This window comes from Vibrio sp. AH4 (assembly GCF_030710545.1).
Classification (GTDB): domain Bacteria; phylum Pseudomonadota; class Gammaproteobacteria; order Enterobacterales; family Vibrionaceae; genus Vibrio; species Vibrio metoecus.
The window spans coordinates 2,611,649-2,669,319 of record NZ_JALAIV010000001.1 but is presented as its reverse complement, the minus strand read 5'-3'; the positions used below and the strand labels follow the sequence as shown (position 1 = coordinate 2,669,319).

Below are 57,671 nucleotides of genomic sequence, written 5' to 3'. Positions count from 1 at the left end.
TGGCCACCTGACCGCACGCACTACGGGGGCTTATGGCTATGTGCGTAAACAGTTTGGGATGTCGATTGGTAAATTTGAAGGCGTGGCTGAAGCCATGGGCCGGATTGGTGGTTTAACCTATCTACTTGAAGCGACCCGTACTTTGACGACCACTTCTTTGGATCTCAAAGAAAAACCGGGGATTGTGACGGCGATTGCCAAGTATCACATGACGGAAATTGCGCGCACCATTTTGAATGATGCGATGGATATCCATTCTGGTCGTGCGATCCAAGATGGTCCGATGAACTATCTGGCGACGCACTATCTCGGCGTGCCAGTGGCAATCACTGTAGAAGGGGCGAATATTCTTACGCGTAACCTGATGATCTTCGGTCAAGGGGCGACACGTTGCCATCCTTACGTTCTCAAAGAGATGGAGGCGGCGGCGAACCCAGATCAACATGAAGGCGCAAAAGCATTTGACGATCTGCTGTTCAAACACATTGCTCACGCGACCAAAAATAGCTTTGGTGCTCTGTTTGCTGCATTGACGGGTTCGCGTTTTATTAAAGCCAATATGAGTGGCCCGACTCAAGGCTACTATAAACAAATGACTCGCCTAAGCCGCGCTTTAGCCGTGAGTGCAGATGTGGCTATGCTCACTTTGGGTGGCGAGTTGAAACGTAAAGAGATGATTTCTGCACGCTTAGGGGATGCGTTGAGTTATCTCTATATGGGTTCTGCTGTGCTGAAAAAATACGAAGACGAAGGCCGACATCAAGCGGATCTGGATTACGTACATTATGCAATGCAACACTGTTTGCACCACGCAGCCAAATCGCTCAATCAAGCGTATCGTAACTATCCTGTGACCGGTGTTGGCGCGCTGCTTAAAGGTCTGCTATTCCCGCTGGGTAACCACTTTGCACTTCCCAGTGATGAGTTGGCGGTCAAATTGGCCGAAAGCCTAATGACACCGGGAGCGCATCGTGATCGTTTAACGGCGCTGTGCTACATCGGTAAAGAGGAAGACGACAGCGTTGGCTTGATGGAAAAAGCATTTTTGGCTATGTACAGCGTTAAAGGTCTAGAACGTAAACTGCAACAAGGCGTAAAAGAGGGCAAAGTGGCACGTAAAGGGTTACTGGCCGATCGCTTGGCACAAGCCCAGCAAGCGGGTGTGCTGAGCGCGGATGAAGTGGCATCTATTCTGGCTGCTGAAAAACTGCGTAGCCGTGCGATTCAAGTGGATCACTTCAGCCATGATTTTTCGCAAATCCACACCCATCAAACCACCAAACCTAAACTAAATAGCGTGGCATAACGAGTCACATAGTGTGTCGAGGGCTTCTCATCGAGAAGCCCTCTTTATTTTTTTGGTTGAGCTTTTTGTGAGCATAACCAGAAAAACGCTCGATTGAGTGATCCAACCACTGGTCATTTTCGGCGAAATTGAGAGAAATTAGATGCGATTTGTGTCTGAACCTTTTATCCTAGCGACGATTTTTTAAGGAATTTGAATATGATCATCAAACCTAAAATTCGTGGATTTATCTGTACAACAACGCACCCAGTGGGTTGTGAAGCGAACGTAAAAGAACAAATTGCCTACACAAAAGCGCAAGGTCCAATCAAAAATGCCCCTAAGCGCGTGTTGGTTGTCGGATCGTCTAGCGGCTATGGTCTGTCATCACGCATCGCTGCGGCGTTTGGCGGTGGTGCAGCGACGATCGGCGTATTTTTTGAAAAGCCGGGTACCGACAAAAAGCCGGGTACAGCAGGCTTCTACAATGCGGCGGCATTTGACAAATTGGCTCACGAAGCTGGTTTGTACGCGAAAAGCCTTAATGGCGATGCTTTCTCTCACGAAGCCAAACAAAAAGCGATTGAGCTGATCAAGCAAGACCTTGGTCAAATTGATTTGGTCGTGTACTCACTGGCTTCTCCAGTGCGTAAGATGCCAGAAACGGGTGAGTTAGTACGTTCAGCACTCAAGCCAATTGGTGAAACTTACACATCAACAGCGGTCGATACCAACAAAGATGTGATCATCGAAGCTAGTGTTGAACCCGCCACGGAACAAGAAATTGCTGACACTATCACTGTAATGGGTGGTCAGGATTGGGAACTGTGGATTCAAGCACTTGAAGAAGCGGGTGTACTCGCAGAAGGTTGTAAAACCGTAGCGTACAGCTACATTGGTACCGAATTGACATGGCCAATCTACTGGGACGGTGCTTTAGGCCGTGCCAAGATGGACTTAGATCGCGCCGCAACTGCGTTGAATGAAAAGCTGTCAGCTAAAGGCGGAACGGCCAACGTTGCAGTACTGAAATCGGTAGTGACGCAAGCAAGCTCTGCCATTCCGGTGATGCCACTCTATATCGCCATGGTCTTCAAGAAAATGCGCGAAGAGGGTGTACATGAAGGCTGTATGGAACAGATCTACCGCATGTTCAGCCAACGTCTGTACAAAGAAGATGGTTCAGCACCTGAAGTGGATGACCACAACCGTCTGCGTTTGGATGACCTAGAACTGCGTGATGATATTCAGCAACACTGCCGTGACCTGTGGCCACAAATTACCACAGAGAACCTGCGTGAGCTGACAGATTACGACATGTACAAAGAAGAGTTCATTAAGCTGTTTGGCTTTGGCATTGACGGCATTGATTACGATGCAGATGTGAATCCAGAAGTCGAATTTGCTGTGATTGATATCTAATTCAGACTTGAACTGGATTTTAAAAGGCGCGGTATAGCGCCTTTTTTACGCTTTAAATTTTGAGCGTAAACTCTTACGTGAAGCCAGTATTGAGTTAAAGAGTCGATATTGCGCTTTCTTTAGGGCAACAAAAAGCGGAGCCTAAACTCCGCTTTTTGTTTTGTGTTCGACAATCAGAAATTAACGAGCACGGAAGACGATGCGACCTTTAGACAAATCGTAAGGAGTCATCTCAACAGTGACTTTGTCACCGGTTAGAATGCGGATGTAGTTTTTACGCATTTTTCCAGAGATGTGAGCTGTCACCACGTGACCATTTTCAAGCTCTACACGGAACATTGTGTTAGGAAGAGTATCAAGGACAGTGCCTTGCATCTCAATTACGTCTTCTTTAGCCATTTAATCCTCTTTAGAAATTTGGCGATCTTTAACGGCGCGGATTCTGCCATTAAACGTTCAATATGGGAAGTTGCGGCGTATTCTACCCTTGCCAACGTTGATTTACTAGCCTTTGATGCGGATTGAACCGGACTTTATAGTTCATTGCTGGACATTCATCGATTTGATATCCCAAATAAAGCCACTGCTTTTTGGTTTGTTGGCAGTAATTCAGCTGACAAAGCACCGCGAGAGTGCCTAAAGAGAGCGTAATGTCAGGGTCATAGAAGGTGTAAAACGCACTCGCACTGTTAGGAAGCAAATCGGTAACCGCAATGGCAACCAACTTTTCGCCTTCATAAAGATGCAAATATTGGGTATTGAGCCATTTTGCTTGAGCAAATTTGGCAAATTCCATTTTATTGGGTGGATACATCGAGCCATGACGATGGCGCGCAAAAATATAACGCGCGTAAAGCTGATACCAATTTTCATCCATCTCTGGTTTCAGTTGCCAATGGAAATGACTGCTCAACAGTTTGAGTAAACGCTTTTGGCTTTTGCTCGGGGTAAAGTCAGGGACAGGAATGCGCAGCGCTTGGCAGGCTTGGCAGTGGTCACAATGGGGCTTATAAATCGTGTCGCCACTGCGTCGAAAACCATTGGCCATTAAGACTTCATAGGTGTCGGGCGTTTGCATCTGTGGGTCGATAGCCACAGCGACCCGTTCCATCCTATCCACCAAGTAGCTACAAGGATGGTTGTTGGTTAATCCAATACGAATTTGCTGAATGTCTGAGCTCATGCATCAATCCTCGAAGGCACTGGCGAAGTCGGTGTGGCGAGCCACTGAGGTTCAAAACAGCCACTAAGCACCGCTTTCTCCTTAAAAGATAGCAATGATTGGATAAATTGTTCACGGCTGAGCGTGGTGGCACCCAAAGATTTGAGATGAGGGTTCATGACTTGGCAATCAATCAACTGTCCTTGATGTCGCGAAAAATGGTCACAAAAATACCAGAGAGCAATCTTTGAAGCGTTGGTTGCGAGGCTAAACATCGATTCACCACAAAACAGTTGGCCGACCGAAATACCATAAAGTCCACCCACCAGTTGTTCGTTTTGCCACACTTCTACCGAATGGCAAAGGCCTTGCTTCGCGAGTTCCCCATAAGCATGGCGCATTTGGCTATTTAACCAACGTTGATCGGCTGGTCGAGTTAATGCACACAATTCAATAACGTTCGAAGTCGCAAGGTTCAAGCTAATCCGGTATTGGTGCTGGCGCTGGAATTTTCTGACACTTTTTGCTGGCTGAAACTGGGCTGGATCAAACACGGCTCGTGGGGAGGGGCTCCACCATAGAATCGGGTCATTCGGGCCATACCAAGGAAAAATCCCGCTCTGGTAAGCCATCCAAATTCGCGCAGGGCTGAGATCACCGCCAAAGGCTAATAGGCCGTTAGGTTCTTCTAACGCCGTAAATGGAGAAGGGAAGGAGAGATCTTCCTGTTCTAACTCAGTGAGATAAATCGCCATCGTATTGGTTTACCTTGCAAGTTCTTGCGATCAATTGCAGAAGTGAGTGGGCTGGCAGCCCTATCACTGACCTGTCATTAGAGGTCGTGAGCGGCGATCTTAGTGATTTTATATGCATTTGCCAATCTTACTGTCTATAGAAAAACGTGGGGGAGGCCGAAATGCATAAATAGAAATAAAAATTCATTGTGAGCAAGATTAAGGCTAGCGATCGTGATTGAATTTGGTTAGTCTGCGGATACGAAGAATTTTCGTCGCGACCCCATAACCACAAGGACTTTCAGCGGCGCAAGGAAACACAACATTCAATGGAAAGCTTAACTCTACAACCGATAAATCTCATCTCAGGGGAAGTGAATCTTCCCGGTTCTAAAAGTGTTTCAAACCGCGCATTACTGCTAGCGGCTTTGGCTTCCGGAAAGACTCGTCTGACCAACTTGCTTGATAGCGACGACATTCGCCATATGCTCAACGCATTAACAAAGCTTGGCGTGAAATATCAACTCTCGGCAGACAAAACCACGTGTGAAGTGGAAGGTCTTGGCCAAGCTTTTCATACCACGCAACCGTTAGAGCTGTTTTTAGGTAATGCAGGTACGGCTATGCGTCCTTTGGCCGCTGCATTGTGTCTTGGACAAGGTGACTATGTACTGACGGGCGAACCGCGTATGAAAGAGCGCCCAATAGGTCACCTCGTGGATGCACTGCGTCAAGCTGGGGCGCAAATTGAGTATCTGGAGCAGGAAAATTTCCCGCCGCTGCGTATTCAAGGCACTGGGTTGCAAGCGGGTACCGTGACTATCGATGGTTCAATCTCTAGCCAGTTTTTGACTGCTTTTTTAATGTCAGCACCACTTGCTCAAGGGAAAGTGACCATCAAAATCGTGGGTGAATTGGTCTCTAAGCCGTACATCGATATTACGCTACACATCATGGAACAGTTTGGTGTTCAGGTGATCAACCACGATTACCAAGAGTTTGTGATCCCAGCCGGCCAATCTTATGTCTCCCCCGGAAACTTCTTAGTCGAAGGTGATGCATCATCTGCTTCGTATTTTCTGGCCGCTGCCGCGATCAAGGGCGGTGAAGTAAAAGTGACAGGCATTGGTAAAAACAGCATTCAAGGTGACATTCAGTTTGCGGATGCTTTGGAGAAAATGGGCGCGCAGATTGAGTGGGGGGATGATTACGTCATTGCTCGCCGCGGTGAACTGAATGCAGTGGATCTCGATTTTAACCATATTCCAGATGCGGCAATGACGATTGCGACTACGGCACTGTTTGCCAAAGGTACTACGGCGATTCGTAACGTTTACAACTGGCGTGTGAAAGAGACCGATCGTTTGGCGGCGATGGCTACTGAATTACGCAAAGTTGGCGCAACGGTTGAAGAAGGCGAAGATTTCATTGTGATCACTCCTCCTGCGCAACTCACGCATGCTGCGATCGATACGTATGATGATCACCGTATGGCGATGTGTTTCTCTTTGGTGGCTTTAAGTGATACACCAGTGACGATTAACGATCCGAAATGTACCTCTAAAACCTTCCCAGATTACTTTGATAAGTTGGCTCAGTTAAGCCACTAATTTTGTGTGGTAAATGTTAAAGAGCTCTTACGCTAACTAATTGAAATAAAAGCCTCATTACGAGGCTTTTATTATTTTTGCACGGTAAACTCAGGGGATAGCTGGTGGGCTAAGTATTTAAACATATTGAATACTGCGGTGGTTTTTTCCGTAGGCAGGCCTTGTTCTGTTAGGAAATATTCACCTTTGAAGACCAACACACCCTCTTTCTCTTCCACATGGGTAGCGCGCATGCCTTCAAGGTAGCTCTCATGGTCTTGAATTATCTGGTTTGCGATCAGTAATAGGTCGAATTCGCTGATAGGGGTTTTATGGTTCATAGGTATAACTCCTTACTTTCTGAAGCGGATAGTATAAGTGTGTAATCGGTTATAGCCTTGACAGAACGCAGAAAAAAGACGATTTATTCTGTTAATGAATTTGTGAGTTATTGCATATTTCGTTGTTTTGGGGTCGCGGTGTGGCGCGCTTCACTTTAGTATGAGCGCGTTTTTGACAGCAGGACAACATTTCGTCGATTTGTCGAGCAAATAAAAAGCTTTTATAAAAAACAAGTTGATCTTCTTGTTATCTGGCTCGATAGTAAAAAAAGAATTACATTTTAGAACGTCATGCGATTTAGAAATCGCCAAATGATGAAGGACACTTGAGTCAATATGGGTAAACCACTCGTTATCGTCGAGTCGCCAGCCAAGGCCAAAACTATCAATAAGTACCTTGGTAAAGACTTTATCGTGAAATCCAGTGTGGGACACGTGCGTGATCTGCCTACGGCAGGACAAACCACCACACCAACCGGTAAAGCGGCCGCTGCGTCGACTAAAAAGCTATCTATCGCTGATAAAGAGCAGCAAAAGCGTGAAAAAGAACGCTCAGCACTGATCAAAAAGATGGGTGTCGATCCATATCATGGTTGGGAAGCGAATTATCAAATTCTGCCTGGTAAAGAAAAAGTGGTAGCGGAGCTACAAAAGCTTGCGAAAGACGCCGACAGCGTTTATCTCGCAACCGACTTGGACCGCGAGGGAGAAGCCATCGCTTGGCACCTTCGTGAGATCATCGGTGGCGATGAAAAGCGATACAAACGAGTAGTATTTAACGAGATCACCAAGAACGCGATTCAGCAGGCTTTCCAACAACCTGGTGAGCTGAATATGGATGGCGTTAACGCTCAGCAAGCGCGCCGTTTCATGGATCGCGTGGTTGGCTTCATGGTCTCTCCATTGCTATGGAAAAAAGTAGCACGCGGCCTCTCAGCAGGGCGTGTACAGTCTGTTGCTGTAAAACTCTTGGTTGAGCGTGAACGTGAAATTAAAGCGTTTGTGCCGGAAGAGTTTTGGGATATCAATGCGGATACGTTGACCGCGGATAAGCAAGATTTCCGCTTGCTGGTGGCCCAAAAAGACGGTTTAGCGTTCAAACCTGTGAACGAAACGGAAGCTTTGGCTGCGGTTTCTGCGCTGAATAATGCGCAGTACGAAGTGTGCAAACGTGAAGACAAACCAACGAGTAGCAAACCGAGTGCACCATTCATTACGTCAACCTTGCAGCAAGCGGCAAGTACCCGCTTAGGCTACGGGGTGAAAAAGACCATGATGCTCGCTCAACGTCTGTATGAAGCGGGTTACATCACCTATATGCGTACTGACTCGACCAACTTGAGTGCAGAAGCAGTCGAAAATGTGCGTGGCTACATCACTAAGCATTATGGTGAGGCTTATTTACCAAGTCAGCCGAATGTTTATGGCAGTAAACAAAACGCACAAGAAGCGCACGAAGCGATTCGCCCTTCTGATGTCACCGTGACAACGGATGATCTGGAAGGTATGGAAGCGGACGCGCATAAGCTGTACGCACTGATCTGGAATCAATTTGTCGCGTGTCAAATGACGCCAGCGCAATATGATTCAACCACCGTCAGTGTGAAAGCGGCTGAGTTTACTCTGAAAGCGAAAGGTCGAATCCTTAAGTTTGATGGTTGGACGCGCGTACAGCGTCCGCTGGGTAAAAATGAAGATCAGATCTTGCCTCCGGTGAAAGTCGGTGACAGCCTAAAGTTAGTCAGTCTAGATCCGAAACAACACTTCACTAAGCCGCCAGCACGCTTTACAGAAGCGGCGTTGGTTAAAGAGCTTGAGAAACGAGGTATTGGCCGCCCATCAACCTACGCTTCGATCATTTCGACGATTCAAGACCGTGGTTATGTGAAAGTTGACCAGCGTCGATTCTTCGCAGAAAAGATGGGTGAAATTGTCACCGATCGTCTGGATGAAAACTTTGACGATCTGATGAACTACGATTTCACTGCGCGTATGGAAGAAAAACTCGACCAAATCGCGGAAGGTGAAGTGAATTGGACGGCAGTGTTGGATGAGTTCTTCGCTGATTTCAGTCGTGATCTCGAAACCGCAGAGCAAGATGAAAGTGTTGGCGGCATGAAGCCTAACCACATTGTGATGACAAACATCTTGTGTCCAACGTGTTCGCGCCCGATGGGGATTCGTACCGCTTCGACTGGCGTGTTCTTAGGTTGCTCTGGCTATGCTTTGCCGCCGAAAGAGCGCTGCAAAACCACCATCAACCTAGGTGATGAAGAAGGCGTGATCAACGTTCTCGAAGAGGATGTAGAAACCGCCGCGCTGCGTGCCAAAAAACGTTGTCCAATTTGTGAAACGGCGATGGATGCCTATTTGATTGATGATAAGCGTAAGCTGCATGTTTGTGGTAATAACCCGAACTGTGAAGGCTTCATCGTTGAACAAGGCGAATTCAAAGTGAAAGGCTACGAAGGGCCAATGGTTGAGTGTGACAAATGTGGCTCAGACATGGTGCTGAAAAATGGCCGCTTTGGTAAGTACATGGGTTGTACCAATGACACCTGTAAAAACACCCGTAAGATTCTGAAAAACGGTGAAGTTGCACCACCGAAAGAAGAGCCTGTGCATTTCCCTGAATTGCCATGTGAAAATTCGGATGCGTATTTTGTGCTGCGTGATGGTGCGTCAGGCTTATTCTTGGCTGCAAGCAACTTCCCTAAATCTCGTGAAACTCGTGCTCCGTTAGTGGAAGAGTTGAAGCGTTTTGCAGAGCGCTTACCTGAAAAATACCAATATCTGACGTCGGCTCCGGCGCAGGATCCGGATGGTTTACCGGCTGTAGTGCGTTTCTCTCGTAAGGAGAAAGAGCATTACGTTCGTACCGAGACGGATGGTAAGCCATCAGGTTGGATGGCGATCTTCCAAGATGGGCAATGGTTGGTGACGGATAAGCGTAAAAACGCGAAATAGTTTCTCGCCGTCATTTCCTCGCTATAACAAGGCAGCCTCGTGCTGCCTTGTCTTATTTCTGCATGACGCTTTGCGAAGCGATTCTGAGAAACTTCACACGCTATTGATGCCTTTCACAATCAATTTACCAGAGTGTGACTCAAGAGAGAGTCTTCACCTCTCTTCCTCCTTACTATGAGATTAACCACTCAATCTGAGCTTCCTTAGCCGGATCCGGAGTTACCTCCTCGCAAATCGTTGCACTCCGATCCAAATGCTCTTTCTCAGTCCGATTTTTATCCTCTACTCATTCTTTCCAGTGTATTGGGCGAATTATTTCGCTAAGCCATTTCTATCAATCAGGAGGTGAACCCACTTCAGTAATTCAAGATTGCGTTATTTTTTACTGTTAGGTTTATGTAATTGAACCACCAACAGAGTGTGAGTTGGAATAAGTCTTTTCCATCATTCACCTTTTGACCACGGAGATTTCAAGAAATTGATTGGTATTCTGCTGCGGATTCGATAACGTATAGCCAACCGATTGCATTGTTTATTCAGCACATTTGTGCTGGCTGTCGTACAAATTTGCCATCGGTAAGCATGGAGCACCGCACCATATAGCCCCCAAAGCAAAACCTATTTCGTGGTTCGGTAAATATTATAAAAGAATGGAGAACAACACATGGCTGGAGTATTAGGCATGATTTTGGCGGGTGGCGAGGGGTCACGGTTGAAACCGTTGACAGAAACCCGTACCAAGCCGGCAGTTCCTTTTGGCGGAAGCTACCGCCTAATCGACTTTGCACTCAATAACTTTGTTAACGCCGATTTGATGCGTATCTACGTATTGACGCAATTCAAATCACAGTCTTTGTATCTACACATGAAAAAGGGCTGGAATCTGTCGGGGATCACAGATCGCTTTATCGACATTATTCCTGCGCAAATGCGTGATGGAAAACGTTGGTATGAAGGCACTGCTGATGCGATTTATCAAAACTTACGTTTTGTGGAAATTGTTGCCCCAGATCAAGTCTGCATTTTTGGCTCAGACCATATCTACAAGATGGATATTCGCCAAATGCTCGATTTCCATCGTCGCATGGAAGCGGAACTGACGGTTTCTGCACTGCGTATGCCGATCAGCCAAGCTTCACAATTTGGTGTCATTGAAGTTGATGAACACGGCAAAATGATAGGGTTTGAAGAGAAACCAAGCCATCCTAAGTCGATCCCCGGTGAACCTGAATGGGCGCTAGTATCGATGGGTAACTACATTTTTGATGCAGAAACGTTGAGCAAAGAACTGCGTGAAGATGCGGAAAATACTGAATCTAGCCATGACTTTGGCAAAGACATTATTCCGAAAATGTTCCCGCGCGGTAAAGTGTACGTGTATGACTTCACGACCAACAAAATCAAAGGCGAGAAAGAGTCTACCTATTGGCGTGATGTGGGTACTATCGAGTCCTATTGGTCTGCTCATATGGATCTGCTCGATAAAGAACCGCCATTTTCTTTGTATAACCGTAGCTGGCCGCTACACACCTATTACCCACCTTTGCCACCCGCAACGTTTGTGGATGTGAAGGATAAAAAAGTCAAAGTGACAGACAGTTTGATCTCTGGGGGAAGTTATATTCAAGGATCAACCATTTACAAGTCGGTACTGGGCTTCCGCAGTAACATTGCTGCTGGCTCTTTTATCAGTGAATCTGTTATCTTGGGCGACGTAAAAATTGGTGCTGGGTGCACAATTAAGCGCGCAATTATCGATAAAGATGTTGAAATTGCGGCAGGCACTATCATTGGTGAAGATCTGGAAATGGACAGAAAACGTTTCCACGTTTCCGATGAAGGCATTGTGGTCATCGCAAAAGGTTCAAAGGTAGGATTCTAGAATGGAACAACTCAACGTTTGGTTTACCGTGTCGGAAGTGCAGGGGCTGGTAAAAAGTGGTGGCTTAGCTGATGTAGCAAAAGCCCTACCACAGGCGTTGAAAGCGTTGCATCAGCAGGTAGCGATTGCGCTGCCTGCTTATCGTTCAGTTCCGGGTAGAGAAGAGGCAGAGCTAGTTCTAGAAACCGAGCTTACTCACTGGCCGCACACTCATTATCGAGTGCTTAAACGCGAGTTAGAAGGGATCCCAGTCTATTTAATTGACTGCCCAGCCTATTTTGATCGCCCGGCTCTGTATGCCGAGAATAACCAAGCGTATGCCGATAACGGTGAACGATTTGGTTTTTTCTCCGCAGCGTGTTTGGACGTACTCCCTAAATTGGGGATTCAACCGGATATTATTCACGCCAATGATTGGCATACCGGTTTGGTTCCTTTTCTGCTGAAAACGCGTTACCGCTATGACAGTTTTTTTGAACAAGTCAAAAGCGTGCTCACGGTGCATAACGCCATTTTCAAAGGGATTTTTTCTTACCACCAATTGGAAGTGATTCCTGAGCTTAATTTATCGGGTATGGAATTTCTGCAATATGGCCATGACCATGTCAGCATGTTGCGAGCAGGAATTGCCTTTGCCGATAAAATTAACGCAGTGAGCCCAAATTATGCTTCTGAGCTTTTAACGCCGCTCGGCGCGCATGGTTTAGTCGATGATTTTGTTCGTCGCGCAAGGGATTTGCACGGTATTGTGAATGGCTGTGATTACAGTGAATGGAATCCACAAACCGATCACTATTTGCCAACCACTTACAATGATGAACCACAATCGATGCGCAAGGGTAAAGCCTTGTGTAAAACCGCATTGCAAGAAGAGTTACATTTGCCTGTTGCCAATGTTCCTATGTTTGGCATGGTATGTCGTTTAACACACCAAAAAGGCTTTCATTACCTGTTGCCTATTTTGGAGCAGTTCTTACGTAATGATGTCCAGGTGGTGATTGTCGGGACGGGTGAGCCAGAGGTCGCAGCGCGACTGAATAAAATTGCTCACTCTCATCGCAATAAGTTTGCTTTTGTCGAGACCTACAGTGAGCGTTTAGCCCACTGGGTTGAAGCGGGATCTGACTTCTTCTTAATGCCTTCCGAGTTTGAGGCATGTGGGTTGAACCAGATCTACAGCATGGCTTATGGCACGTTACCTATCGTAAGGGAAGTTGGCGGGTTGAAAGACACGGTGAACGATTACGATAAGTTTCCTGAGCGTGCAACGGGTTTTGGTTATCAAGAACCCACACCTGAAGCGTTACTGATCACCATGCAGCGTGCCTTGCTGTTTTATCTCCAACAACCTGAGGACATGCTCAAAGTACAGCAACGTGCGATGCAGCAAAACTTCAGTTGGGAAGAGTCAGCACAGGAATACATGAAAATGTATCGTTTGGCGCGATTTGGTTAGAAGTAAATTTTAAAGCTAAGGCACCTTTGGGTGCCTTTATTTTCTGCTCGGTTCAACAGTTTCTTACAACTGAAGTGATTTTCCACACACGGTTTATGGTAGTCTTGGCCTGCGTAATAACGAGGTGCCAATGTCTGCGATTGCTGAAAACGTTCTGTTTCATAAAACCTACCTTCATCCTACCAGTCACGAATGGGTGGTTTTCGTGCATGGTGCTGGAGGCAGCTCCTCAATTTGGTTTAAGCAGATCAAAGCCTATCGTCAGCATTTTAACTTGTTACTCATCGATTTGCGTGGGCATGGTAAATCAAACCAATTGCTCAGAGATTGGATAGCCAATCGCTATACTTTCAAAACGGTCACCCTTGATGTGCTTAAAGTGTTGGATCATCTGAAAATTCAGTCAGCCCATTTTGTGGGCATGTCCCTTGGTACGATCATAGTGCGTAACCTTGCCGAGCTGGCAACGCACCGAGTTAGTTCCATGGTGCTTGGGGGGGCGGTAACGCGGCTCAATGCTCGCTCACAACTGTTGGTCAGGCTAGGGCATTTAAGCAAACATCTCATCCCTTATATGTGGCTGTATCGCTTATTTGCTTACATTGTGATGCCGCAGCGCAGCCAAAAAGAATCACGCCATCTCTTTATCCGTGAAGCTCAAAAGCTGTGTCAGAAAGAATTTAAACGTTGGTTTACATTAACGGCTGAAGTCAATCCCATGATGCGCTACTTCCGTGATCGTGAATTACCGATCCCCACTTTATATTTGATGGGGGAGAAGGATTACATGTTTATCCACCCGGTGAAGGAGATGGTGGCGCTGCATGCGCAAAGTGAACTGTATGAGATCCCCAATTGTGGACATGTATGTAATGTGGAACAGCCTGAACTGTTTAACCAGCGTTCGATAGAATTTATTCAGCGCCAGATCCGTTAACGCCGTCACTCATTATTTTGGGCAAACCCACACTGCCAACAAACGCTAAATTGTCCCTCATGGCTTTCGCCGCATTGAGGGCATAACCAGTGAGACTGCTTTGGTGGATTAAGAAACTCAGCGATGATTTGCTCGGCAGCGGTTTTCTGCTGAGGTTTCTTTAGCCAAAGTGATGGCGCGCTGCTGGAATCCATCGGGAGCTCCCCACGCAGCGCAAAGAGCATCTCTCCACGCAATTCACACAAAATCCCTTGTTGATGCAACAACTGCATCAAGATATGAGCCTCTAAAGGATGATTTGCAGTATAAATTTTCATCATGGTTGATGGGGTTTAAAAGCCTATTTTATAGGGGATGATATTGGCCGGCGTTGAACTTTATTCATTAACCATTTCACCACCACGGGGAATACACCTAGCAGCACAAAAGAGGCGAGCACTGGCGCAGAAACGATCTGACTCAAGCTAGAGATGTCAGCCAGTTGAGTACCTGCATTGAGATAAACCGCGGTGCCAGGCAGCATGCCTAATTGGCTGACCCAGTAGTAACGCCAAATGGAAATTGGCGTGAGCCCCATGACTAAGTTAATCAAAAAGAAGGGAAAAATGGGAATTAAGCGTAGCGAGAGCAGATAAAAAGCCCCATCCCGTTCGACACCTTGGTTAATGGTTAACAGCTTATCGGCAAATTTAGCTTGAACCCAATCGCGCAATAAAAAGCGGCTGCTGAGAAAGGCAAGTGTTGCACCAATCGTACTTGCAAAAGAGGCGAGCAGCAGACTGAGCCAAAACCCAAACAGTGCGGCACCCAATAGGGTGACGACAGTGGCACCGGGGACCGAAAAGGCTGTCAGTAGGACATACAATACAAAATAGATAAATGCGGCTTGCACAAGATGTGCATCAATGTAGTTTGCCAACTCGGCTTGCTTGGCTTTGGCGACATCTAACGTGAGATAGTGGCTAAATTGTGTCACCAAGATCGCCGTTATCGCGATCAAAATAAGGGCAATGATGAGCTTTTTGTTCATGAGCGGTACCTAGTCAGCACTTTGATATTGAAGCTTTTGATGGTGATAAATGGAATACCTTATCCCTTAGTCATGAAAGCGATTGCCTCAAGACTTGGGTATAAGTATATCTACTCAAAATAAATTCGCCCGATTGGTGTGAACAAGGGCTATGAAGTAGAAGACAGGGGATGCAGCGTATTTCTTTCAAAAAAATAACGCGCCCGAGTGGACGCGTTATCAGATTTTACTCAAGGTATTCATACAAACTCGGCGAGGAAAGACAGACTCAAAACGAGAAATCAAAGGTGTCTTAGTAGTTCGTCACGACGATTTTGTGGGATCACTGACCAATGTTTACCTTCGATTGCTCCCTCTAAAGCCCATAACAGCTCAAGGCTAACCTCTGCCGAATGGGTACGTTGAATGGCTTTATATGCTTCAACAGAACCGAAAGAGTGCAAAGACTCGACGCTTTCGATACCGGCTTTCTTGAGCATTCTTTCCGTTGCTAAACGCAAGTTGGGAAGATCTTTCAAACGGTCAGGCTTTGCTTGTGCTTGTGTTTCACGTTCGGTCTTAGCGACCTCAAGCGCAATACGAGCTTCACTTAAGATAGAGGCTGGATTACTCCAACAATCATCAGGTAGAGCGTAGTACTTAGTCACGACAGGAAAGCCACGTTTTTTATAAACATAAGGTTCATAACCTTGCTGTTTGAACTTTTCGATTGTGGCATCGTCTGCACGGATGTGCAGCGTATCGTTAACCACAAGCGCAAACATAGTTTCGTCGACGAAAATACCAAAGCCACCAAACATTGAACGAGATTTCACACGTCCTAGCTGCTCAAAGAGCCGCATTGAATCTTTTAATACTGGTTTATCCATGCTGTTAGTCTCGGAGTATTGTTACATACGCCACCAAATCAGGTCCGAGAAAATTAGCAAAATCATGCAACTGCCGTGTCAATGATGAGTCAACATAGTGTATGCATTTTTGCCATCGGTAACCCCGCTACCTACCTATGTTCTGGTTTAGGCCGGAGGCTTTGCGTCCCACTCTTTCGAATGGTTTGCCCTGTGCGTGACATTTTTCCTGATAAAAAATAACCAAACTTGGGTCATTCTCACATACTGATATTTCAATTGTGAGAATGAGCCATGTTAATAATACTCGCTCTACATTAGTTTTGTCATATTTATGTGACAAGCTTTCAAATATAGGCTCTGTGAATTGTCAAGAAAGTTAGGATTTTGTCAAGTCTTTCACAGTGTCGCGTTCGACGATCTCAGGATGCATCTCGAAAATTCGGCGCTCGTGTTCTTTATCTTTAATACGCTCTAAAAGAATTTCGAACGCATTTTTACCCACACGACGCTTAGGTTGGTGCACGGTGGTCAGTGGTGGAGAGAAGTATTCGGCCAGTTCGATATTATCGTAACCAATCACGGATATTTCTTCAGGAACACGAATTCCTTTTTGTTGCAAACGGCTCATAAGACCTAATGCCATGGTGTCGTTGAAGCAGAATACGGCAGTTGGACGCTTATCCATAGCAATGATTTTGTCGGCAGCAAGGACTGCGGTATCACACTCAAAATTACCTTCTAGAATCCAATCTTCATTCACGGGTAAGTGCGCTTCAGCCATCGCTCGGCGGAAACCTTGAATACGCTCTTGGCAAGCGGCTTTGACAAAATGACCACTTAAACAGGCAATGTCTGTGTGTCCACGATCCGTCAGATATTTGGTCGCGAGATAGCCACCTTCCTCTGAGTTATCGATGATTTTATCAGCGTGCGACGTTTCTGGACCCCAATCCATGATCACTTTTGGAATGTCTTTGTGAGCGTCGAGCATTTCCTGCAGCTCTTGAGTCAGGTCTGAACACATGACTAAAATGCCATCCACACGTTTTTCGGCCAGCATGCGAATGTAATCACGTTGTTTTTCATAGATGCCGCCCGTGTTACACAGAATCAAGGTGTAGCCTTGACGGTAACAGTAGCTTTCCACACCATCGATCACTTCAGAGAAAAACAGGTTTGTTGATTGAGTCACTAGCATGCCAATAGTGCGTGTAGTGTTGCACTTCAAACTACGTGCGACCGCACTCGGTGCATAGTTGAGTTGCTTAACCGCTTCCATCACTTTCTCTTGGGTGGTTTCTGCCACAAAGCGAGTTTTGTTGATAACGTGAGAAACGGTAGTGGTAGACACGCCAGCAAGGCGCGCTACATCTTTAATCGTAGCCATAGAGTGTTCCTGTCGATGACTGCTGATGCCAGCGAATGTTATTGGTTAATTAAATCAGCAGAAGTAAGGCGAGACTGAGCGAATCTTCACACTCTGTGCGGCGAGGAACCACATATACCGTACGTAAAGCGCTTCAATCATTATGCCTAAAGTAATAAAAATACAAAAACCGCCAAGAAACAGCGGTTTACATTTTTATTCGTTTTTATCGTTTGCGGGTGGATTTTAGACTGCAAATGTATCCACCGCAACGAAATTCATTCATCAAACTTTAAGTTCTTTCACAATTGATTTGTTTATGCCCCTGACTTTTTGCAACAGCAAAGTGGGCAGCTTAAAAATCGCTACGTTGTGATTAAAGACTCTGGCGAAGCTCATCAATGTAACGTTGATCTTGTTGTAAAAAAGCCAACGTTAGTCGAGCCGCCGCCGAGTAGAAACCAAATGCGTCAAACTGTGTACAACGTTCAACAAAAACGGATAACCAACTCAATAAGTGTTGAGCAATAAAATCAGATTGTGCTTTGAGAGCGGAGTTAACGTCAGAGCCTTCTTGATTCGGGTTATTGCTGATAACAAGATGCGCAAGAAAGTCGAGTTGAATCGCGAGATGGTCGGCGGGCTCATTAAGGTTCGGATCCACATTCACGTTATAGTGGCTCAGTAACTCACGCATGAGTTGTGCCGGTTTGCCATTGAGTAACCCTTTGTCAGTGTAGACAGAGGCATAGGGTAGCGCTGAGTCACGATCGGACTTTAAAAATAGATCACAAAAATCAGCGGCAAGTTCCAGTTGTGCATCTTGACGATCTTGCAAGCGATTGAGTGCATCAATCAAATGTTTCACTTCCGTCGCTAAGCTTTCTTCATCGGCTAGTCCGGTTAAGAAAGTACGGATTTCAGCTGAGTGATAGTGTGCGATATCTTGTTCAGTCAGCTCTTTAAAAAAGAGACTCGACAGCCACCAGTAAATTTCTGCGCGTTTTTCATTGAGGATATTCAGTTCTTGGATCATGTTTGCACTCCCAATCGATTGACGCTTAGTCTAAACCATAAAAATGAACAGCTATCATGCAAGATATGACAAGTTGTGAAAAGAAAAGAACACGTTGTTAATCTGTTAAATAAAGCTTGCGTTGCATCAAGGAAAAGTGGGGTTTCTCACGATATTCCTCGAATTATTAACAAATGTGAATAGAATGAGTGAGCGATAAATCCCGTTATTTAAAATGGTGCACTATGAGTTATCACGTACTTGTGGTTGAAGATGACCTCGTCACCCGTAGTAAGTTAAGCGGTTACTTTCAAAATGAAGGTTACCAAGTAACAGAAGCGGAAAGTGGCGCACAAATGAGAGAAGCACTTGAGCTCAATGACATTGATTTAGTCTTGCTAGACATTAACTTGCCTGGTGAAGATGGATTGCTATTGACGCGAGAGCTGCGTGGCCAGTCGGAGATTGGCATTATTTTAGTGACAGGACGCACAGACAGTATCGATAAAATTGTTGGCCTTGAAATGGGTGCTGACGATTATGTGACTAAACCTGTCGATTTACGTGAGCTACAAGTTCGAGTGAAAAACTTGTTGTGGCGTATTTCGTTGGCTCGCCGCGATAAATACAGTGAGAAGACAGACGATACGTTGGTTTACTTTGGCGAGTGGACATTCGATATACAGCGTCGTGCTTTGAGCCGTAATGGTGAGCCGGTTAAACTCACCAAAGCAGAATACGAGTTGTTGGTTGCACTTTCCTCTTATCCTAATCAAGTGCTGAGCCGTGAGCGCATTTTGAATATGATCAGCCATCGTGTGGATGCGCCAAATGATCGTACTATTGATGTGTTGATTCGACGTATGCGCGCCAAGATGGAAATGGATCCGAAGAACCCGCAAATTTTTGTCACAGTTCACGGTGAAGGGTACATGTTCGCAGGGGATTAAGCTCGTTTGAACTCAATTTGCATACATACTGCTTATCATCAACAAAGAAAAACCGGCGTATTTGCCGGTTTTTTACATTTTTAACAACTTGGCGGAGGGGAAACGATTAGGGCGTTGTCGGAGCTTCTTCTACGACAGAGGGCGTTCCTACCTGTTCACTGCCATCTCCGGCAACGGTATCACGCAGTTTTTGCCACAATAAGCCTAAGGTTTCGTACCAATACTGTTCGGTTTGCTCAAGATAGCGTGATTTAGGAATGTATTTATCCCAAGGCTGAACAATATTGAGATGACCTAAGTAGTTAGTCGGTGCTGGTATTGGCGTTAAACCTGCCGATTCAAATTCGCGCATCGCACGCTTCATATGGCTTGCTGAGGTGACCAGTACCATGCGCTTTTGTTGCACGAAAGCCGCGGCTTGGCGCGCTTCTTCCCAAGTATCTTTGGCGGTTTCCAGCAAAATAATATCCGATTTCGGTACGCCTAACGCTAAAGCGACACGCGCCATCATCCGAGCGTGGCTAACTTCACTACCACCAGCGTAACCGGAGAGGATCAGTTTTGAACCCGGATACATACGACTAATACGAATGCCTTCTGTTAAGCGCATGAGCGCAGCACGAGTAAGCTCGGAGGTGGGAGGGATGTCATCATCAACCACATGGCCATTACCGAGTACCATCACGTAGTCAAGAGTACCTTCTACGGGTAAAAATGCCGTGTAAGTACGTTCAAGTGGCATCAATAAACGAGTCGCCACGGGTTGAAAGGAAACCAGAAATAACCCAGTGAGGGAGAACAACACCACTAGGCAGCCAGTTTTACGTTTTGCCGTGAACATGATCAGCATCAGGCCCACGAAACCAATGATCAGCAGCGCTGGCAGAGGCATCAACAGTGAAGAAAAAATTTTTTTCAGCTCAAACATAGAGAAAACAGTCCGAAAAAACAGCACTTGAGTATAAAAAGAGTCGAAGCCTCTTTATTCCTGCCATTCGTATGACAGAATAGCAGGCACGGTTCGTTATCATAACTCAAGCTACTGTGACAGAAGATCGCAATTTCGACGATATTGCCCACAAATTTGCAAAAAATATATACGGTTCTGACAAAGGTGAGATCCGCCAAGTCATTGTTTGGGAAGATTTGGAGCAGCTTCTCAGTCAACTGGACGCGCAAAAAGTTCCCTTGCACGTACTCGATGCAGGTGGCGGCTTGGCGCAAGTATCGCAAAAAATCGCTCGCCTTGGGCATCGAGTGACACTCTGTGATCTTTCTTCGGAAATGTTGCAATTGGCCGAGCAGGATATTGCAAACAATGGCCTGCTTGAGCAGTATCGCTTCGTCCATTCACCAGTGCAGACGATTCAAGCACACCTTGATGCGCCCGTGGATTTGGTGCTGTTTCATGCGGTGATGGAATGGTTAGCGGAACCCAAACCAGCGTTGCAAAATTTGCTGGCGCAAGTCAGACCGGGCGGCATGGTGTCGGTGATGTTTTACAACTATCACGGTTTGGTTTACAAAAACGCCGTGTGTGGCAACATTCCGCACGTGCTAGAAGATATGCCGCACCGCAAACGGTTCAAATTACAACCGCAGAAAGGCTTACTCCCCGAAGAGGTCTACCAATGGATCGAAGAATCGGGTTTTGAGATCTGCGGGAAATCCGGTATTCGTTGTTTCAGTGATTACATCGGAAACATGAAAAACATGGGCGAATACCAGTATGAGGATTTGGTGGCACTGGAGCGCAAATTCTGCCGTCAGGAGCCTTACCTCTCATTGGGCCGATACATTCACGTATGGGCTAAGAAAAAACAATAACAGGAAACACAATGAGTGAGTTTACTCAGGATACTGTGCAAAAGCCTATCGACGAACTCGTCACTTGGGTAAAACAGTATGACTTCTCATTGAATCTGCCTACTGAGCGGCTGGCATTTTTGCTCGCGATTGCTGTGCTCAGTAATGAAAGATTTGATGAAGAGCTCGGAGAAGGGGAACTTCACGATGCATTCGCGATAGTGACGCGCTTGTTTGCAGAATCGGGAGAAGCCTCAGCCTTTCGGGCTAACAATGCGATTAATGATCTGGTCAAGCAGCGCTTACTCAGTCGCTTTACCAGCGAAATGACGGAAGGTGCCAGCATCTACCGTCTGACTCCTTTAGCGATCGGCATTACCGATTACTATGTTCGTCATCGCGAATTTTCCAAACTCAAACTATCCATCCAACTCTCTATGGTCGCGGATGAGATGGCGAAAGCCGTGGAATCTGCGCAGCAGGGTGGCAGTGTCGCTCATTGGCGCAAAAACGTGTTTGGCGTGCTCAAATATTCGGTGAGTGAAATCTTCGATCGCATCGACCTTAACCAGCGTGTGATGGATGAGCAGCAGCAATCGGTCAAAGAGCAGATTGCGGATCTGCTGAATAAAGATTGGCGCGATGCGATCAACAACTGTGAAGCCTTGCTGTCCGAAACTTCCGCCACACTGCGTGAGCTGCAAGATACCTTGCAAGCGGCAGGCGATGAGTTGCAAACGCAAATCCTCGATATTCAGGAGTGCGTGTATGGCGATCTGGAATTGGACTTCATCGAAGAGACGCTGTTTGCGCTGCAAATGAAGCTCGACCGCATTACGAGTTGGGGTCAGCAGTCGATTGATCTTTGGATCGGTTACGACCGCCACGTCCACAAGTTTATTCGTACCGCGATTGATATGGACCAGAACCGCGCGTTCAGCCAACGTCTGCGTCAGTCAATGAACGACTATTTTGAACAACCTTGGTATCTCACTTTCGCCGATGCAGAACGTCTATCCGATCTGCGTGATGAAACTTTGACCCTGCGTGACGAAGAAGTCACCGGTCATGTGCCGATGGAAGTGGAATACGAAGAGCTGCAACAAGTGAACGATGAACTTGCGCAGCGGATTGGCGACATGCTGAAAGTGCATAAAGAGCAGGGCGCAGCAATTGATTTAGCCCTTGTGCTGCGTGATTACCTAGCCAGCCATCCACGAACCCATCATTTCGATTTAGCCCGAATGGTTGTCGACCAAGCGGTAAGACTGGGTTACTCCGAGTCCGACTACCGCGCTATCCAGCCTGACTGGACGGCGATCAACGATTTTGGCGCAAAGGTACAAGCGAATGTCATCGACCGATATTAATGAATACATGTCAGAGAATCTGGCCAAAGCGATTGCGAACCCGCTATTCCCAGCGCTAGACAGTTTGCTGCGCGCAGGTCGTCATGTTTCCAGTGACGATTTGGATAACCACGCCTTCCTGTCTGATTTTGAACCGGATTTGGCGCTGTTTTATCAACGTTACCACACCGAACTAGTACGCGCGCCGGAAGGCTTTTTCTATCTGCGTCCGCGTTCTACGTCGCTTATCAACCGCAGTGTGCTCTCTGAGCTGGATATGCTGGTGGGTAAAGTCCTCTGTTTCCTCTATTTGAGTCCTGAGCGTTTAGCGCACGAAGGCATTTTCACCAACCAAGAGCTGTACGATGAGCTGTTGACCTTGGTGGAAGAGAAGAAGCTGATGAAGCTGGTGACCAACCGTGCGAGCGGCTCGGATCTGGATCGCGAGAAGCTGTTTGAAAAAGTACGTACCTCGCTGCGCCGTTTACGTCGCCTCGGTATGGTGATCACCATTGGTGATACGGCCAAATTCCGCATTACTGAAGCGGTATTCCGTTTTGGTGCGGATGTACGTTTGGGTGGTGATGTGCGTGAAGCGCAGTTGCGCCTGATCCGTGATGGTGAAGCCGTGGTGCATACCCCAGAACCAAGCCAGCAAAGCCTGTTGGAAAACCCAGCAACCGAGTACGACGAAGAGCAAACCGAGTGGGAAGATGAAGCATGATTGAACGAGGTAAATATCAATCGCTAACCATGATCAACTGGAACGGCTTCTTTGCGCGTACCTTTGACATTGATAATTTAGTGACCACCTTATCCGGTGGTAACGGTGCGGGTAAGTCTACCACTATGGCGGCGTTTATCACCGCTTTGATCCCAGACCAAAGCCTGCTCCATTTCCGTAACACCACCGAAGCGGGGAGCTCGCAAGCGTCACGTGATAAAGGTTTGTACGGTAAGCTGCAAGCGGGGGCGTGTTACGCCGCGTTGGATGTGGTGAACTCACGTAACCAACGTTTACTGTTTGCGGTGAAGCTGCAACAAGTGGCGGGACGCGATAAGAAAGTGGATATCAAACCTTTCTTGATCCAAGGTTTGCCAAGTCATGTTAAGCCGACCGATGTGTTGGTCGAAACCGTGTCGGACAAACATGCGCGTGTTCGTCAAATCAACGAAGTGAAAGATGCGGTGGGTCAAATTGAAGGCGCGCATTTCAAATCTTTCCCGTCGATTGTCGACTACCACGCGCAGATGTTTGAATTTGGCGTGATCCCGAAAAAACTGCGTAACAGCTCTGACCGTTCAAAATTCTACCGTTTGATTGAGGCTTCGCTTTACGGCGGTATTTCCAGTGCAATCACCCGCTCACTGCGTGATTATCTGTTGCCACAAAATGGCGGCGTGAAGAAAGCGTTCCAAGATATGGAATCCGCGCTGCGTGAAAACCGCATGACGCTGGAAGCGATCAAGACCACGCAAGCGGATCGCGATCTGTTCAAACACTTGATCACCGAATCGACCAACTATGTGGCCGCGGACTACATGCGCCACGCCAATGATCGCCGTAACAAAGTGGGACAAACTTTAGTTCTGCGCGGTGAGCTGTTCTCTTCTCGTGAAACCCTGATTGAACAAAACAGCTTGCTGAACCGTGTTCACGAAGAGTTAGAACTGCTGGTTGAGCAAGAGTCGGCGCTGGAGCAAGATTACCAAGGTGCGTCTGACCACCTGCAATTGGTGCAAAACGCGCTGCGTCAGCAGGAAAAAATTGAACGCTATCAAGAAGATCTCGAAGAGCTGAATTTCCGCCTCGAAGAGCAGATGATGGTGGTGGAAGAAGCCAATGAGCGAGTGATGATGGCCGAAGAACGCGCCACCATCAGTGAAGAGGAAGTCGACAGCCTCAAATCGCAATTGGCCGATTATCAGCAAGCCCTCGATGTGCAGCAGACCCGTGCTCTGCAATATCAACAAGCGGTGCAAGCGCTCGATAAAGCGCGTCGCTTACTGGATAAGCCAGAACTCACTGCGGAAAGTGCGCAAGCGTTAGCGACTCAGCTGAAAGCGGAGCAGGAAACGCGCACCAGCGAACTGTTGGCTCTCAAACACAAGCTGGATATGTCTTCGGCCGCGGCGCAGCAGTTCAACCATGCGTTTGAATTGGTGAAACGCGTGCTGGGTGAGGTCGCGCGCAGTGAAGCTGCGAATCAAGCGCAGCAAGTAATTCGCCAAGCGCGTGACGCCCAACATGTGGTGCAAAATGAAGCGCAGTGGCAAGCACAACAACGTGACCTTGAGCGCCAACTTGAGCAGCAACGCAGCGTGCGTGAGCTGGCAACCCAATACCACAAGCAACATATGGTGGCGTTGGATGATGCCGCGACCGTAGAGTTAGAGCGTGAGCGCCACTCTGCACTGTTAGAAGAGCTGGAAACCGAGCAGGAAAACTGCCGTGAACAACGTGGTCAACTGCGCCATCAAGAGCAAGAGCTGCAAACGCAAATCGCCCGTTTTGAGTCGATTGCGCCAGCATGGATCAAAGCTAACGATGCGTTAGAAACGCTACGCGAGCAAAGTGGTGCAGAACTGGCCGATAGCCAATCTGTCATGGCGCACATGCAGCAAGTATTGGAGCTGGAAAAAGCCCAATCCATGGCGAAAGATAAGCTCGCCGAGCGCCGCGCGAAACTCGATAGCGAAATTGAGCGTTTAGCGTCTCCGGGGGGCTCTAACGATCCGCGTCTGAAAGGTCTGGCGGACACGCTCGGCGGTGTACTGCTGTCGGAAATCTATGACGACATCACCATTGATGATGCGCCGTATTTCAGCGCGATGTACGGTCCTGCGCGTCACGCGATTGTGGTATCGGATCTCTCTGGCATCAAAGAAAAACTGGTTGAACTGGATGACTGTCCGGAAGATCTCTACCTCATCGAAGGCGATGTAGATGCGTTTGATGACAGCTCATTCAATGCCGAAGAGCTGGAAGGTGCGGTGTGCGTTCAGCTTAACCAGCGCCAAATGCGCTACTCGCGCTTCCCAGCCATTCCACTGTTTGGCCGCGCGGCGCGTGAGCAGCGTTTAGAGCTGCTGCGAGAAGAGCGTGATGACGTGGTTGAGCAACACGCCAAAGCTTCGTTCGATTCGCAAAAGCTGCAACGTCTGTACACCAGCTTCAACCAGTTTGTGGCGATGCATTTGCAAGTGGCGTTTGATGCCGACCCTGAACAAGCCTTAGCGAATGCGCGCGATAAGCGTAATCAACTGCTGCGCTCCATCAGCGAATTTGAAGCGCAAGAGCAGCAACTGCGTAGCCAGTTGCAAGCGAGCAAACAAGCCTTAGCTGCGCTAGACAAACTCGCACCGCAAATGGGTCTACTTGACGAAGAGTCACTAGAAGCGCGTTACCACGAGCTTGAAGAGAAACTGCAACAGCTGAGTGAGGCAAAAGCCTTTATCGCTGCACATGGCCGCACCATCAGCGAGCTGGAAAAAGTGGCGGCGGTACTCGATGCCGACCCAGAGCAGTTTGATGTGTTGGAGCAGCAATACCAGCAAGCTGACCAAGCACTGCAGCAGCTCAAAGCGCAAATTTTTGCGCTGTCGGATCTGCTTGAGCGTCGTCACCACTTCGCCTATTCCGACTCGGTGGATCTGCTTAACCAAAGCAGTGAACTGAGTGAACAGCTCAAAGCGAAATTGGTGCAGGCGGAAAGTGAACGTACCCGCAGCCGTGAAGAGCTGAAACAGGCGCAAGCTCAGCTCAGTCAATACAATCAGCTGTTGGCATCACTGAAAAGTTCGCACCAAGCTAAGCTGGAAACGGTACAAGAGTTTAAACAAGAGCTGCAAGAGTTTGGCGTGCATGCTGACGAAGGCGCGATTGAGCGTGCTCAGCGTCGTCGCGATGAGCTGCAAGAACGTCTACACACCTCACGCAGCCGTAAGAGTGAATACGAACGTACCATCACATCTACTGAGCTGGAAATGAAAGCGCTGGTGAAGCGCATGAAGAAAGTCGAGAAAGATTATCAAGACCTGCGCACTTTTGTGGTCAACGCGAAAGCGGGTTGGTGCTCAGTCTTGCGTCTTGCGCGCCAAAATGATGTTGAACGTCGTCTGCACAAGCGTGAGCTGGCTTACCTATCTGCAGATGAACTGCGTTCAATGTCGGATAAATCCTTGGGTGCGCTGCGTCTCGCGGTCGCCAACAATGAAGATCTGCGTGATGCATTGCGTCAGTCGGAAGATAACTCGCGCCCTGAACGTAAAGTGCTGTTCTACATTGCGGTGTATCAGCATCTGCGTGAGCGCATTCGTCAAGACATCATTCGCACCGACGATCCGGTCGAAGCGATTGAAGAGATGGAAGTGGAACTGGCTCGTTTGACCGAAGAGTTGACTCAACGTGAACAGCGTTTGGCGATCAGTTCAGATTCGGTAGCCAGCATCATTCGCAAAACAATTCAACGTGAACAAAACCGTATCCGTATGCTCAACCAAGGACTGTCGAACATCTCCTTTGGTCAGGTGAATGGCGTGCGCCTGAATGTGAAAGTGCGTGAGAGTCATGAAATCCTGCTGGCAGGATTGTCTGAGCAGCAAGCGCAGCACAAAGATCTGTTTGAAAGTGCGCGTTACACCTTCTCTGAAGCGATGGCCAAGCTGTTCCAACGCGTGAACCCACACATCGATATGGGTCAACGCTCACCGCAAGTGCTGGGTGAAGAGCTGCTGGATTACCGTAACTACCTAGAGCTGAGTGTTGAAGTCAACCGTGGTTCGGATGGTTGGCTGCAAGCGGAATCGGGCGCATTGTCGACCGGTGAAGCGATCGGTACCGGTCAGTCAATCCTGCTGATGGTGGTGCAAAGCTGGGAAGAAGAGTCGCGTCGTCTGCGCAGTAAAGATATTGTGCCGTGTCGCCTGTTGTTCCTCGATGAAGCTGCGCGTCTGGATGCCAAATCCATCGCCACCTTGTTTGAGCTGTGTGAGCGTCTGGATATGCAGTTACTGATTGCTGCGCCAGAGAACATCAGCCCAGAGAAGGGCACCACTTACAAACTGGTACGTAAAGTGTTTAAAGATCACGAGCACGTGCATGTTGTGGGGCTACGCGGTTTTGCGCAAACTGAAAAGCCAAAAACGGCGGAGCAGAAATTCGCTGAAGAACTGGCCGGTGAGTTGACGGAATAGCTGATGCTCATCAGTGCTTAAAATGAAAACGCCTTCCATTTGGAAGGCGTTTTTTTGTAAGGGCTCCACTCTAGGCAGTGGAAAACGAGTGTCGCCCTTGAGTCGGTGCCAGATTAATAACAGGCTTCGAGGATGTTGAGCACTTCTTCTTTGGTTAGTGTTTTATAACCGTTACCAAAGATAATCGTCGATTGTGCAATCTCAGGCAGCATGGCTTTGGTTGCACCCAGTTCAGCCAATGAGGTGACAATGCCACATTCCTGCGTGAAGTGCTCTAGCGCATCCAGCCCGGCTTGAGCGATTTGCTCTGGGCTTTTCCCTTCTGGTGAAATGCCCCAAACCTGAGTGGCAAAACGCACGAATTTGTCCAATCCATAGGGGTAAATTAAGCGATAGTAAGGCAACGAAATCGCCGCTAACCCCATACCGTGTGCGCAATCTGTATAGGCACCGAGCTGATGCTCAATCATATGTACTTGCCAGTCCTGACTCTTGGAAAGCCCTGTGACGGTGTTGAGTGCTAACGTTGCATTCCACATCAGATTACTTCTTGCTTCATAATCTTGCGGGTTCTGTAGCGCTAACCGTAAGTTATCGATCGATGATTTCAAAAGGCTTTCAATCACATAATCAGTGGTGTTGGCACCTTGATCGGAGAAGTATTGCTCCATCAGGTGCGACATGGTATCGAACACACCGGAGACCATTTGATATTGAGGTACGGTGAAGGTGTATTCTGGATTTAGAATCGAAAACTTTGGAAACACGTTGGCAGGAAATACGCGTCCTGCTTTGTACTTCATCGCTTCATGAGTGATTACCGAGCCACCATTCATTTCTGAACCTGTTCCGACCATCGTCAGAATCGAGGCTACAGGAACGATCTCATGATCCACATCTTGAAACTCTACCCAGTATTTTTGGAATGGATCTTGGCTTTCACAATAAGCTGAGACGGAAATGCCTTTTGCACAGTCAATGACCGAGCCACCACCGACAGCTAAAATCAGGGACACCTTATGTTCACGAACTTTGGCAACACCTTCCATCATTTTGGCGTAAGTTGGGTTCGGCATTACGCCGGATAATTCCACCACGTTTTTCCCCGCAGCGCTGAGCATGGCGAGCACTTGGTCATAAAGACCATTGGTTTTTATCGCATTGCGACCATACACCAGCATGACGGTTTCGCCATAGTGAGGGAGTTCATCTTGCAGTTTTTCAAGTGCGGTGCGACCAAAATGAATTTTGGTTGGGTTGTAGTAGGAAAAATCGAGTTGCATGGTTACTTCCTTCTCTAAGGTCGATGAGTTAAGCCTGCGGTTTGCCATTTTCAAACTGAGTTTGGGCAAGCATGGCTCTATTTGTGGTTCATCTTACGCAGTGAAGGGGAGTGACTGAATATCCAATTCTCTTTGATTCTTGCCTATTTTTCCCAATGGGTGATGTGGTCTTATAGCGCCATTTATTTCCATGTGGATATTTTGGTTTTAATTTATTGTTTTATTTGTTTTTTATTAATTTTTCTCCATTTGGTTGGGTAATTGGATTGCTTAATCTTCCATATTAAAGCGGCTTGGGTTGATGAGCATATTCACCATGCTTCTTGTACTCGAATTCAGAGCAGGTTCGCGGTACGCAGTGTTTTGATGTCTTTGACTGGCGGGGCGCCAAAGAGCCTGCTGTACTCTCGGCTAAACTGTGACGGACTTTCGTAGCCAACCTTAAAGGTGGCGGTCATGGCATCGATATTTTCAGCGAGCATTAAACGGCGAGCTTCACTTAGGCGGAGCTTCTTTTGAAATTGCAGCGGTGTCATCGCCGTCATTGCGCGAAAGTGGGTGTAAAACGCGGATTTACTCATCCCACTTGAGTTGGCGAGCTGACTGACATTCAAAGGTTTGACGAAATTGTGCTTGAGCCAATCAATGGCTTTGGAAATTTGATGGCTATGGCTACCGGGGGCAACAATCTGACTCAGCCGAGCACCTTGCTCGGTCTGCAATAGCCGATAGAAAATCTCGCGCTTGATGAGAGGCGCAAGAATGTTGATGTTGGCGGGTTCATCAAGTAAGGCGACTAGGCGGGTAAAGGCATCCAAGATTGGAAGGGATAGCTGACCCACGGCGAGGCTTTGTGAAGGCGTATTATTGGACTCAAACGTAAATTGGCTATCCACAATCAACTGAGAGATTTCCTGCATATCTAATTCAAGAATGATCCCCAAGTAGGGTTTCTCTTCACTGGCCTCCATGATGTTGGCAATTACGGGTAGATCGACCGAGGAAATCAAAAAATGGTTGGCATCATATACAAAGCACTCTTCACCAAGAAAAACGCGTTTTTTTCCTTGAGCAATCAGGCAAAGACTGGATTTATGCGTGTAGCTGACAGGTTGGGTTTCACTTGTCCATCGGCTGAGCCGCAGACCGCTGATCGCGGTTTCCATTTGGTTATTCTGACCTGTCCATTGCTTAATCTGAGAGGCGAGTAGATGGGTGGCGGCTGAGGTGTCAGGAAAAGATTGCATATAGGCTCTATGGTATTGAGGTGCGAAAACTAGGGTAGTTATAGCATCTCTCGTATGAATGTGAAGAGGATTAGATAAGCAGCAGATGACACAAAATGAGTAGGTGTTTTGTGTTTCTTGTTTGCATCTTGCTGTTTATTAATGAGTATTTGCTTATTTTGTGTCTTTTTCAGTGAGATTGGTAGGAGACGGTAAATTCCATTTTGGATTTTTAGGCAATCATTCGCGAGAAATAGGTTAGCGCAGTGAGCGGTTGAAGGCATAGCTTATGGAGGTGATTTGACCAAATCTTAATTTCATCTCAGAGGTATTTTCATCATGAGTCATCATCCTGCCGATCGTCGATCCGAAGTGTTGTCTTCACAACAAGAGTTGTATTCCGTGAGCCCTTTTCCATTGGGTGAGATAAACCAAGCCTACGCCAATTACTTTACGGGCATCAGTTACTTATCGTTGCTAAACCAGACTGATTTGCCGATTTTTAATGTAACCTTCGAGCCGGGATGTCGCAATTTTTGGCACATTCATCATCAAGGCGGGCAAGTGTTGCTGGTGACGGCTGGGCGAGGTTGGTACCAAGAGGAGGGCTGCCCCGCGCAGGAATTGCACCCTGGAGATACCGTTTATATCGCCCCAGGCACAAAGCACTGGCATGGTGCAGCGCGAGATAGCTGGTTTTCACACATTGCGGTGGCGATCCCTGCGCAAGGGGCGAGTAACGAATGGCTAGAGAGTGTCTCTGAGCAAGAGTATCAATTGCTTCCTTAAACAGGGATGAGAGCGGATTTGTGCGTGATCAGCCCGGTTACTGCCGCTCATCTTTGGGCGAATCCATCACCACCATGGTGGTAATGGATTTGACTACCGCACATTCGCCAAGCACATCGGCATGGAAGCGTTTGTAAGCCACCAGATCTTTGGTTTCCACACGCAGCAAATATTCGTTCATGCCGGTGATGTTGTGGCATTCCACGACTTCTTTAGCAAAGCGGACATGCTGCTCAAAACTGAGCTGTGATTGCTTGGTATGGCTGTTTAAGCCAATCGCTACATACGCGATAAAACCAACCTCAAGCTGCGTCTTATCCAATACCGCGCGATAGCCTTTGATGATTTTCTTGCGCTCTAAATCTTGTACGCGACGCAGGGTAGCAGAGGGCGATAACCCCACGCGCTCGGCCAATTCTACATTCGAGACTCGGCCATCAAGTTGCAGCTCGTGCAATATTCTTTCGTCAAACCTATCCATTGTTCTCTTTTGTTGTGCACTCAGTGTTTTGTTCGCTCATATAAACACAAAATTGCGCCAGGTAGCGATTAATATTTTTGCATCTGACATTAATCGAGAACATTGTTATGGATTACACCTTATTCGGGCCGCTGTTGGCGTTTGCTTTTGTGTCTACTTTTTCGCCGGGTCCTAACAACATCATGCTAATGACCTCAGGAGCCAATGTCGGTTTTCTGCGCACTATCCCGCACATGTTGGGGATTACGCTTGGTTTTAGCATCATGGTGCTTCTGGTCGGTGTTGGCTTGACGGAACTGTTTCAGCGTTATCCGATCCTTCAACAAGGGTTACAAATTCTCTGCACTTTGTACTTAGTGTATCTGGCGGTCAAAATTGCTCTGAGTCGACCATCCAAAGACGGGCAAGAGTATCAGCCAATGTCTTTTGTGGCGGCGGCGTTGTTTCAGTGGGTGAACCCGAAAGGTTGGTCAATGGCGCTGACGGCGGTGAGTGTATTTAACCCGAATGCGAGTTGGCTACAGCTCGGTTTGATTGCGTTGGTGTTTGCGTTAGTGAATTTACCTTCAGTCAGTGTGTGGACTGCCGCAGGAAAGCAACTGAGCTACTGGATGAATCATCCCAATTATGTGCGTTGGTTTAATGGGGCGATGGGAGGATTGTTACTGCTTTCGGTGGTACCTATGCTCTGAGGAGAAACATTCAGCCTCCCAAATGGGAGGCTGAAAGAGGTAATACTTAACGTGCGCGTTGCGGCTGACGTTGAGTATTACCACGGCTGGCAGGACGCCCAGAGCCTTGTGGTTTACCGCCTGTCGCTGAACCGCGTTGACCTTGTTGGCCTCGGTTTTGCTCACCACGAGCAGATTGGTTGCCCGCAGGCTTACTGCCTGTCGGTTTACCACCGGTTGGTTTGCCCTGATTCGATTTATTGCCGCTGTTCGGACGACCTTGCCCGCCAGATTTGTTACCACGCAGCGCATCAAAGCCCGGTTGGCTATGCGTATGCTTGGTCGCAAAACGATTCGCGCCATGACGACCTGATTTGCGGCTTTGTGCTGGGGTAACTAGGTCTGAATCTTTTTCTGGGATCAGACACTCAGGGCGGTCACCAATCAGATGACGTTTACCCATCGCAATCAGCGCTTCGCGAATCATTGGCCAGTTGGCAGGATCATGGTAGCGCAGCAGAGCTTTATGCAAGCGACGTTGCGCTTCACCTTTCGCCACTGGCACCTTCTCCGGTTTCTTGTATTTCACGCGTTTCAGTGGGTTCACTTCTGCGTGATACATCGCGGTTGCGTTACACATTGGCGATGGGTAGAAGTTCTGTACTTGGTCACAACGGTAGTTGTTGGATTTCAGCCACAGTGCGAGGTTGACCATGTCTTCATCTTCAGTCCCTGGGTGAGCAGCGATGAAGTAAGGGATCAGATACTGTTTTTTGCCCGCTTCAGCGCTGTATTTTTCAAACAGCTCTTTAAAGCGATCATACGTACCCATACCCGGTTTCATCATCATGCTCAGTGGGCCTTTTTCCGTATGCTCAGGAGCAATCTTCAAATAGCCGCCGACGTGGTGAGTCACCAGTTCACGCACGTACTCAGGCGATTCAATCGCCAAGTCGTAACGTACGCCAGAAGCGATGACCACTTTCTTAATGCCATCCACATCACGTGCTGCACGATACAGATCGATGGTGTGTTTATGGTCGGTATTCAGCTTATGACAGATGCCCGGGAACACACAGCTTGGCCGACGACAGTTCGCTTCTGCTTTTGGATCTGAACAGCCGAGGCGGTACATGTTCGCGGTTGGGCCACCCAAATCGGAAATCACACCGGTGAAGCCCGGCACTTTGTCACGGATTTCTTTCAGTTCATTGATGATCGACTCTTGCGAACGGTTCTGGATGATGCGTCCTTCGTGCTCGGTGATAGAGCAGAATGAACAGCCACCAAAGCAGCCGCGCATGATGTTGACCGAGGTTTTGATCATGTCGTACGCCGGAATTTTCGCATCGCCATATTTAGGGTGCGGGATACGGGCGTAGTACAGGCCAAACACGAAATCCATCTCTTCTGTGGTGAGTGGAATCGGTGCTTGGTTAACCCACAGTTCACGGTCGCCATGACGCTGAACCAGCGCACGACCCGAATAAGGGTTGGTTTCTAAGTGCAATACGCGGCTGGCGTGCGCATACAAAATACGGTCATTCACCAACTTTTCAAACGAGGGCAGACGCACCGCAGTGGTTTTCGCATCGTGACGTGATGGACGAATGGTGATGGGTTTGGCTTCTTCTTTTTCATCACCTTTGGTCGCGCACTGGGTTTCCACTTCATACGGATTGCTGGGCACAAAGGGTTTGTTTGGCTGATCAATTCGGGTTGAATCGATCACTTTAAAGTGCTCAGGAACCTGCGCCAGATTTACTGCCGTACCACGTACATCAATCATCTTATTGATCGATTCGCCATTGGCTAAGCGGTGAGCCACTTCAACCAGCGCACGCTCTGCGTTACCGAATAGCAAAATATCGGCTTTGGCATCCAGCAGAATTGAGCGGCGAACTTTGTCTGACCAGTAATCGTAATGTGCGACACGACGTAGGCTGGCTTCAATACCGCCAAGCACAATCGGCACATCTTTATAGGCTTCACGACAACGTTGTGAGTAAACCAATGAACAACGATCCGGACGCATACCGCCTTTGTTATTTGGGGTGTACGCATCGTCGTGACGAATTTTTTTATCCGCCGTGTAGCGGTTGATCATTGAGTCCATGTTACCGGCGGTCACACCGAAAAACAGGTTGGGTTTGCCAAGCGCCATGAAGGCATCTTTGGTTTGCCATTCCGGTTGCGCAATGATGCCGACACGGAAGCCTTGGGCTTCTAATAGACGGCCGATGATCGCCATACCAAAGCTTGGGTGATCAACATAAGCGTCACCGGTCACAATAATAACGTCACAGCTATCCCAGCCTAATTGATCCATTTCTTCACGACTGGTCGGTAAAAATGGTGCTGTGCCGAAACACTCGGCCCAGTATTTTTTGTAGTGGTGGATAGGGGTTACTTCGCTGTGCATATTTTGGCCTCAAGATTAAGAGGGCGGCATTATAGCGGCTTGCAAGGCCAGTATCTACCGTAACATCGCCCCGAAATTGTTGGGGGTTTATTTCAGCAACAGGTACGAGCTCTCACGAAACCTGCTCATTAAGCAAGAGAAAACTGGCAGCTTAGCGCCAGACAACTAATACTTTAGTTAGAGTGCAGGCCGTATTATGCGTTAGAGTTCATGGTATGTCAGTGAAGGCTGCTTTAAGGTGAGCATAGGATAAACTTACGTCATCAGTTAGGGATACAGGATGAATGTGAACTTATTAACCGCACAAACACAGATTTCCGGTTCACAACCTCGTTATATTCCAGTGGATTGGTGCTATCAGGTGGCCAGTCAACGCATGGATTATGATGTGGTGATGTGGCAATCATTGGTGGGGGATAATCACCCTATCGATAAGCCAGCGGATTTTCTTGAGTATTTACCACTCACTCAGCGTGAGCACGCTGCTTGTTTCTTGGCGGATGCGAATACTGAGCCCCAGAGCGTAAACAGCCTGTTGGTGAGTGGCGAAAAACTGGTGGCGTTGGTGGCATTCACGGTTGAAGAAGTCAGTAGTCAGATCATCAGTGGCAGCATTACCCCACTGCTGATTTTCCATTCTGGTATGGAATCCGCTTTCGCATTTGATGCTTTGTTTGATAATTGCCACCACGGTGTGGTGATTACGGATGAGCAAACCCGAATATTGGCTTGTAACCGCTATTTTGAAGAGCAGACGGGCTACCAACAAAGTGACTTATTGGGTTTAAAAACCAGCGTGTTTAATTCAGGTAAGCATTCGCAACATTTTTATCTCGATATGTGGCATCAACTGCGTGAGCAAGGTTGGTGGAACGGTACGATTTTATCTCAGCGCGCTTCGGGTGAAGTATGGCCACAAGATCTTCTGGTTAAACGCTTGAGTCCACAGAAAGATCAAACATTTTATATCGGCTTTACCACCGATCTTGCGCAGCATCTGGATCGAGTGATTGATAAACAAGCCGGTGATATTGAGCTTTTGACTCAATTGCCTACCTTAACTAAGTTTGTCGAGTTGTTAAAACAGCGTGCTCTGCCTTCGGCAACCGCCACCACTTTCGTGTTAGCCATACAACCCCAATTCAGTAGCGACAAATATTATGCGGAAATCCGTCGGCTAGCGGGTAGTTTGGCGAAAAATGAGCAGGTTCAGCTATGTGGCTATCATGGCGAAGGGATTTTTCTGTGTCTTTTAGAATCGCAGAACGAGGGCGGTCATCCGGCGTTAAATGGTTTGCATCGCACCTTGCGGCAGTTTTTTGCTGAGTTGTATCAGCGTGGTGGTCAGGTTGTGCATCAAGCCATGACCAAAGGGCGGCTTGGAGTATCCGTTTTGGGGATGGATACGGATAAAGTGGAGCGCTTAATTTCTCATGCCGTGCAAGCCATGTTAGAGCATCACGCAGGGGAGAGCCGGCATATTAATTTTTATGACCGCGCGATCCATCAACAAATCGAGCGGCGGAAATCGTTGGAAAAGTGGGTTCAAAAATGGATAGAAAACGAAGATGTTGATGTTTTCTACCAGCCGATTATTGATAGCCAAACATGGTCAATTGTGAAGTTTGAGGCGCTCTGCCGCTTTCAGGCTCCAGAGATTTTGCATGCCTCAACCCAAGAGTTGATCTCGATAGCGGAAGACTTGAACCTGATCGACCAACTGGATTGCTTAGTCGGTCGTAAGGCATTAAATGATCTACCGAAAATTCAAACTTTATTTGGTCATCATGTTGGGATCACCGTTAACCGCTCACTGAACAGCCATTTGGGGCCGGAACAAATACTGCGCAATGCCGCTAACCTCATTGCGACCCAACCCTGCCACGCAAAAAGTATTACTGTTGAATTAACGGAAAGTGCTTATTTTGACTTTCATACCCATGGCAACCAAGTCATCGAAAACTTAAGGGCAATGGGGGTGACCATTGCGATTGATGATTTTGGAAAGGGTTTTTCATCGTTCACTTACTTGACGGAATGTCAGTTTGATTTCTTAAAGATAGATCGTGAATTTGTGTCAGGGATTGAAATTGGTTCACGCCGTTATGCGATAGTCAAAATGATGACTGACTTAGCGCATACGCTTGGGGTAAAGGTGGTGGCGGAAGGCGTTGAAACCGAATATGAGGTGCATGTTCTCAAATCACTAGGGGTGGATTTACTGCAAGGATTTTTCTTTACCGAGCCGTTGCCACTGCATAACCTCATTCATGCGATGGAGTACCGCAAACACTTTAAGCTGGCAACTCGTGAAGAAGAAAAACAGCACCAAGAACCGACATCATTGCAAAGTTTGGCGATGTTCACTCAATATCGACTCGACCCCGGTGATCCTCTTTCGCTTGCGGTAGAGTATTTTAAGGCAACTCAATCCGATGTGCTGCCGGTAGTGACCGCTGGCGAGTGTGTTGGCTTAGTCGATAGGGCATCATTGAATTTACACCTGACCCCCACGATGGGTACGGAGTTGGAAACCGCGCGCGAGGCCGCCATGTGGCGCAAGCCGGTGAACCAATTTATGCAAACACAATTTACTACGTTGTCGGCGGAGTATGATGTGGCACAAATTCCGTTTTTAGTGCGCCGATATCCTAGCTCTCCTTGGGTGCTCGTGTCTGGTAAAGCCTACAAAGGGATTATTACGGCACACCGCCTGTTAGACTATTTAGCGAGTTTACATTAGCAATAAAGCCCGAAAAACGGGCTTTATTGAATAAGTCAGTCGCCTAATGTAGTTACTGTGCTTTAGGTTTAAAAATCACTTCTTGTTGAGTCGCTTGTTGGCCGAATAGCTGTTTAATGCGTTGGTTAACGTCATCCAGTGTGATGGATTGTGTTACCGCCTCAATCTTGTAAGTCGCTTCAATCCCGTATTGATGAATCGCGTAGCGTTGCATGAAAAAGGCTTGCTGTGCTGGGCTTTTGTAAAGCGGTTTCATGTCGATCAGAAACTTCTGTGTCACCACCTCCAACTCTTGCTGAGAGGCTCCTTTCACAAGCTCTTGTACCACATCGTGCATCACATCCGCGACTTGCTGCTGATTTTTCGGATCAACTAACGCAGAGAAAATCCAATCATTGAGTGGTTCACCATCCACGGAATAAGACACCACTTGAGGTGTGTAGTCTAAACTTTTGTGCTCGCGTACTTCGGCCAGCATGCGCTGGGTTGCAATCCGCTGCACTATATCGTCAATGAACACCAGTTTGGCGTCACGAGATGGGGTTTCAGAGAGAATACGCAGCGCATATTGAGTGGCGTTTTCATTATTCAGTGCCAATTCTAAGCGTGGAGCGACCGGTTTGATCAATTGGTTGGTCATCACGGGAAGGGGCCCTTTTGCCAGTGGCAAGCTAGCAATGTATTGGCGTAACAAAGGAGTGAGTTGGGAATGTTCAATATTTGCCACCACCACCAAGGTGTTATTACGCTGTTCGCCAAACAGGATCTGATGCACTTGTTCAACTTGTTGCTCCGTCACTTGAGAAACTTGCTCTGGCGTGCGTAAACGATAACGGCTGCCTGCAATAAAGCTTTGGTCGGTAACGGCGCGGAAGAAAGAACCAAAAGGTGAGGCAAAGTAGGCGTTACGGTTCTGGGTAAACTCGTTTTTCACTGCCTCCATTTGTTCTGGGTTCACTTTCATTGTGGTGATCAGCATATGCAGCGCTTCAAGCAGTTCAGGTAATTCCTGAGTTTTGCTGGTCGCTTCAATCCCGTGACTGGTTGCCCCGATATAGTTGTAAAACCCAATATTTTTTTGACGCAAATAGCGCTCAAACTGCGATCCACTCAATTCCCCCAAGCCACTGCGTACAGCAATAAAAGGCACAATTTCTGCGGCAGGGAGTAAATCTGATGGTAAGGCGGCTTGTCCACCGGCACTGGAATATTCTAAATACACCTGATCTTTTGCTTCAGGATTGCGCAAATAGTAAACCTCAATACCGTTGTCAAGTTGCCAGTAAGTGACAGGCGGCTCTTCATTTATATCGAGCTGCTGAACAATCTCGCCAGCGACGGTTTGCAACTTGAACGGGCTGTCCACTTGAGGATCGATCGGTTCAATGCCAGGTAATGCGAGTGTTTTTCGTAACTGCGGCAGCGTATTGTTCAGCATTGCCACGTCTTCGTTGGCCGCGGCACCAATCACTAATACGCTGTGCTGACGCAGTTGTTGCTCAATATGCTGATTGATGTTCTTGCGTTGTGCCGCGTTCAAGAACGCATTCAAACTGGCTTTATAATCGAGCTCAGACTGTATTGGTTCGTTGGCTCCAATCGCAAAGACTCTCTGGTTTGCATGCTCAACCGGTGTCATTGATGCGCGATTGTCTTGCAGGTAGGTCAAACTTTCACGATAACCGCGCAAGACAATGTCGAGCTCATTTTGAGTAACACCATAATCACGGAGTGAAGCGAGCGTGTCTAATAGTATGCCTTGTACTTTCTCTCTCTGTTCGCTGGCAAAGGCCACACTGATGATGGAATAGCGTTGATCTTCAATCACATAGCGAGTGGAATAGATGCCCGCCGTAGCTTGTGCTGCATCACTGAATGCAGCATTTAAGCGCGCTTGTATGAGTTGTTCCGTGACATCATCACGCCAAAATTCTTGCTGCTCAGCGAAATCAGTGATGGCGACGTGACCTTGAGGAAAAACCAGAGTCAAGCTAGGAGATTCTCCAGCAATGATTGGTGTCACAAGATCTTGTCGGTTTTGTGGATGATCATAAATCGATGCCGGAGGGGTAGTGTTCCCGGTTGCCCAAGTGGAGAAATATTTCTCCACCCATTGTTGGCCTTGTTCAAGGGTAAAATTACCAGTGATGACTAACTCGGTTAGCTGAGGTTGATACCACTGTTCATAAAATGCACTTAAACTGGCTGGTGTAGCGGCTTGCACTAATTCACGCGTGCCGAGGGGATCATGCTCAGCGTAGGAAGTGCCTTGGATCATGTGTTGGTAAAATTGTTGATTGATATTGAGGTTTTCCGTTCGCGATGCGCGGAACTCTCCCAATATTACCCCTTTCTCTTTTTCTACTTCATCCGCATCAAAATTCAGACCATCGGCGATATCAGCAAACCACAGCAGTGCTTTATCGATGTTTTGCGAGTTGGGTAGATCGAGCTGATAAACGGTGCGATCATAGCCAGTAAAAGCGTTAAAATCCGCACCGAATTGTGCGCCGCTTTGCTCAAACATGCGGATCACATCATTGTGTTGATAATGTCGGGTTCCGTTGAAAGCCATATGCTCGACGAAATGGGCGTAACCCGCTTGCTCTGCTGTCTCTTGCATGGAGCCTGCATGTACATACAAACGAATCGAAACTTCTTGTTCCGTATCTGGGTAAAGATGATAGATAAGACCATTCGGGAGTGTTTGGGTAACCCAGCGTTGATCAGGCTGTAATGGACGATGGATTTGCTGTACGGCACAACCGGCAAGCAAAACGCATAATATGCCAACTAAGTATTTATTCTTCATATAAGCCTCTGATTATAGTTAGGATTGAACTATAACGCATTGTGATGCTTTGTCGCCCCGCTTTTGCTTGAGGCGCTGAACTTTTAATCAATTTGCGATCTGGTCTGAGTAGTCAGTGTCACATTTCTCTTTTCTAAGAGAAGGAAATTGACGTATCGCCACTTGGGGTTCTTGATTTAGGTTTGCTATTATCGGCGGCTTCGACAGCTCTCTGGTTTGGCACACTATGCTTTATTCTCTGATTTCGGTATTCGCTCCTATGTTATTGGGCGCGCAAATCATTTTGACTCTGGTGTTGGTCAAGGGCGAAATATGCCCTGGGCAACGTGGACGTATTCATAAGGTACTGCCTGCATTGGCCGTATTGTGGCTCGCTATTGCTTCGATCAAAATTGAAGCCTTTATGGTGGTGTTTGCGCTGTTTTACTTTTATTCACAAGTACAGACCAAAAAGACCCGTGAAGAAGGCCCGTTATGGGTATTGTATTTAGCCAATGGTTTGGCATTAGCGTATGTGGGGATTTTGATCAGTGAAGCGCCAGCATGGCCAGCGTCACTCACTATCTTTGTGTCGATTTTTCTGCTTGGCGCGATGTTCGGACATCTATTACTGACGCTGGCGCGCTCTCGGCTACAAGCCTTTCACCGCATTTTGCCTGTGGTAAGTATTGTGTCTGCTATGCTGACGGCATTATGTCTCTTGCCTTATATTTCAGGGCTGAGTGAGCAACAGCTTCAAGCACTGGTGATGCCGATCCTAGTGAGCTTTGGTTTATTGATTGCTGGGGTTGTCGTCTGGTGCTGGCATTTGATCTCCGGTAAAACGGTGAACAAATGGCAACTGGTGGCCGCTGAGATTTTGGTTCTGTCATCGGCAACCGGTTTGCACGGCCTCTACCAGATCCCACTTTAATTTTGCTCACTGCGATGGGTTGCACAGATCACTTTTCGTTCCCCAAATAGCGACTATGCTTGATGGAATGGGGCAGCAAATGCTGCAGGTGGACATTCAATCAGGAGTGATGTGATGGATCTGAGCAACGTACGAAACATCGATAGCGTGATTTTGCTAGGCATCGTCAATGAAAAACTGCGTTTGGAATGTGACAGTCTGGATGAGTTGATCAGCACGTATGAAATGGATATTGAACATCTGGTGGGTAAGTTAGACGTACTGGGTTATCAATACGATCCCCTTACCAACCAGTTTAAAGCCTACGCACGCTAATCGTTTCTATACCGAAGCCATCTTGATCCCATCAAGGTGGCTTTTGCATTGTTGGCGTGCGGTGGCGAAAAAGGCTTGTAAGTAGCGTTTGTCTTTTTCGCTATGGCGAGTGGCGGCAAAAAGCCTACGCCATAAGCCTTTGCCTAATGGTTTACTGGTAATTAATCCTTGGCGTGAAAACTCGCTGATTGCCCAATTCGGTAGCGCCGCAACGCCTAATCCTGCCGACACCATTTGTACCAGCATCAAGGTATTGTCGGCTTGCTTCCAGCGTGCGGGCTCAACGCCTGCGGGTTGCAAAAAGTGCTTCACCACATCCAATCTTTGCTTTTGCACCGGATAGGTGAGCATGGTTTGATCGATCAAATCTTGGGGTTCAATACCGGCTTTGTCTGCCAACGGGTGGTTGGTGGCGGTGATAAGGCGCATTTCAAAATCAAACAGCGGCTCATAATGCACTTCTGAGCGCGGCAAAATATCTGAGGTGATCACCAGATCCAATTCCCCCGCTAACAGCGCGGGTAGAGGCTCAAACCCAAAGCCGGATGAAAAATCCAGCGCCACATTTGGCCAGCTGACCTGATATTCGCGCAGGGCGGGCATTAGCCATTGAAAGCAGGAATGGCACTCAATCGCCATGTGCAGGCGTCCATTCACATCTTCTTTAAGGCTCGCCAGTTCATTCTCGGCGCGCGACATCTTAGGCAAAATATCGTCCGCCAAACGCAGCAAAATTTCGCCTTCGGTGGTAAAACGCACTGGGCGTGTTTTACGCAAAAAAAGCTGCCCGCCAATTCGCGCTTCCAAGTCTTTAATCTGATGCGAGAGCGCAGACTGGGTGAGATGCAACGAGGTCGCGGTGGCGGTCAGTGAACCGGTATCGCGTAGCGAGATCAGCGTTTTCAAATGTTTCAGCTCTATCATGAACTCTCCTCACTTATCCCTAAGCCAACATGAATTTTTAGCTAAGTTACGCCGATTTTTCGGAGCTGTAAACATCTAGATGGCTATAACCTTCCTGCTTGAAGCCGCAGCGGTGTTGGCTACATTCGTTCACCCCAATCACATAGTGTGTCTATGCTCATGGGGATGAACTCACTTGCCGCCTACCTGCAACTCCAAGCAGTTTGGTTATAAATAGTAAAGGTAAATTGATAATCGCCAGTGCCAACATGAAGATTACTCATAAACAAGTTGAATAAATGAACCTTGTCCTCAACGGCGTACAACGAGATAGTTTAGCCATCCAGACATCTTTCGATGTGCTGAATTGGCTTAAGAACTTCTACGACCTATTAAGAACAGACAAAGGATTTTCACATGACAACGACACACATTCTTGGTTATCCCCGCATTGGCGAAAAACGCGAACTTAAATTTGCTCTTGAAAAATACTGGCGTGGTGAGATTGACCAAGCGGCTTTGAAACAGGTCGGCAGCCAAATTCGCCAACAAAACTGGGCATTGCAAAAAGAAGCCGGATTAGACTTTGTGACCGCGGGTGACTTTGCTTGGTACGACCACGTACTCACCACCACACTATTACTGGGCCATGTGCCTAAGCGCCATAGCCACGGTTTTCCGGATTTAGATACGCTGTTTCGCGTCGGTCGTGGTCAGTCACAGAATGCCTGTGGTTGCGGAGCGGGCAGCGCAGCATCGGATATGACCAAGTGGTTCAACACCAACTATCACTATATCGTGCCGGAGTTCAGCTCTCACGACACGTTTAATGTGAGCTGGCCACAACTGTTTGAAGAGGTTAATGAAGCGCTGCAAGCGGGTCACGATGTAAAACCTGTGCTGCTTGGCCCCATCAGTTACCTGTATTTAGGTAAAGAAGTGGAAGAAGGGTTTGATCGTTTAACGTTGTTGCCACGTCTCTTGACCGCTTACCAAGCGATTCTGAGCAAGCTGGCGAAGCAAGGCGTGCAGTGGGTACAAATCGATGAGCCTGTTCTGGCTTTAGAGTTAGAACCACGTTGGCAAGATTCATTTAAACTGGCTTATCAAGTGATTCGTGGTGACGTAAAACTGCTGCTGACCACTTACTTTGATTCAGTGTTAGACACGCTTGATAAGATAGTCGAACTGCCTGTCGATGGTTTGCATGTGGATATTTCGGCGGCTCCAGCGCAGCTAGATATCATAGTTAACCGCTTGCCGTCTGATTGGGTGCTTTCTGCGGGTGTGATCAATGGCCGTAACGTATGGCGTGCCGATTTGAGTGCCATTCTGGCTCGTTTGCAGCCAGTGAAAACCTTGCTGGGTGAGCGTTTGTGGATCGCCAGTTCCTGTTCACTGCTGCACAGCCCAGTCGATCTGGATCTGGAAGGCGATCTGAGCGCAGAAACCCGCAGTTGGTTTGCGTTTGCCAAGCAGAAAGTGACCGAAGTCGCCTTGCTCGGCCGTGCTCTGGGGGGGGATGCCGCCGCAATTTTAGCGTGTGATACCTACAGCCAGCCAATTGTTGCGCGCAAATCTTCTCACACGGTGAATAAGGCTTCTGTGCAAGCGCGCATCAACAATATTACGGCGGCATTGGCAGAGCGGAGTGCGCCATATATTGAGCGTGCTCATCACCAAGCAGAAGTATTGGGTCTGCCTTTCTTGCCGACCACGACCATCGGCTCTTTCCCACAAACAGGAGAGATCCGTACTGAGCGTAGTGCGTATCGCCAAGGCAAGCTGAGCGAGCAAGAGTATGTGCAAGCACTGAAAGGTCATATTGCTGATGCGGTTAAACGCCAAGAAGCACTAGGGTTAGATGTGCTGGTGCACGGTGAAGCGGAACGTAACGACATGGTGGAATACTTTGCTGAAAACCTCGCCGGTTTCCAAACCACGCAGTTTGGTTGGGTGCAGAGTTACGGTTCACGCTGCGTAAAACCTGCGATTGTGGTGGCGGATATCGAACGTGAAAAACCGATCACGGTGGAGTGGTCAACTTACGCGCAATCTCTGACCTCTAAGCAGATGAAAGGGATGTTGACGGGGCCTGTGACCATTCTATGCTGGACCTTCCCACGTGAAGACATCAGTCGCCAAGAGATTGCTCAGCAATTAGCGTTGGCACTGCGTGATGAAGTGGCGGATCTGCAAGATGCAGGCATCAATATTATTCAAATTGATGAACCAGCGATTCGTGAAGGTTTACCACTGAAAAAACGCGATCATCAAACCTATTTAGATTGGGCAGTGCAAGCGTTTAAGATTTCCGCGGGTAGCGCGCGTCCGGAAACGCAAATTCATACCCATATGTGTTACAGCGAATTCAACGAGATCATCGAATCGGTTGCGGCACTGGATGCCGACGTGATCACCATTGAAACATCGCGCTCCAACATGGAACTGCTCAAAGCGTTTGAAGAGTTTAACTACCCGAACGAAATTGGCCCAGGCGTGTACGACATTCACTCACCGAACATTCCTGCACAAACATGGATTGAAGATCTGCTGCGCAAAGCAGCAGAAAAAATCCCAGCACAGCGTTTGTGGGTCAACCCAGATTGCGGTCTAAAAACCCGCAACTGGCCAGAAGTGGAAGCAGCACTGACCAACATGGTGAACGCAGCGAAATCGCTGCGTAGCGAATGGCAAGCGTAATTTCGCTTTCATTAAAAACAGTAAAGGCCTCATCAAGAGGCCTTTATTTTTACGCGCACACATTGTGTGTTCAGGGGCTTAGCCCTTAGTGCAGGTTTCTTTTGTGACCAACTGATCGACCATCAACTGACCACGAGTATTGCGCATTTGGATTCGGTAGCTGATCCCAACATCGAGGTTCGCTCCAATGTCTTTATTGGTACAAAAGGTTTTTAATGCACTTTGTAGCACCTGCTCGGTGGGTTTGGCATTTTTCGCATCGGCGTTGTATACCATCATTAGCTCAATGCTACTGCCTTTCGCTGTTGCACGTAAAATGTTCAGCGGACCAAACTCTAGAGGCAGCTCAGTCGAGAGTAAGCTGGCTCGATTTCCTGCTAATAACTCTAGGTTGCGCTCTTTCTCTGCTGAGCCAGAGCTGCAGCCGACGAAAAGAAGAGTCGATGCGATCAAACTGCTCAGGACAATATTTTTCATATCAGAATACTTTTTTGAAAGGTTTAACAATCACATTAGCGTATACGCCGGCTGCCACATAAGGGTCAGCATTAGCCCACGCTTGTGCTTCTGTCAGTGATGCAAAATCGGCAATTACAGTCGAGCCAGTGAAACCCGCTTGCCCGGGATTATCTGAATCAATGGCTGGCATTGGGCCTGCGGTGAGCAGACGACCTTCATCCTGCAGCTGTTGTAAACGCTCAAGATGCTTTGGGCGTACGCTAAGGCGCTTTTCTAAAGAATTTTCAACATCCTGCGCAAAAATGACATACCACATACATTTCCTTCCTTATCTACTGACTATAACCCTGCCAACTTACCGCCTACCAATCACATCAAGACGTTTCGCTATAAACGCAAAGTCAATACTCTACGCAAGTCAGTGGTGAAACACAGCTTATCAAGATGATTTCTGTGATCCGTTGCTTAGGCTTATCGCTCTTGGGCGGCCATTGGCATCAATCGCGACGTAGTTAAAGGTTGCTTCACAGACTTGGAAACGATCACCCACACCATCTTCTTTGACCGGTTTCACCCAGACTTCAAGATTGATTGACATCGAAGTTCGGCCAATTTTAGTACATTCGCCGTAACAGCATACGACATCACCGACTTTGACCGGTTTTTTAAAAGTGATACTTGAGACCGAAACGGTCACGATCCGTCCACAGGAGATCTCTTTGGCAAGGATGCCACCGGCTAAGTCGAGCTGAGACATGATCCAGCCACCAAAAATATCACCATTGGCGTTAGTGTCGGCAGGCATTGCCAGCGTGCGCAGCAGAAGCTGGCCTTTCGGAGAATTCACAATTTGACCCATTTGGTTATCCACAGCAAACGAAACAGCGACCGAATACGGTCGCTGTGGATGAGGGGCGGATTATAACCACAAATCAGTCAAGGGATCACCCCTTTGCAACCAGTGGAATTTACTGGTTTTTCTCTTTTTGTTCTTTAGGAAGGTGTTTATAGATGTATCCGCCAGTCAGTAGTGTAAAGACTAACGTTGCGGCAAGCAGACCAAAGACTTTAAAGTTGACCCACACATCGAGAGGGAGGTGGTAAGCAATGTACAGGTTGAGCGCGGCGCAGAGGCTGAAAAAACCAACCCACGCCCAAGTGATGGTAGACCATGCCGCCTCAGGCAGTGTCAGCTCTTTGCCCAACATACTTTTGATGGCCGATTTACCCATGAGATGACTCACCGTGAGGCCTAGTGCGAACACCACGTAGACAATGGTGACTTTCCACTTAATGAAGTTGTCATCATGCAGTGCGAGCGTCATACCACCAAACAGGGCGACCATCACAAATGTGATGAGCTGCATTTTTTCTACTTTTTTATAGATGGCGTAAGTGACGATCACTTGTACGGCTGTCGCGGCAATCAGAGCGCCCGTAGCAACGTAAATATCGTAGAACTTATATAAGGCGAAAAAAATGATGAGCGGGATAAAGTCGAGCAGTTGTTTCATTTTGGGTACGTCCAGTCAAATGATTGGCGACAGTCTAACGAAAGTCGCCTCAGAGCTGAATAGCCAATCTGCATTCGCTAGAAATTAACTGCGTTTGCAGTGTTACTGTGACGTGGGTTGATCGCGGCTTAGACCAACAGTTGGGTAAAATCATCGGCCGGAATCGCTTTGCCATACAGGTACCCTTGAGCAAATGTACACCCCTCTGTGCGCACGAAATCGGCTTGATAATCTTTTTCTACCCCTTCTGCAATGACCGCCATGTTGAGTTTATGCGCCATCGCAATAATCGCGCGGGTTAGCTCACGGTTTTGCTCGTTGTATTCCAACTGATTAATGAAGCTACGATCGATTTTTAAGGTATCAAACGAGTATTTCTGTAAGTAACTTAATGAGGAGTAACCTGTTCCGAAGTCATCCAGTGAAATGCTGATGCCTTGTTGGCGAAGTTGGGCTAAAGCACTTTGTGCGTAATGCTCATCTTGTAACAAAATGCCTTCTGTCAGTTCGAGCTCAATGGTGCCAGGAGGGAGTTGATAGAGCGTCATCATGTCTTTGAGGTACTCGACAAATCGCTGCTCACGAAATTGAATTGGCGAAATGTTAATGGCAATTTTGAACGGCGATGTGGTTAATTTGCACCATTCTGCGGCTTTTCTGAGGGCTTGATGAAGAACGAAATAGCCAATCTCAATAATTTGCCCATTACTTTCTGCCAAAGGAATGAATCGATCGGGCGCGATATTCCCCAGTTGTGGGTTATGCCAGCGCAATAAGGCCTCGGCTCCAATCACTTTACCATTCTGCTTTAAATCAACGATGGGTTGGAAATGCACGGCAAGCTCACCAAGACGCAATGCGTGCAGCAGATGGGATTCAAGTTGTAAGCGTTCTTCGGTGGCTTTTTGTGTCGCCAAATTGAAGAAGGAGACTTGTATACCTTCTTTTTTGGCCCAACTCATGGCTGAACTTGCTCGTTGAATGAAACTGAGTGAGTCGGTGGCATCCATTGGAGCGAGCGTTACGCCTAAATGGCACTGTAGAGTAATATTCAAGTTGTTGGTGTTAAAAGGCATAGTGCATGCTTGAACAACCCGATTGATCACTTTTTTGGTTTCATTTTGGCTACGTTTATGGCGCGCTGTTAGAACGAACTCTGAGCCGACGATTCGAGCCAATAGCCAGTTTTCTGGCAGATTATGGCTCAAGCGCTGGCAGAGTGCGGATAGAATTTGGTCACCGACTTGGTAGCCATAACTGTCGTTCACCGATTTAAAGTTACGCAGACTAAAATAAATGAGTGTGATCTGCTGGTCATCGGCAATGTTGATGAGTTGAGGCTGCAAACGCTCCGTGAGGGTGACTCGATTGGGCAGTTTGGTGAGTGGATCAAAATGACGGTGGAATTCGACGAAATCTTCCGCCACCGTGCGTTGTTCAATCTCTTTGAGCAATTTGGTACTTAAATCGGCTAACGTTTGGGTACGTTCAGCGACTTTCATTTCCAGTTCTTGATTGAGTTTTCGTAACTCGGCTTTGTGATACAAGGTTTCGAGCTGCCCTTCAATCGCAGATTGAAAGCGTGACAGCAATGAATGGACACGATCATCAAAATGCCGCTCTTGGCTATCCAAGATACAGATGGTGCCAAATGGGGTGTCATCAGGCCAAAATACAGGTAATCCGCAGTAACAGATCATCCCCAATTTGATATCGGGATTGTTTTCCCAGTCAGGATCGGCAAGGGCGTTGGGTACATCCAACATGCGTTTTTCTTTAATGACGGTTTCACAATAGAGACCGTGACCAAGAGAATCCTTTGCTTTGGGTTTATAGGGATTACCCGCAGTTCGGCTACTGGTGAAAACCTCGATATCACTCTCATGAATACGCATGATAAGCGAGGCGGGGCATTGCGTGATCTCCGCAATCAGATCGACGATCTCTTGCCAAGAATCCAACATGCTTGGTGGAACAATGATTTGTTGAGTATCGATAGGCGGCATGGTTTGTTCAACCTTATGGGTGACCTAATCAGTGCTGACGTGATTAATAGTAATAATGATAGTTATCAGTATAGATGACGAATCATAGCGCACTGCAAGGTATTGAGCAAAAATGCGTCAATACCTTCGAGTTTGGTCATGCACCTCTCGGGTGAACCGTGGAGTGAGCGGGCTGTTCTTTGCGGTTAGCGCAGAGGGTGAGCGTTAAAATCGACTAAGTAACCTTCATTCTTTAAGGCTTGTAAGGTCGAGGTTAATTCATCATCCGACATGGTTAAGCAACTGGATTTCCCCGTCATGCCATACAAGGTTTGTTGATAGTCGAGCGCGGAGTAGTAACCCATACGATCCTCAAGTAGTTCACGCATACCCATGTGAATCAGGTCGTAACAGTGGTGACGTTGCAATTCCATAATCAGACTCCTTTCTTGCTATTCGGAAAACGGAGGTCGCTCCAAGATTGATATTAAGCAAATGCGATGCCAACTCATCGCATTTATGGGGTAAATTTAAAGGGCAATAGGGTTTGATACGCCAACGTAACGGGCTCTGGAATCGGCTGCTTGATTTGAAACCCAAGATCAGGATAGTCACGAATACGTTCAAAATCACCTAACATGGCGTTGAGCACAAAATCGCTCGTGAGTTCGGAGGTTAAATAGTCAAAAAAACCACCACTAGGAGACGTGACTTGCACGCTTTCTACGCTTTCAGGCCATTGTTGCAGGAACGTCGCGTAAGCCCTTCTCTCCATATAAGGCTTTTGTAGCAACAAAATGCGTTGTGCAGGGTGGGCTTGCTGGGTTAACACTTGGTGGCTGAAAAGCATATTCTCACCACTGTTGGTGGATTGTGTTTCAAGCAATAACGCTTCTTCTGGTACGCCTGCTTCCTTGGCGATAGCCGCAAACGTTTCGGCTTCAGTTTGTTCGAATACACCTTGCGTAAAGCGACCAAGTCCACCTGAGAAAAGCACACGAGGGGCAAGACCTTGGTGGTAGAGTTTTGCCGCATGTTCTGCCACGCGGAGATCATTGCTGCCCAAAACCAAGATAACATCGGCAGGTTTGGGTTGTTGATGAAGTTGCAAATAATCCCACAGCATTTCGATGTGTTGATACAAGTGCTTACTCATAACCTTGTACAGCCTCTAATGTATGAGTGAAGTGGAAGTGATAACCCGCTGCCAATAATTTGTCACACAAGATAAGTTTATCGGCTTTATCTGTGATTGCGGGAAGAGAAAGAGAGCTCCCAACCGCTTGGAGGGCGGCTTGATAGAATTCCGCTTTGCTGACCGTTGTTGGTGTTGTTGCATTAATAATCGTGCGTGGCAGTTGTTGTAGCGCAAAATGCACAATATTCATCGCATCGGAAAGATGCAGCATATTGGCGGGCGCAAGCCGGCTGACGTGAGGCATTTTGCTAACAAAGCGGGCAGGGTGGCGATGAGGGCCAATCAACCCACTGCATCGCACAATGGTGTAATCCAATCCTGAGGTAACCACGTGTTGCTCAGCTTTGAGTAGAACGCGTGCTTTACTATCAAATGCTGCGTTATCCAGCGCGAGAGCTAATGAGGCATCTTGCTCATTCATCGGTTTGGCAATATCAGGATAAACCGAGGTTGAGCTGATCATGATGATTTTTTGAATATGGGCTTGTTTGGCTTGCCACACTAGCGTTTGCCAATGCTTGGGATAATCTTCTCCGTGGCCTTGTCGAAAGCCGGGAGGGAAGCAGCCAATCAGGGTATCGCACTCTCTATCGCGCAACGCTTGGCTCAATCCATCGGGTCGATCTAATTGGCAGAGAAAACTGTCTATACCTTGTTGCTGTGTGGTTGCAACACCTTGTGCGGTAGTGCGTGTGGCGTATACGGTATGACCTTGTTGTTTAAGCCATTGTGCGAGCGGTAAACCTAGCCAGCCAGCCCCAATCACGGCTACTCGTTGCATGCGCTTTCCTCTAATCCTTTCGAGTGTCTAATACCCGTTACCGTAACACAGGTGTATGAGGGGTAGAAAGGCAATGAGCGCTGTACAGCGCTCATTGTAAGGACAGTTAGGCGTTTAATACACGCAAGACGCGATCCGCGTGCTCGGCGATTTCGATGCCTTCATCGGTGAGGTAACCGCCATCAGGCTGGGTACACAACCCTTTGTTATACAAGCGTACTACTGCAGCTTGCATCGCTTCAGTGGCTTCGTGGTGCACTTTGATGCCGGTCGCTGCGCTGCTTAAATCAAATTGCAGGAGTAGATTAAGCTCATCGATATGCTGTTGAGTGAATTTCATGGGCGTTACCTTTTCAAGCTGTTGTTGCCGCCACAATAGGCTGCCGGAAGACAACACGCAACGTTGTACAAGCAGAACTGTTATCTTCACCCGATCTGGCGTTTTTTTCAGCGCCTAAAGCCAAGGGAAAAGGCGGCTAAGAGGACAACATATCGGGGGATGGCACTGCGACAGCTCTCGATCTAAACATTTTTCGTAAACATGAAAAATAGCCCTTGAACAAAAGAGGAAATAGAGCGATTATCCGCCACCTCTTCTGTTGTGTGTCAAAATGTAACAAGCTCATGGATCATAACCAATTCGATTCCCTTCTCCCTCCGCAAATGGCTGAACGTGCGGCCATTACTGGTGAAGGTAAAGCCAAAAAAGCCGCGTATAAATCATTCTTGCTTGCGATCTCCGCAGGTATTCAAATCGGTATTGCGTTTGTGTTTTACACCGTGGTGACCACAGGGGCGCATGATATGCCTTACGGTGTCACCAAACTGCTGGGTGGCATGGCCTTCAGCCTCGGTTTGATTCTGGTGGTGATTACCGGTGGTGAATTATTCACCAGTTCGGTGCTCATCCTAGTGGCGAAAGCGAGTGGCAAAATTTCGTGGAAAGAACTGGTACGGAACTGGACTGTGGTCTATTTCGGTAACTTGTGTGGTTCGATAATCCTAGTATTGATTATGTTAGCGACTCGCCAGTTCATGGAAGATGGTGGCCAACTTGGTCTCAACGCGATGGCGATTTCTCAGCACAAGCTGCACCATACGTTTTTGCAGGCTTTTGCTCTTGGATTGATGTGTAACATTCTCGTGTGTTTAGCGGTATGGATGACCTTTAGTGCGCGTTCGCTGACGGATAAAGTCATGGTACTGATTCTGCCTGTGGCTATGTTTGTGTCGGCAGGCTTTGAGCACTGTATTGCTAACATGTTCCAAGTGCCAATGGCGATTGGTATAAAGTATTTCGCACCAGACAGTTTCTGGGCGATGACTGGTGCGAATATCGCCAACTATGCGGATCTCAACTTTGTTAACTTCATCGTCAATAACCTCATTCCAGTGACTTTAGGTAATATTGTTGGGGGTGGTGTGTTTGTGGGTATGTGGTATTGGTTGATTTACCTTAAAGACTGATTTTATTGCTGAAAATTAGCTGTTTCTGAAAAGTCCCTGAGTTTTACTCGGGGATTTTTTTATGTGTCGGAAAGTAAGCGATGTCAGTGGGGGGCTTCTCGCCTTCTCGGTGCAAAGGCTTTTGGAACGTGATGGCCTTATCCACATTTTCTGTGGATAACTCAGAGTAAACTGCGTGTGTAACCTTGCCTTGCAGAAATATCTTAAAAATCTTGCACATTGGTTGTGCACTTGCGCTTTGTTGGGGCGTAATGGAAAGCCAAGGGGGATTGGCGGTTGGAGTATTGGCGAGAGACATCAGGGGGAACGGTTGCCCGCAAATGTCTTGTTCACCTAGCATCATGTCATCGTTCTTTAGCTCGGCTTGTTGTGATTTTGTTTCTATTTCACATAAGTGAAACAATATTAATTTGTCACAACCGTTCATATTTTTTCACGTCGTTTTTTATTCGATCACATCTCCGTTCTAACTCAAAAAACTATGGAATAACAAGGCCTGTGAGGCGTTTTTCGATTGAACCACAATAAAGCTATGGTCTAACATTTGCGTCAATCAATCCTGTTTGACGTTCATTGTAATCATCTGGATCGGCAAAAATTCTTGCGAAGATATAGGCAAATGTATGAGTGATGTTAAAAAAGCTGAAGGCGGTGAAAAACGCTCTCTGGAGTGGAAGTCATTCCTCTTCATCACAGTGGTTCTCTTTCCCATTTTAAGCGTCGCGTTTGTAGGTGGGTATGGATTTATCGTGTGGATGCTGCAGATGTTTGTGTTTGGCCCTCCGGGCGCACACGGCGGTTTTTAATCCGCAGGTTTACGACTGAATTCGATAATTAAGAGACAATGAAGATGAAATCGTTAATTTTGAAAATGTGGCGCACCATGACGCGTCCAGCAGTACACATTAGCTTGGGTGTACTGACGCTCGGTGGCTTTATCGCTGGGGTGATTTTCTGGGGTGGTTTTAACACCGCATTGGAAGCCACCAATACGGAAGAGTTCTGTGTTAGCTGCCACACCATGCGTGACAACGTATACCAAGAGCTACAAACCACAGTGCACTGGAAAAACCACTCTGGCGTACGTGCGACTTGTCCTGATTGCCATGTTCCCCATGAATGGACGGCAAAAATCGCGCGTAAGATGCAAGCCTCGAAAGAAGTCTTTGCGCAAATCTTTGGTGATCTAGACACGCCTGAAAAATTTGAAGAGCGCCGGATTGAGTTGGCCAAACATGAGTGGGATCGCTTCGCTGCCAACAAATCCCTTGAGTGTAAAAACTGCCATAACTACGAATCGATGGATTTTGACCAAATGTCCGCGACGGCACGCATCCAAATGAAGCAAGCGGCTGAGCGCGATCAAAGCTGTATCGACTGCCACAAGGGCATTGCGCATAACTTGCCGAAAAACATGGAGAGCTCAAGTGGCTTGATTGGTGAGTTGGAGGGCATGGCATCGAACACCAAATACTCAAATGGTGGAACTTTGGTCAGCGTGCGTTTCCTCCCTGTGTATGAAGATGAGCAAGGTAAAGTTGAAGCGGGTCTACTCAACCCAGCTTCTGAAGTGAAAGTGTTAGCCGAAAAAGGCGACATGATGCAAGTTGAAATTGATGGTTGGCGTAAATCGAAAGGTTTTGGCCGTGTGATTCAAGAAGATTTCGGTATGAACATTGCGGTAGCTTCACTTCTGAAAGATGCCGCCATGTCGGATGCGATTGTGACCACGGGCGAGCAGAAAGTTGATGATTTGACTGGTTTGCCATGGGAACAAGTCAGCGCGAAAGTGTGGATGAAAAAAGAAGCCATGCTGAGTGACATCAACCCTATTTGGGAAAAAGCGCGTGAAGCATACCAAACCAACTGTTCTGTCTGTCATACCCAACCGGATGAAGCACACTTTGATGCCAACACTTGGCCTGGCATGTTCGACGGTATGTTGGCATTCGTTAACTTCGATACCGACAGTGAAGCGCTGGTACTGAAGTACCTGCAAAAACACTCTTCAGATTTCGCTGAAGGCCATCACTAAGCAACGTCATACGGAGTCATAACATGGCGATTACACGAAGAAGTTTTCTGAAAGGTGTCGCAACCACCAGTGCGGCGTCGATTATTGGCCCAAGCCTACTGACCTCAGTTTCTGCCCAAGCGGCAGAAACCACAGGAACTTGGAAAGTCTCTGGTTCTCACTGGGGCGCCTTCCGCGCCCACATCTACGGCGGTAAGGTACAAGAGCTGAAAGCGTTGGAGTTGGATACCCACCCAACGGAAATGTTGAACGGCATTCAAGGCATTCTGTACAGCCCATCTCGCGTGCGTTACCCAATGGTGCGCCTCGATTGGTTGAAAAAACACAAATACAGCGCAGAAACCCGTGGTAACAACCGTTTTATCCGTGTGACTTGGGATGAAGCGATGGACCTGTTCTACCGTGAATTAGAGCGTGTTCAGAAGCAATACGGCCCTTGGGCACTGCACGCAGGCCAAACGGGTTGGAACCAAACCGGTGCTTTCCACAACTGTACCGCGATGATGCAGCGCGCTGTGGGTATGCATGGTAACTACATCACCAAAGTTGGGGATTACTCGACTGGTGCTGGCCAAACCATCATGCCTTATGTACTGGGCTCGACCGAAGTTTACGCGCAAGGTACCTCTTGGAGCGAGATTTTAGACAACTCGGACAACATCATCTTGTGGGCAAACGATCCAGTGAAAAATCTGCAAGTGGGTTGGAACTGTGAAACGCACCAGTCTTTCGGCTATCTCGATCAATTAAAAGAGAAAGTCGCGAAAGGCGAGATCAACGTGGTTTCCGTTGACCCAGTGAAGAATAAGACACAGCGTTTCTTGCAAAATGATCACCTGTACATCAACCCACAAACGGATGTGGCGTTTATGTTGGCCGTTGCGCATGTGCTGTATACCGAAAATCTGTACGACAAGAAGTTTATTGAAACTTACTGCTTGGGCTTTGAAGAGTTCATCCCTTACGTATTGGGTAAGAGCAAAGATAAGGTTGAGAAAACCCCTGAGTGGGCGGCGAAAATTTGTGGCGTGAAGCCAGAGTCCATTCGCGATTTCGCCCATATGTTGGTGAAAGGGCGTACTCAGTTGCTGTTTGGTTGGTGTATCCAACGTCAAGAGCATGGTGAGCAACCTTATTGGATGGGCGCGGTACTGGCGGCGATGATTGGTCAAATTGGCCTGCCGGGCGGCGGTATTTCTTATGGTCACCACTATTCAGGCATCGGCGTACCGTCAACTGGTTTTGCGGGACCTGGCGGATTCCCACGTAACCTTGACCAAGGTGCGAAGCCAAAGTGGGATAACAATGACTTCAACGGCTACAGCAGCACGATTCCGGTCGCCCGCTGGATTGATGCGATTCTTGAGCCGGGTAAGAAGATCAACCACAACGGTAACACGGTGACGTTGCCGGGCTTCAAAATGATGGTGATTTCCGGTTGTAACCCATGGCATCACCACCAAGACCGCAACAAGATGAAGCGTGCATTCCAGAAGCTGGAAACTGTGGTGACGATTGATTTCAGCTGGACGGCAACGTGCCGCTTCTCTGACATCGTACTGCCAGCTTGTACCCAGTGGGAACGTAACGACATCGACTCTTACGGCTCATACTCAGGTAAAGGCCTGATTGCGATGCATCGTTTGGTTGACCCGTTGTTCCAGTCACGCACTGACTTTGAAATCATGACTGAGCTGACTCGTCGTTTTGGCCGTGAAAAAGAGTACACCCGCGGTATGGATGAAATGGAGTGGGTACGCTCACTGTATGACGAATGTAAGAAAGCCAACGATGGCAAGTTTGCGATGCCGGAATTCGATGAGTTCTGGGAAAAAGGCTTCCTTGATTTTGGTACGGGTACGCCTTGGGTTCGTCATGCGGATTTCCGTAAAGATCCTGAGATCAACGCGCTTGGCACGCCTTCTGGTTTTATCGAAATTACATCACGTAAGATCGGTCGCTACGGTTATGAACATTGCCAAGAACACCCTATGTGGTTCGAGAAAACCGAACGTTCACACGGTGGTCCTGGCTCTGAGAAATACCCGTTCTGGCTGCAATCATGCCACCCAGACAAGCGTCTGCACTCACAAATGTGTGAAGCTGAAGCGTTCCGTGCCACTTACGCGGTGCAAGGTCGTGAACCTGTTTACATCAACCCAATTGATGCAAAAGCGAAAGGCATTAAACAGGGTGATTTGGTGCGTGTGTTTAACGACCGTGGGCAGCTATTGGCGGGCGCGGTGCTAAGTGACAGCTATCCACGTGGCGTGATCCGTATCGAAGAGGGTGCTTGGTATGGCCCGCTGACAGAAAAAGTCGGTGCGATCTGTACTTATGGCGATCCCAATACACTGACGCTGGATCTGGGAACGTCAGAGCTGGCGCAAGCCACTTCGGCGAATACCTGTATCGTGGAATTCGAGAAATTCCGTGGTGAAGTTCCACCCGTGACATCATTCGGTGGCCCAATCGAAGTCATCTAATCGTCTCTTTAACGCAAAATGCGCGTTATCCCTCAAGCCAGCGTTCATCGCTGGCTTTTTTCTTCTCTTTTATCAGTAAATCCGCTTAATCTGTCGCCAATCAAACCTGTGGATCACGTAAAACGTGAAACATCTAACGTCATGCGTGGATGTTTACGCCGACACTCAGGGCAAAAAGGAGAGAGTCAATGAGCCACTTAAGACTCGCTAATGGGCGAGAGATCCTAGCGCAGCAAGCTGATATTGAACTGGAGATTGCGGACAATGAGCTTTCTGCACAGTATATCGGGTTACATAACCGTCCTTTTGAGCGCCGTTATCCGCTATTTAGCACGGTGTTGGATGTCGAGTCAGATGCGCGCTTGGTCGGTGATGGTTTCCAAATGCTCTCACAAGCCTCTGGAACGCTGAGCCAAATTCAAGAAGTTGGGCGTTGTCCTGATAACAACCTCAGTTACCGCATTTACCCGCATGATGCGCCGAAGCGTTTTTACAACACATTGATGATAGAAGCCGCTGGCCGTTATCTATTATTTGGTTTCACCTCGTGCCAACGTTTTGCCGGTTTTTTTGAAGTGCATCGTCACCCGCAACACTGGATACTGAGTGCTTTTATCGATGGCGAAGAGAGCCGCCCGCAAGACTGGGTCACCAACCAACTGGAATCGGTGATCTGCTTAGAAGGCGAGTCTATGTCGGAGCTTTATCAAGCCTATGCAGAGGCGATCTCGCGCCATCATCCGCCAAGACCCCATATCAAAGATCCCGCACCAATGGGGTGGTGTTCTTGGTATGCCTATTATGCCGAAGTCACTGAGCAAGACATTAAAGACAATGTTGCGGTACTCGCAGAGCGTCATCCAGAGCTGGAATGGGTGCTATTGGATGATGGCTATCAAGCGTTTATGGGCGATTGGCTTACACCCTCACAAAAATTCCCCAGTGGCATTCAACAAGTGATTGTCGATATTCGTGCGCAGGGCAAAAAGCCCGCCATTTGGCTCGCGCCTTTTATCGCTGAAGCGGATTCGGCGGTCTTTCGTCAGCATCCTGACTGGTTTGTGAAAAATGCCGCAGGTGAGCCACTCAAAGCCGAAGAGATCACTTATGGCGGTTGGCGTTGCACGCCTTGGTATGTGCTGGATGG

General features: G+C 47.7%; 49 protein-coding genes and 1 riboswitch (2 of these 50 running past the window's edge). Of the genes, 23 read left to right on the top strand and 26 right to left on the bottom strand.

Features of this window, described 5'->3' with window-relative positions; translation table 11 throughout:
- Both MKA69_RS12235 and fabV read left to right on the top strand, forming a co-directional pair.
- On the top strand, positions 1-1,306 hold the 3' portion of the coding sequence (locus MKA69_RS12235; RefSeq protein WP_095456871.1) for an acyl-CoA dehydrogenase. 977 nt of this gene lie to the left of the window's left edge; only the last 1,306 of its 2,283 coding nucleotides appear in the window; the start codon falls outside the window, past its left edge; its stop codon occupies positions 1,304-1,306.
- Between the two features lie 198 nt (positions 1,307-1,504).
- Positions 1,505-2,707, top strand: coding sequence for an enoyl-ACP reductase FabV (fabV, locus tag MKA69_RS12230; protein WP_055027710.1), 1,203 nt, complete (start codon positions 1,505-1,507; stop codon positions 2,705-2,707).
- A gap of 180 nt (positions 2,708-2,887) precedes the next feature.
- Here fabV and infA read toward each other — a convergent pair whose 3' ends face one another.
- The 3 genes from infA to aat all read right to left on the bottom strand — a co-directional run bounded on the left by infA (position 2,888) and on the right by aat (position 4,624).
- The gene (infA, locus tag MKA69_RS12225; RefSeq protein ID WP_001040192.1) at positions 2,888-3,106 is read right to left on the bottom strand and encodes a translation initiation factor IF-1; all 219 of its coding nucleotides are present in this window, start codon (positions 3,104-3,106) and stop codon (positions 2,888-2,890) included.
- Between the two features lie 82 nt (positions 3,107-3,188).
- Positions 3,189-3,890 (bottom strand): arginyltransferase, encoded by a 702-nt coding sequence (locus tag MKA69_RS12220; RefSeq protein WP_055030370.1) that lies wholly within the window; start codon positions 3,888-3,890, stop codon positions 3,189-3,191.
- Positions 3,887-4,624 (bottom strand): leucyl/phenylalanyl-tRNA--protein transferase, encoded by a 738-nt coding sequence (gene aat, locus MKA69_RS12215; protein WP_305848139.1) that lies wholly within the window; start codon positions 4,622-4,624, stop codon positions 3,887-3,889. The genes MKA69_RS12220 and aat overlap by 4 nt, the downstream gene beginning before the upstream one ends.
- Before the next feature lie 308 nt (positions 4,625-4,932).
- On the opposite strand from aat, the gene aroA reads away from it, so the two are divergent.
- The gene (aroA, locus tag MKA69_RS12210) at positions 4,933-6,213 is read left to right on the top strand and encodes a 3-phosphoshikimate 1-carboxyvinyltransferase (RefSeq protein ID WP_000445269.1); all 1,281 of its coding nucleotides are present in this window, start codon (positions 4,933-4,935) and stop codon (positions 6,211-6,213) included.
- 71 nt (positions 6,214-6,284) lie between these two features.
- Here aroA and MKA69_RS12205 read toward each other — a convergent pair whose 3' ends face one another.
- Positions 6,285-6,533, bottom strand: a complete 249-nt coding sequence (locus MKA69_RS12205) for a YciN family protein (RefSeq protein ID WP_001015854.1) — start codon at positions 6,531-6,533, stop codon at positions 6,285-6,287.
- Between the two features lie 336 nt (positions 6,534-6,869).
- Here MKA69_RS12205 and topA point away from each other — a divergent pair, with 336 nt between their 5' ends.
- The 4 genes from topA (at position 6,870) to MKA69_RS12185 (ending at position 13,775) form a co-directional block, all read left to right on the top strand.
- Entirely contained in the window at positions 6,870-9,500 is a 2,631-nt protein-coding gene (gene topA / locus MKA69_RS12200) for a type I DNA topoisomerase (RefSeq protein ID WP_305848138.1), read from the top strand.
- Between the two features lie 664 nt (positions 9,501-10,164).
- Positions 10,165-11,382 carry a glucose-1-phosphate adenylyltransferase gene (gene glgC, locus MKA69_RS12195; RefSeq protein WP_055034642.1) on the top strand — a complete coding sequence of 406 codons (1,218 nt, stop codon included), beginning with the start codon at positions 10,165-10,167 and terminating at the stop codon, positions 11,380-11,382.
- Position 11,383: 1 nt separating this feature from the next.
- Positions 11,384-12,838 (top strand): glycogen synthase GlgA, encoded by a 1,455-nt coding sequence (gene glgA, locus MKA69_RS12190; RefSeq protein WP_000436807.1) that lies wholly within the window; start codon positions 11,384-11,386, stop codon positions 12,836-12,838.
- Positions 12,839-12,968: 130 nt separating this feature from the next.
- Entirely contained in the window at positions 12,969-13,775 is an 807-nt protein-coding gene (locus MKA69_RS12185) for an alpha/beta fold hydrolase (RefSeq protein ID WP_001272763.1), read from the top strand.
- A gap of 5 nt (positions 13,776-13,780) precedes the next feature.
- On the opposite strand, the gene MKA69_RS12180 is transcribed toward MKA69_RS12185, so the two are convergent.
- The 5 genes from MKA69_RS12180 to torD all read right to left on the bottom strand — a co-directional run bounded on the left by MKA69_RS12180 (position 13,781) and on the right by torD (position 18,058).
- A complete protein-coding gene (locus MKA69_RS12180; RefSeq protein ID WP_055034737.1) occupies positions 13,781-14,092 on the bottom strand; it encodes a putative signal transducing protein in 312 nt (103 codons plus the stop codon).
- Positions 14,093-14,115: 23 nt separating this feature from the next.
- Complete coding sequence (locus MKA69_RS12175) at positions 14,116-14,805, bottom strand: TVP38/TMEM64 family protein (RefSeq protein WP_305848137.1); 690 nt, start codon at positions 14,803-14,805, stop codon at positions 14,116-14,118.
- Between the two features lie 281 nt (positions 14,806-15,086).
- Positions 15,087-15,674, bottom strand: coding sequence for a TfoX/Sxy family DNA transformation protein (locus tag MKA69_RS12170; protein WP_000360584.1), 588 nt, complete (start codon positions 15,672-15,674; stop codon positions 15,087-15,089).
- Positions 15,675-15,788: 114 nt separating this feature from the next.
- Positions 15,789-15,874: riboswitch (cyclic di-GMP riboswitch) on the bottom strand.
- 158 nt (positions 15,875-16,032) lie between these two features.
- Complete coding sequence (gene purR / locus MKA69_RS12165) at positions 16,033-17,043, bottom strand: HTH-type transcriptional repressor PurR (protein WP_000201020.1); 1,011 nt, start codon at positions 17,041-17,043, stop codon at positions 16,033-16,035.
- Positions 17,044-17,398: 355 nt separating this feature from the next.
- Complete coding sequence (gene torD, locus MKA69_RS12160; RefSeq protein WP_305848136.1) at positions 17,399-18,058, bottom strand: molecular chaperone TorD; 660 nt, start codon at positions 18,056-18,058, stop codon at positions 17,399-17,401.
- A gap of 224 nt (positions 18,059-18,282) precedes the next feature.
- Between torD and torR the strand changes: the two genes are divergently transcribed.
- Positions 18,283-18,987 (top strand): two-component system response regulator TorR, encoded by a 705-nt coding sequence (gene torR / locus MKA69_RS12155; RefSeq protein WP_000120282.1) that lies wholly within the window; start codon positions 18,283-18,285, stop codon positions 18,985-18,987.
- Between the two features lie 106 nt (positions 18,988-19,093).
- Here torR and elyC read toward each other — a convergent pair whose 3' ends face one another.
- Positions 19,094-19,915, bottom strand: coding sequence for an envelope biogenesis factor ElyC (gene elyC, locus MKA69_RS12150; protein WP_000462429.1), 822 nt, complete (start codon positions 19,913-19,915; stop codon positions 19,094-19,096).
- Positions 19,916-20,031: 116 nt separating this feature from the next.
- Between elyC and cmoM the strand changes: the two genes are divergently transcribed.
- From cmoM to mukB, 4 genes are read left to right on the top strand one after another with little or no spacing between them, the layout of a single operon-like run.
- Positions 20,032-20,814, top strand: a complete 783-nt coding sequence (gene cmoM / locus MKA69_RS12145) for a tRNA uridine 5-oxyacetic acid(34) methyltransferase CmoM (protein ID WP_000133893.1) — start codon at positions 20,032-20,034, stop codon at positions 20,812-20,814.
- A gap of 11 nt (positions 20,815-20,825) precedes the next feature.
- A complete protein-coding gene (mukF, locus tag MKA69_RS12140; protein WP_002044115.1) occupies positions 20,826-22,163 on the top strand; it encodes a chromosome partition protein MukF in 1,338 nt (445 codons plus the stop codon).
- Positions 22,144-22,866: a chromosome partition protein MukE gene (gene mukE / locus MKA69_RS12135; RefSeq protein WP_305848135.1), complete on the top strand. Its 723-nt coding sequence runs from the start codon at positions 22,144-22,146 to the stop codon at positions 22,864-22,866. Before mukF ends, mukE begins: the two co-directional genes overlap by 20 nt.
- Positions 22,863-27,338, top strand: coding sequence for a chromosome partition protein MukB (gene mukB / locus MKA69_RS12130; protein WP_305848134.1), 4,476 nt, complete (start codon positions 22,863-22,865; stop codon positions 27,336-27,338). The genes mukE and mukB overlap by 4 nt, the downstream gene beginning before the upstream one ends.
- Before the next feature lie 113 nt (positions 27,339-27,451).
- Here mukB and MKA69_RS12125 read toward each other — a convergent pair whose 3' ends face one another.
- Together MKA69_RS12125 and MKA69_RS12120 are read right to left on the bottom strand one after the other, a co-directional pair.
- Entirely contained in the window at positions 27,452-28,621 is a 1,170-nt protein-coding gene (locus MKA69_RS12125; protein ID WP_095456877.1) for an iron-containing alcohol dehydrogenase, read from the bottom strand.
- A gap of 335 nt (positions 28,622-28,956) precedes the next feature.
- Positions 28,957-29,868, bottom strand: a complete 912-nt coding sequence (locus MKA69_RS12120; RefSeq protein WP_305848133.1) for an AraC family transcriptional regulator — start codon at positions 29,866-29,868, stop codon at positions 28,957-28,959.
- Positions 29,869-30,186: 318 nt separating this feature from the next.
- On the opposite strand from MKA69_RS12120, the gene MKA69_RS12115 reads away from it, so the two are divergent.
- The gene (locus tag MKA69_RS12115) at positions 30,187-30,636 is read left to right on the top strand and encodes a cupin domain-containing protein (protein ID WP_095458093.1); all 450 of its coding nucleotides are present in this window, start codon (positions 30,187-30,189) and stop codon (positions 30,634-30,636) included.
- Between the two features lie 37 nt (positions 30,637-30,673).
- Here MKA69_RS12115 and MKA69_RS12110 read toward each other — a convergent pair whose 3' ends face one another.
- The gene (locus MKA69_RS12110; RefSeq protein WP_000373558.1) at positions 30,674-31,117 is read right to left on the bottom strand and encodes an Lrp/AsnC family transcriptional regulator; all 444 of its coding nucleotides are present in this window, start codon (positions 31,115-31,117) and stop codon (positions 30,674-30,676) included.
- 107 nt (positions 31,118-31,224) lie between these two features.
- On the opposite strand from MKA69_RS12110, the gene MKA69_RS12105 reads away from it, so the two are divergent.
- The gene (locus tag MKA69_RS12105; RefSeq protein WP_305848132.1) at positions 31,225-31,809 is read left to right on the top strand and encodes a LysE family translocator; all 585 of its coding nucleotides are present in this window, start codon (positions 31,225-31,227) and stop codon (positions 31,807-31,809) included.
- A 46-nt stretch (positions 31,810-31,855) separates the two neighbouring features.
- On the opposite strand, the gene MKA69_RS12100 is transcribed toward MKA69_RS12105, so the two are convergent.
- On the bottom strand, positions 31,856-34,210 hold the full coding sequence (locus MKA69_RS12100) for a YgiQ family radical SAM protein (protein WP_305848131.1): 2,355 nt from the start codon (positions 34,208-34,210) through the stop codon (positions 31,856-31,858).
- Between the two features lie 280 nt (positions 34,211-34,490).
- Here MKA69_RS12100 and MKA69_RS12095 point away from each other — a divergent pair, with 280 nt between their 5' ends.
- The gene (locus tag MKA69_RS12095; protein WP_305848130.1) at positions 34,491-36,953 is read left to right on the top strand and encodes an EAL domain-containing protein; all 2,463 of its coding nucleotides are present in this window, start codon (positions 34,491-34,493) and stop codon (positions 36,951-36,953) included.
- A 52-nt stretch (positions 36,954-37,005) separates the two neighbouring features.
- On the opposite strand, the gene MKA69_RS12090 is transcribed toward MKA69_RS12095, so the two are convergent.
- The gene (locus tag MKA69_RS12090) at positions 37,006-39,765 is read right to left on the bottom strand and encodes a pitrilysin family protein (RefSeq protein WP_305848129.1); all 2,760 of its coding nucleotides are present in this window, start codon (positions 39,763-39,765) and stop codon (positions 37,006-37,008) included.
- A gap of 226 nt (positions 39,766-39,991) precedes the next feature.
- Here MKA69_RS12090 and MKA69_RS12085 point away from each other — a divergent pair, with 226 nt between their 5' ends.
- Both MKA69_RS12085 and MKA69_RS12080 read left to right on the top strand, forming a co-directional pair.
- A complete protein-coding gene (locus MKA69_RS12085) occupies positions 39,992-40,678 on the top strand; it encodes a hypothetical protein (RefSeq protein WP_305848128.1) in 687 nt (228 codons plus the stop codon).
- A 114-nt stretch (positions 40,679-40,792) separates the two neighbouring features.
- Complete coding sequence (locus MKA69_RS12080; protein ID WP_000366103.1) at positions 40,793-40,993, top strand: DUF4250 domain-containing protein; 201 nt, start codon at positions 40,793-40,795, stop codon at positions 40,991-40,993.
- Between the two features lie 6 nt (positions 40,994-40,999).
- Here the strand turns inward: MKA69_RS12080 and metR are convergent, their stop codons facing one another.
- Entirely contained in the window at positions 41,000-41,917 is a 918-nt protein-coding gene (gene metR / locus MKA69_RS12075; protein ID WP_305848127.1) for an HTH-type transcriptional regulator MetR, read from the bottom strand.
- 396 nt (positions 41,918-42,313) lie between these two features.
- On the opposite strand from metR, the gene metE reads away from it, so the two are divergent.
- Positions 42,314-44,599: a 5-methyltetrahydropteroyltriglutamate--homocysteine S-methyltransferase gene (gene metE / locus MKA69_RS12070; protein ID WP_305848126.1), complete on the top strand. Its 2,286-nt coding sequence runs from the start codon at positions 42,314-42,316 to the stop codon at positions 44,597-44,599.
- A 78-nt stretch (positions 44,600-44,677) separates the two neighbouring features.
- On the opposite strand, the gene MKA69_RS12065 is transcribed toward metE, so the two are convergent.
- The 9 genes from MKA69_RS12065 to MKA69_RS12025 all read right to left on the bottom strand — a co-directional run bounded on the left by MKA69_RS12065 (position 44,678) and on the right by MKA69_RS12025 (position 50,876).
- Complete coding sequence (locus MKA69_RS12065) at positions 44,678-45,076, bottom strand: GspS/AspS pilotin family protein (protein WP_055027700.1); 399 nt, start codon at positions 45,074-45,076, stop codon at positions 44,678-44,680.
- Position 45,077: 1 nt separating this feature from the next.
- Entirely contained in the window at positions 45,078-45,374 is a 297-nt protein-coding gene (locus tag MKA69_RS12060) for a YciI family protein (RefSeq protein WP_000270408.1), read from the bottom strand.
- A gap of 123 nt (positions 45,375-45,497) precedes the next feature.
- The gene (gene yciA, locus MKA69_RS12055; protein ID WP_055027698.1) at positions 45,498-45,917 is read right to left on the bottom strand and encodes an acyl-CoA thioester hydrolase YciA; all 420 of its coding nucleotides are present in this window, start codon (positions 45,915-45,917) and stop codon (positions 45,498-45,500) included.
- Between the two features lie 109 nt (positions 45,918-46,026).
- On the bottom strand, positions 46,027-46,572 hold the full coding sequence (locus MKA69_RS12050) for a septation protein A (RefSeq protein ID WP_000811593.1): 546 nt from the start codon (positions 46,570-46,572) through the stop codon (positions 46,027-46,029).
- Positions 46,573-46,700: 128 nt separating this feature from the next.
- Positions 46,701-48,578: an EAL domain-containing protein gene (locus tag MKA69_RS12045; RefSeq protein WP_305848125.1), complete on the bottom strand. Its 1,878-nt coding sequence runs from the start codon at positions 48,576-48,578 to the stop codon at positions 46,701-46,703.
- A 185-nt stretch (positions 48,579-48,763) separates the two neighbouring features.
- Positions 48,764-48,991 (bottom strand): hypothetical protein, encoded by a 228-nt coding sequence (locus tag MKA69_RS12040; RefSeq protein ID WP_000422993.1) that lies wholly within the window; start codon positions 48,989-48,991, stop codon positions 48,764-48,766.
- Between the two features lie 83 nt (positions 48,992-49,074).
- Positions 49,075-49,713 carry a YdcF family protein gene (locus tag MKA69_RS12035; RefSeq protein ID WP_305848124.1) on the bottom strand — a complete coding sequence of 213 codons (639 nt, stop codon included), beginning with the start codon at positions 49,711-49,713 and terminating at the stop codon, positions 49,075-49,077.
- Positions 49,706-50,536 carry an NAD(P)H-binding protein gene (locus MKA69_RS12030; RefSeq protein WP_305848123.1) on the bottom strand — a complete coding sequence of 277 codons (831 nt, stop codon included), beginning with the start codon at positions 50,534-50,536 and terminating at the stop codon, positions 49,706-49,708. The genes MKA69_RS12035 and MKA69_RS12030 overlap by 8 nt, the downstream gene beginning before the upstream one ends.
- A 106-nt stretch (positions 50,537-50,642) precedes the next feature.
- A complete protein-coding gene (locus MKA69_RS12025; protein WP_095456889.1) occupies positions 50,643-50,876 on the bottom strand; it encodes a TIGR02647 family protein in 234 nt (77 codons plus the stop codon).
- 284 nt (positions 50,877-51,160) lie between these two features.
- On the opposite strand from MKA69_RS12025, the gene focA reads away from it, so the two are divergent.
- Positions 51,161-52,003 carry a formate transporter FocA gene (focA, locus tag MKA69_RS12020; RefSeq protein WP_000349974.1) on the top strand — a complete coding sequence of 281 codons (843 nt, stop codon included), beginning with the start codon at positions 51,161-51,163 and terminating at the stop codon, positions 52,001-52,003.
- 43 nt (positions 52,004-52,046) lie between these two features.
- On the opposite strand, the gene MKA69_RS12015 is transcribed toward focA, so the two are convergent.
- Positions 52,047-52,346, bottom strand: coding sequence for a hypothetical protein (locus MKA69_RS12015; RefSeq protein ID WP_305848122.1), 300 nt, complete (start codon positions 52,344-52,346; stop codon positions 52,047-52,049).
- Between the two features lie 280 nt (positions 52,347-52,626).
- Here MKA69_RS12015 and torE point away from each other — a divergent pair, with 280 nt between their 5' ends.
- The 4 genes from torE to MKA69_RS11995 form a co-directional block, all read left to right on the top strand.
- Positions 52,627-52,809: a trimethylamine N-oxide reductase system protein TorE gene (torE, locus tag MKA69_RS12010; RefSeq protein WP_001286134.1), complete on the top strand. Its 183-nt coding sequence runs from the start codon at positions 52,627-52,629 to the stop codon at positions 52,807-52,809.
- Between the two features lie 44 nt (positions 52,810-52,853).
- Positions 52,854-54,038, top strand: a complete 1,185-nt coding sequence (gene torC / locus MKA69_RS12005; protein ID WP_305848121.1) for a pentaheme c-type cytochrome TorC — start codon at positions 52,854-52,856, stop codon at positions 54,036-54,038.
- Positions 54,039-54,061: 23 nt separating this feature from the next.
- The gene (gene torA / locus MKA69_RS12000; RefSeq protein WP_305848120.1) at positions 54,062-56,524 is read left to right on the top strand and encodes a trimethylamine-N-oxide reductase TorA; all 2,463 of its coding nucleotides are present in this window, start codon (positions 54,062-54,064) and stop codon (positions 56,522-56,524) included.
- Positions 56,525-56,712: 188 nt separating this feature from the next.
- Positions 56,713-57,671: the 5' portion of a glycoside hydrolase family 36 protein gene (locus MKA69_RS11995; RefSeq protein ID WP_305848119.1), read on the top strand. Its footprint extends 778 nt past the window's final position; the window shows 959 of its 1,737 coding nt (coding positions 1-959); its start codon is at positions 56,713-56,715; its stop codon lies beyond the right edge, outside the window.

Excerpts from the sequence above, each read along its gene's own strand:
- aat (WP_305848139.1), bottom strand. The coding sequence starts at position 4,624 with ATGGCGATTTATCTCACTGAGTTAGAACAGGAAGATCTCTCCTTCCCT.
- MKA69_RS12050 (WP_000811593.1), bottom strand. The coding sequence starts at position 46,572 with ATGAAACAACTGCTCGACTTTATCCCGCTCATCATTTTTTTCGCCTTA.
- torD (WP_305848136.1), bottom strand. The coding sequence starts at position 18,058 with ATGATCCAAGAACTGAATATCCTCAATGAAAAACGCGCAGAAATTTAC.
- MKA69_RS12180 (WP_055034737.1), bottom strand. The coding sequence starts at position 14,092 with ATGAAAATTTATACTGCAAATCATCCTTTAGAGGCTCATATCTTGATG.
- MKA69_RS12025 (WP_095456889.1), bottom strand. The coding sequence starts at position 50,876 with ATGAAATTCACTCAACAGCATATCGATGAGCTTAATCTACTCCTGCAA.
- MKA69_RS12040 (WP_000422993.1), bottom strand. The coding sequence starts at position 48,991 with ATGGAATTGCAACGTCACCACTGTTACGACCTGATTCACATGGGTATG.
- torC (WP_305848121.1), top strand. The coding sequence starts at position 52,854 with ATGAAATCGTTAATTTTGAAAATGTGGCGCACCATGACGCGTCCAGCA.
- glgC (WP_055034642.1), top strand. The coding sequence starts at position 10,165 with ATGGCTGGAGTATTAGGCATGATTTTGGCGGGTGGCGAGGGGTCACGG.
- MKA69_RS12185 (WP_001272763.1), top strand. The coding sequence starts at position 12,969 with ATGTCTGCGATTGCTGAAAACGTTCTGTTTCATAAAACCTACCTTCAT.
- infA (WP_001040192.1), bottom strand. The coding sequence starts at position 3,106 with ATGGCTAAAGAAGACGTAATTGAGATGCAAGGCACTGTCCTTGATACT.
- MKA69_RS12220 (WP_055030370.1), bottom strand. The coding sequence starts at position 3,890 with ATGAGCTCAGACATTCAGCAAATTCGTATTGGATTAACCAACAACCAT.
- MKA69_RS12045 (WP_305848125.1), bottom strand. The coding sequence starts at position 48,578 with ATGCCGCCTATCGATACTCAACAAATCATTGTTCCACCAAGCATGTTG.
- MKA69_RS12175 (WP_305848137.1), bottom strand. The coding sequence starts at position 14,805 with ATGAACAAAAAGCTCATCATTGCCCTTATTTTGATCGCGATAACGGCG.
- MKA69_RS12015 (WP_305848122.1), bottom strand. The coding sequence starts at position 52,346 with ATGATGCTAGGTGAACAAGACATTTGCGGGCAACCGTTCCCCCTGATG.
- MKA69_RS12170 (WP_000360584.1), bottom strand. The coding sequence starts at position 15,674 with ATGGATAAACCAGTATTAAAAGATTCAATGCGGCTCTTTGAGCAGCTA.
- torR (WP_000120282.1), top strand. The coding sequence starts at position 18,283 with ATGAGTTATCACGTACTTGTGGTTGAAGATGACCTCGTCACCCGTAGT.
- fabV (WP_055027710.1), top strand. The coding sequence starts at position 1,505 with ATGATCATCAAACCTAAAATTCGTGGATTTATCTGTACAACAACGCAC.
- MKA69_RS12065 (WP_055027700.1), bottom strand. The coding sequence starts at position 45,076 with ATGAAAAATATTGTCCTGAGCAGTTTGATCGCATCGACTCTTCTTTTC.
- yciA (WP_055027698.1), bottom strand. The coding sequence starts at position 45,917 with ATGGGTCAAATTGTGAATTCTCCGAAAGGCCAGCTTCTGCTGCGCACG.
- torE (WP_001286134.1), top strand. The coding sequence starts at position 52,627 with ATGAGTGATGTTAAAAAAGCTGAAGGCGGTGAAAAACGCTCTCTGGAG.
- torA (WP_305848120.1), top strand. The coding sequence starts at position 54,062 with ATGGCGATTACACGAAGAAGTTTTCTGAAAGGTGTCGCAACCACCAGT.
- MKA69_RS12095 (WP_305848130.1), top strand. The coding sequence starts at position 34,491 with ATGAATGTGAACTTATTAACCGCACAAACACAGATTTCCGGTTCACAA.
- MKA69_RS12100 (WP_305848131.1), bottom strand. The coding sequence starts at position 34,210 with ATGCACAGCGAAGTAACCCCTATCCACCACTACAAAAAATACTGGGCC.
- MKA69_RS12125 (WP_095456877.1), bottom strand. The coding sequence starts at position 28,621 with ATGCAACTCGATTTTTCCTACTACAACCCAACCAAAATTCATTTTGGT.
- mukB (WP_305848134.1), top strand. The coding sequence starts at position 22,863 with ATGATTGAACGAGGTAAATATCAATCGCTAACCATGATCAACTGGAAC.
- MKA69_RS12085 (WP_305848128.1), top strand. The coding sequence starts at position 39,992 with ATGCTTTATTCTCTGATTTCGGTATTCGCTCCTATGTTATTGGGCGCG.
- MKA69_RS12120 (WP_305848133.1), bottom strand. The coding sequence starts at position 29,868 with ATGCAATCTTTTCCTGACACCTCAGCCGCCACCCATCTACTCGCCTCT.
- mukF (WP_002044115.1), top strand. The coding sequence starts at position 20,826 with ATGAGTGAGTTTACTCAGGATACTGTGCAAAAGCCTATCGACGAACTC.
- focA (WP_000349974.1), top strand. The coding sequence starts at position 51,161 with ATGGATCATAACCAATTCGATTCCCTTCTCCCTCCGCAAATGGCTGAA.
- MKA69_RS12080 (WP_000366103.1), top strand. The coding sequence starts at position 40,793 with ATGGATCTGAGCAACGTACGAAACATCGATAGCGTGATTTTGCTAGGC.
- glgA (WP_000436807.1), top strand. The coding sequence starts at position 11,384 with ATGGAACAACTCAACGTTTGGTTTACCGTGTCGGAAGTGCAGGGGCTG.
- MKA69_RS12105 (WP_305848132.1), top strand. The coding sequence starts at position 31,225 with ATGGATTACACCTTATTCGGGCCGCTGTTGGCGTTTGCTTTTGTGTCT.
- MKA69_RS12060 (WP_000270408.1), bottom strand. The coding sequence starts at position 45,374 with ATGTGGTATGTCATTTTTGCGCAGGATGTTGAAAATTCTTTAGAAAAG.
- MKA69_RS12090 (WP_305848129.1), bottom strand. The coding sequence starts at position 39,765 with ATGAAGAATAAATACTTAGTTGGCATATTATGCGTTTTGCTTGCCGGT.
- metE (WP_305848126.1), top strand. The coding sequence starts at position 42,314 with ATGACAACGACACACATTCTTGGTTATCCCCGCATTGGCGAAAAACGC.
- MKA69_RS12030 (WP_305848123.1), bottom strand. The coding sequence starts at position 50,536 with ATGCAACGAGTAGCCGTGATTGGGGCTGGCTGGCTAGGTTTACCGCTC.
- topA (WP_305848138.1), top strand. The coding sequence starts at position 6,870 with ATGGGTAAACCACTCGTTATCGTCGAGTCGCCAGCCAAGGCCAAAACT.
- aroA (WP_000445269.1), top strand. The coding sequence starts at position 4,933 with ATGGAAAGCTTAACTCTACAACCGATAAATCTCATCTCAGGGGAAGTG.
- elyC (WP_000462429.1), bottom strand. The coding sequence starts at position 19,915 with ATGTTTGAGCTGAAAAAAATTTTTTCTTCACTGTTGATGCCTCTGCCA.
- metR (WP_305848127.1), bottom strand. The coding sequence starts at position 41,917 with ATGATAGAGCTGAAACATTTGAAAACGCTGATCTCGCTACGCGATACC.
- MKA69_RS12035 (WP_305848124.1), bottom strand. The coding sequence starts at position 49,713 with ATGAGTAAGCACTTGTATCAACACATCGAAATGCTGTGGGATTATTTG.
- MKA69_RS12205 (WP_001015854.1), bottom strand. The coding sequence starts at position 6,533 with ATGAACCATAAAACCCCTATCAGCGAATTCGACCTATTACTGATCGCA.
- purR (WP_000201020.1), bottom strand. The coding sequence starts at position 17,043 with ATGGCTACGATTAAAGATGTAGCGCGCCTTGCTGGCGTGTCTACCACT.
- mukE (WP_305848135.1), top strand. The coding sequence starts at position 22,144 with ATGTCATCGACCGATATTAATGAATACATGTCAGAGAATCTGGCCAAA.
- MKA69_RS12110 (WP_000373558.1), bottom strand. The coding sequence starts at position 31,117 with ATGGATAGGTTTGACGAAAGAATATTGCACGAGCTGCAACTTGATGGC.
- MKA69_RS12115 (WP_095458093.1), top strand. The coding sequence starts at position 30,187 with ATGAGTCATCATCCTGCCGATCGTCGATCCGAAGTGTTGTCTTCACAA.